The following is a 57,671-nucleotide window of genomic DNA, read 5'->3' as shown; positions in this document are numbered from 1 at the left end:
AGAGATGCCAAGCTGATGGAAATTGGAGAAGGAACCTCTGAAATTCAGCGGCTCGTGATCGCAAGACAGCTGTTAGCGTAATACCTTAATGAAAACGCTTACTACACATGAGGGAGGAAAGCAATGATGTCGATTCACCCGCAAACGATTGGCTCCCTATTAAGAGAAAAAAAAGAACAGCATCCAGCACATGAAGCCATTGTTTACCCAGAACGTTCTTTACGTTATTCGTACGAAGCGTTTTATCGAGAGGTCAAGGAAACAGGTAAAGGTCTCATGGCATTAGGGGTTCAAAAGGGAGATCACATCGCCATTATGGCACCAAATATACCTGAATGGCTCATTCTTCAATTTGCCTGCGCCTCCATTGGTGCTGTTCTAGTCACTGTGAATACCAATTTTCAATCACAGGAACTCGCCTATTTACTAAAACATTCTGACAGCAAAATGTTGTTTATTGTAGACGGCTTTAAAGAAACGTCCTATGTCAACATGCTTGAAGAGCTGATTCCAGAAATTCAGACCGCTCATCAAGAGGAGATCACTTCCACACAATTTCCTTATTTAAAAAGATGTATCTATATCGGTCAGCATGTACCAAACGGCATGCTCAGCTGGGATCGTCTTCAAGTGGCAGCCAAAAGAACCGAAGATCATGAATGGGAGAAGCGAATGAATGAGCTCACGCCTGATGACGTTATTAATATGCAGTACACTTCAGGCACAACCGGCTATCCAAAAGGCGTCATGCTCAGCCACACAAACATCGTCTGTAATGCGAGTCAGATCGCAGATTGTATGAAATTAACAGAGCAGGACCGTATGTGTATCCCAGTGCCGTTCTTTCATTGCTTCGGCTCTGTTCTTGGTGTACTTGCTTGTCTCACAAAAGGGGGAACGATCATTCCACTTGAATCATTCCATCCAGAACGAGTCCTTCAAACAGTAGAAAAAGAAAAATGCACGGTTCTTCACGGTGTACCAACCATGTTCATCGCAGAGCTCGATCATCCAAATTTCCACTCTTATGACCTGTCCACATTACGAACGGGGATTATGGCCGGTTCACTCTGCCCATCCCACGTCATGAAAGCAGTCATTGAAAAAATGGGATTAAGAGAGCTCACGATTGCCTATGGTCAAACCGAAAGTTCACCCGTCATTACCCAAACAAGAACGGATGATTCGTTTGAAAGACGTGTTCAAACGGTCGGACGTGCGCTTCCTCAAATTGAAGTCAAAATTACTTTACCAGGAACGTCAGAAGAAGTTCCAAGAGGACAGCAAGGGGAGCTTTGTACAAGAGGTTACCATGTCATGAAGGGCTATTATAAAAACGAAGAAGCAACAAATGAAGTCATTGATGAGGACGGATGGCTTCATACAGGGGATTTAGCTGAGATGGATCATGACGGTTATGTGAAAATCACAGGCCGGCTCAAAGATATGATCATCAGAGGCGGAGAGAATGTGTACCCAAAAGAGATTGAGGATGTCCTATACACTCACCCTGCCATTCTTGACGCACAGGTCGTTGGTATTCCTGACGAGACATACGGCGAGGAAGCAGCCGCATTCATTCGGCTGAAACAAGGGAAGTCGGTCTCAATTGAGACATTAACGAGCTATTGTCAGTCACAAATGGCACGCTACAAAATCCCGAAATACTTTTTCATTACAGATGAGTACCCAATGACCGCCTCAGGCAAAATTCAGAAATTCCGCTTGAAAAAGCAGGCGCTTGATCTAATAAAGGAGTGAAGGCAGCGATGTTTGAACAAGTATTGATCGCCAATCGAGGCGAAATTGCCCGTAGAGTGATTCGGACATGTAAACGGCTCGGAATCAAAACCGTTGCCGTTTATTCAGAGGCTGATCAGCATGCACTTCATGTGCAAGAAGCAGACAGCGCCTATTATATCGGTGGTGCTAAAGTTTCTGAAAGCTATTTAAACATGGAAGCGATCATTAAGGTTGCCAAACAAACAAATGCTGATGCTATCCACCCAGGGTATGGTCTTTTATCAGAAAATGCGGCATTTGCTGAGCGCTGCCGGAGCGAGGGCATTACCTTTATTGGACCATCTGCACAAGTCATTCAGCAGATGGGAAATAAAATTGAAGCGAGAAAAACGATGGAACAAGCGGGCATCCCAATCGTTCCTGGTGTTTCAGCCCCGCTCCATGATGCAGACGAAGGGGTTCATAAAGCACAGACACTCGGCTATCCCATTATGCTAAAAGCATCGAGTGGTGGCGGCGGGATTGGTATGCAGCTCGTCCGCAACGATGAAGAGCTGCATCGAGCGTTTGAAGGAAATCAAAAAAGAGCACAAAGTTTCTTTCAAGACGGTACTTTATACATGGAAAAGGTGATTGAACACGCACGGCACATCGAAATTCAAGTTCTTTTTGATTCGTTCGGTCACGGCGTTCACTTATTTGAAAGAGATTGTTCACTCCAAAGAAGACATCAGAAAATTGTTGAAGAGGCACCAGCCGTCTGTCTTGAAGAAACGGTGAGACAGCAAATGGGACAGATGGCCGTCAAAGCTGCCAAAGCAATTGGGTATGAAAATGCGGGCACGATTGAATGTTTAGTCGATCAAAACCAGCAATTTTATTTCTTAGAAATGAATACGAGATTGCAAGTAGAACACCCTGTCACTGAAGAAATTACCGGGATTGACCTTGTCGAGGAGCAGCTAAAAATTGCAGCATTAGAGCCCCTGTCTTTCAGCCAAGAGGATGTTCATCAAATTGGGCATGCGATTGAAGTTAGAATATACGCTGAAGACCCTGTGACATTTTACCCTTCGCCAGGCACGATCACTCGGCTTTCTACACCTGATGCCCCATATATCCGTCATGAGTCAAGCGTAACGAGCGGAAGTGTCATTACCCCATTTTACGATCCAATGATTGCGAAAATGATTGTGTACGGTGATACTCGAAAACTCGCCATAGAACGATTAAAAGCAGCATTACAAGCATATGAAATAGAAGGGATCAAAACCAATGTACCGCTTTTAAAGGAAATGGCCGAATCAACTGCCTTTTTACATGGCAGCATCACAACCGATTTTCTGATGAAAAAAAGGGAGGAAAACCGTTCATGAAAACTGTCACGATACAAATGGCCGGAAACTTATGGAAGCTTCTTGTGAAACAGGGTGATGATGTGCAAAAAGGACAGGAAGTCGCCATCTTAGAATCGATGAAAATGGAGATTCCCATTGTTGCAGAAGAAGCAGGTGTGATCAGTAAAGTGTATAAGGCGGAGGGGGACTTTGTTGACGAGGGAGAGGTACTTTTAGAGCTGACAGAATAGGGGGAAAGCCGCATGGCATTACCAAAAAACGTGCTCATTAGAGAGGTCGGCCCGCGCGATGGCCTGCAAAATGAATCCGTTTGGCTGGACACAATGGAGAAGCGAACATGGATCCATTTACTCGAAGAAGCCCATCTTCCTTATATTGAAGTCACCTCATTTGTTCATCCGAAATGGGTTCCAGCCTTAAAAGACGCCAAAGAATTAGCCCAATCATTAAACAAAAAAGAGGATATTACCTATGCCGCACTCATCCCAAATGAAAAGGGGTTAGCTCATTTTTTTGAAGCAAACCTTGAGCTAGGGGCTATGTTTATCTCAGCGAGTGAGACACATAACAAAAAGAATATGAATCGATCTATACAGGAAACATTGCCTGTGATCAAACAAATGACAGCCGATTTAAAAGCAGAAGGACGGCAAACGCGGGCCTATATTTCAACCGTGTTTGGATGTCCTTATGAAAGACAAGTACCGATGGACCAAGTGCTGCGATTAACGGAACAGTTGCTGTCCTTCGGCATTGATGAAATATCACTTGGGGATACCATTGGGGAAGCCCATCCGCTGCAAGTAGAAAGACGGTTAGACCTTTTACTTGAACGCTTTCCTGCTGATAAAATCGCGCTTCATTTTCATGATACGAAAGGAATGGGGCTTGCCAATATTTATACAGCATTAAAAGCCGGCATCACCATGTTTGATGCCTCTAGCGGGGGGCTTGGCGGCTGTCCTTATGCACCTGGCTCCAGCGGAAACGTGGCGACAGAAGACGTGGTACACATGCTTCACAAACTCGGGATCGAAACAAATGTCGACCTCCCTCGCTTGATCAAAGCGGCTGAATGGATTGAAGCAAAAGTGGATCGAACCCTGCCAAGTCACTGTTTACGCGCTTTTCAGTCTCACACTACTTGATAAAGGGTGAATCACATGACATCATTGGTCCATTTTTCAATACAAGATGATCATATTGGCATCATGACATTAAATAGACCAGCACAAGCCAATGCTCTATCAGCTGCTATGCTAGAGGAAATTAACCAAACGATTCAAGAAATCAAACATGATGAAAACATCCGCTGTTTGCTCATGACAGGAGCTGGCGCTAAAGTTTTTTGCGCAGGAGCAGACTTAAAAGAACGGCGATTGATGACAGAACAAGAAGCCAAAGAAGCTGTTCTGACCATTCAGCAAACCTTTACAGACATTGAATCTTTGCCTGTTCCTGTCATTGCCGTGATAAACGGACACGCACTTGGTGGAGGTCTTGAGCTCGCGCTCGCCTGTGATCTCCGCATTGCAAAAGCGGGTGCAGCGCTCGGCCTGCCGGAAACAGGACTAGCTATCCTGCCGGGAGCAGGGGGCACACAAAGACTTCCGCGCCTGATCGGACCCGGGAAAGCGAAAGAAATGATCTTCACAGGCACTTCTTTACGAGCAGAAGAAGCCGTTCAAATCGGACTGATTGAACGTATCTCTACAGCCGATTCACTGATGAATGATGCCATCACACTCGCAAAACAAATCACCAAAAATGCACCGATCGCTTTAAAAGAAGCAAAACAAGCCATTCAATCCAGCCTTGATCACGATTTACAAACAGGTCTGACGAAAGAATACGAAGCTTATCTGCGGCTTATTCATACAGAAGATCGACTAGAAGGTCTCAAGGCTTTTCAAGAAAAACGAACGCCTTATTACAGAGGGAAATAGCAAGAAAGGGGAATGTTTATGATCGAAGAATATGAATTAAAAAAACAACGAATTGAAAAGGGCGGGGCAGAACGCTACCATCAAAAAAATAAAGAAAAAGGAAAATTATTTGTCCGTGATCGGCTTCATTTGTTATTAGATGAGGATTCTTTCATTGAAGATGCCATGTTTGCAGAGTGCAAAGATGAACATTTACCAGCAGATGGTGTCGTCACAGGAACCGGTCGTATGAATGGGCAGACTGTTTGTGTCATGGCAAACGACTCTACGGTTAAAGCAGGATCGTGGGGCGTCAAAACAGTAGAAAAAATCATTCGAATTCAAGAAACGGCCGAGAAGCTCAATTGTCCTATGCTGTATCTAGTCGATTCTGCGGGTGCAAGAATCACTGATCAAATCGCCATGTTCCCAGGCAGAAGAGGAGCAGGGCGCATTTTTTATAACCAAGTCAAGCTGTCTGGGCGCATTCCTCAAATTTGTTTACTATTCGGTCCTTCTGCAGCCGGTGGTGCGTATATCCCTGCTTTTTGTGACATTGTCGTCATGGTCGAAGGAAATGCCTCTATGTATTTAGGCTCGCCGCGAATGGCTGAAATGGTGATCGGTGAAAAAGTATCGCTTGAGGAAATGGGCGGTGCGAAAATGCATTGCAGCATTTCTGGATGCGGAGATATATTAGCGGAAACAGAGGAAGAGGCTATTCAAATTGCACGTGATTATTTAACCTATATGCCTGCCAACTATACAGAAAAACCAAAAACGACAGCAGCAAAAGCACCTAAACCATCTGAAACCACCATCCAAGACTTAATCCCTAAAGGCCAGAATACCCCATTTGATATGTATCAACTCATCGATTTACTGATTGATGAAGGGTCATTTTTTGAAATCAAAAAGCTGTTTGCCGCAGAGTTAATCACAGGCTTTGGCAGAATGAACGGTCAGCCTATCGGTCTCATTGCCAATCAGCCAAGGGTCAAAGGCGGCGTATTATTCCACGACTCAGCTGATAAAGCCGCCAAGTTTATTCAGCTCTGTGATGCCTTTCATATCCCGCTGCTCTTTCTCGCGGACATACCAGGATTTATGATTGGAACAAAAGTGGAACAAGCCGGCATTATTCGTCATGGGGCAAAAATGATCTCCGCTATGTCAGAGGCGACCGTTCCGAAAATATCCGTCATCGTCCGTAAAGCATACGGAGCAGGACTATATGCAATGGCAGGCCCTGCTTTTGAGCCAGACTGCTGTCTCGCTCTTCCATCGGCGCAAATCGCTGTGATGGGTCCAGAAGCCGCTGTAAATGCCGTCTATGCAAATAAAATTGCAGAACTCCCGCCCGAAGAGAGGGCTTCATTTATACAAGAGAAACGGAAGGAATACCAGGAAGATATGAATATCTATGAACTTGCCTCTGAAATGATTGTCGATGGCGTCATCCCATTTGACCGTCTAAGAACGGAACTTTGTCATAGATTACTAGCCTACTCATCGAAAGACATGACATTTACGAAACGAAAACATCCAGTCTATCCGGTCTAAAGGGGGCAGACCTCATGATCAACCAGAAACCAGAATGGATACCGGAAGAAAAGCAGAGCCAAAAAACACGTTTGCATCAGTGGATGAAATCTCTTGGTTTTTCTACGTATGACTCATTCTATCTAGCCAGTATTGATCGCACAGACTGGTTTTGGAGAGAAGCGGAGAAAGCGGTCGGCATTCAGTGGAAAAAACCATATGAAGCGGCATTAGGTCACCACTCATTGATGTGGCCGAAATGGTATCAGGGCGGCACACTTAACATCACCGAAACGGCTGTGGACAAATGGGCAGAAAAAGAAGAGACGAGGCATCAGCCCGCCATCATTTGGAGCAATGAAGCCGGTGAAGAAAAGAAATGGTCATTTCTCGAACTTCAAGAGAAAGTGAGCCGTCTTGCAGCTGGCTTTTTGAAAGAAGGACTTCAAAAAGGGGATATAGCCATCATCTATATGCCGATGCTTCCAGAAACGGTCGCCGTCATGCTTGCCTTTGCAAAGATTGGTGTGATTTTCAGCCCAGTCTTCTCAGGCTATGGAAGCGAGCCACTCGCTGTACGCATTCGTGCGTCAGGCGCATCCATTGTCGTCACAGCGAATGAAATGATGCGGCGAGGGAAAACGATCAACATGCGGGAATGTGTGGCTGATGCCATCAACAGAACCACAACTGTGCAAAAAGTGATTGTGCACACTTCCTCTCATACTGGATATCAGGACGATGTCCTGCTAAATGATTTGTTAAAAGAACAGCCGATCACCGGTGCGACCTATGTCACAAATGAAGACCCGCTGATGATCTTGTATACGTCAGGCACAACTGGCACACCAAAGGGAGCCGTTCATACACACGCAGGCTTTCCGATAAAGGCAGCTTTTGATGCCGGGCTATGTATGGATGTGGCAAAAGGAGACCGGCTGTTTTGGCTGACTGATATGGGCTGGATGATGGGGCCATTCCTCGTCTTTGGCGGCTTGATCAATGGCGCTGCTATCGTTTTATATGACGGCGCTCCCGATTATCCAGATGAGCAGCAGCTCTGGTCATTCATCCACGAGAAGAAAGTCACTCATTTTGGGCTTTCCCCTACATTTGTTCGTTCTGCGATGCAGCAAACGATTGATGGGGTCGAGCTATCGCATGTCAAAGCCATTATTTCTACAGGGGAACCATGGAATGAAGCTCCGTGGCAATGGTTATTTCACACCATTGGTCAAAAGAACATTCCCATCTTAAATTATTCAGGAGGAACCGAGGTTTCTGGTGGCATTGTAGGCAGTACGCTGCTTCGACCCATCAAACCGATTCTCTTTAATGCGGCGATCTTAGGAATGGCGGCAGATGTATACAATGAAGCCGGGCAAAGCGTGATGAATGAGGTAGGGGAGCTTGTGGTGAAAAAGCCATGGGTCGGCATGACATGTGGTTTTTGGAACGAACCGGAGCGTTATGAAGATACGTATTTCAAACGATTTGATGGTGTATGGACACACGGAGATTGGGTCATGCAAACAGAGGACGGAGAATTCCACATCACCGGCAGATCGGATGATGTCATTAATACAGCAGGGAAACGTATCGGGCCAGCTGAAATTGAATCCATCCTTACCTGGCATCCTGCCGTGCATGAAGCCGCTGTGATTGGGGTAAAGGATGAGGTGAAAGGGGAGGCGCTCGTCTGTTTCATCGTGACCAGTCCGCATACTTTTGAAGAAGCAGCCCTTATCCAAGAGCTTTCAGCCCATGTTGGTTCACATGCTGGTAAAGCGCTCACACCAAAAGAAGTTCATCTCATTTCAGCTTTACCGAAAACAAGGAATGGAAAAATCGTACGACGTTTACTTAAAGGGGCGTATGAAGATCAGCCTTCACCCGATCTATCTTCATTAGACAATCCAGATGTATATAAGAGTCTGACCGAATACTTGAATAAGAGACAGAAAAAATAAAAAAGACAGGACGGTTCCTGTCTCAGCGTGTAGACAAACCCTCGCATTCGGTGTCAGTCCTGCGCTTCGGTGCTCACGAATGTCAAATTCGCTCCGCGCCGATGCTCGTCCTTCCTAGACTGCAAAGATTTTCTATCACGCTGAAAAGAAGACAAAGGGCTAAAATAAAGTTCATTTTAGCCCTTTGTCAGCAATCTGAGACAGGATAATTCCTGTCTCTTTTTATTGCACATGAAAATTCGTTCCATCTGTTGTCTCTTTCACAATCCCTGCACGAATGACATAATCGCCGAAATGTTCATTTTCTTCTCGTTCTTTTGCGTAGCGGGGGAGAATAGAGCCAAGTTCTTTTAGAATGTCTTCCTCACCCACATTTTCACGGTATAATTTACTTAATCTGCTGCCATCAAATGCGGCACCAAGATACATATTATACTTACCAGGTGATTTTCCGATAAATCCAATTTCTCCAAGCGCATGACGAGCACAACCATTTGGACAACCAGTCATTCGAATGGTGATTTCTTTATCACTTAATCCATTTTCTTCCACAATGTCTTCGATTTTATCAATCAATCGTGGAAGGTAGCGCTCTGCTTCAGCCATCGCTAAACCGCAAGTTGGCAAAGAGACACAAGCCATTGAGCTGCGGCGCAGGGCAGAATGCTGCTGGCCGTCTGATAAACCAAACTTCTGAATGAGCTGTTCGATTTGTTTCTTTTTATGAGTTGTCACATTCCCAATGATTAAATTCTGATTGGGGGTTAGACGGAAGTCACCCGTATGCACCTTGGCAATTTCACGGATGCCTGTCATCAGCGGATAATCATCATAATCTGTGATGCGTCCGCCTTCTACAAACATCGTATAATGCCATCTGCCATTAATGCCTTTTACCCAGCCATAACGGTCACCGTTATGATCAAAGTGATAATCTTTTGCCTCTAAAAGAGTAAACCCAAGACGGCGCTCAAGTTCTTCTTTTACATTCTCAAGACCAAGGCGGTCCACCGTATATTTAAAGCGGGCATTTTTTCGCACGGAACGGTTTCCGTAGTCACGTTGAATGGTGATGACTTGTTTGGCAATTTCTACGACTTGTTCAGGTGTACAAAAGCCTATGACCTTTGCAAGCTGCGGATAAGTCGCTGTATCACCATGCGTCATACCCATTCCGCCGCCAATTGCGACATTAAAGCCGACCAGTTGATCGTTTTCGATAATGGCAATAAAGCCTAGATCCTGCGAAAAGACATCAATGTCATTAGCAGGAGGGACGGCCACGCCAATTTTGAATTTCCTTGGCAAATAAAGCGGACCATACATCGGTTCAACTTCCTTATCTGGCGTTGCCGCAACCTTTTCCTCATCAAGCCAAATTTCGTGATAAGCTCTTGTTTGCGGGAGCAGGTCATCACTTAATTTTTTCGCCAGCTCGTATACATCATGGTGCACTTCTGATTGATAGGGGTTTGAAGTACACATGACATTCCGGTTTACGTCGCCGCAAGCTGCGATCGTATCAAGCATAGTAGAATGAATGTCTTGAATGGTCTTTTTCATGTTCCATTTTAAAATACCGTGAAGCTGAAAGGTTTCACGAGTAGTCAGCTTTAACGTACCGTTTCCGTATTTGTGAGCAAGCTCATCCATCACAAGCCACTGCTTAGATGTGGCGATTCCGCCAGGCAGACGGACACGCAGCATAAATTGATAGGCAGGCTCAAGCTTTTGTTTTTGTCGTTCATTTCTCAGATCACGATCATCTTGTAAGTAGCTGCCGTGATGCTTCATCAGACGGTTGTCATCATCCGGAATTCCCGCTGAAATCGGATCAAGCATCACTTCTTTTAACGTACCCCGTAAATAATCACTTTTTTCTTTGATTTCCTCTACGTCGCTCGGAGGTCCATCCGGCGCTGTTAATGCTGTCTTCACCATGTAAGTAAAAGCTCCTTTCTTTCAAGCATCAAATCAATAAACGTCACGCTGATAGCGTTTTTGTTGCTGTAAGTTGGCAAGATAGCTTTCTGCTTTTTCTTTGCTCATCGCACCTTCTTCTTGAATGATGGATAGAAGGGTATTGTGGACATCATGCGCCATATGCTTTTCATCTCCGCAAATATACACGTAAGCACCTTGCTCAAGCCATTCAAATAATTCTTTGCTTTGTTTCTTCATTTGGTGCTGGACATATACTTTTTCCTCAGTATCTCTTGAAAAAGCCACGTCCATTTTCGTTAAGACGCCATCTTTTAACCACTTTTGCCATTCCGTTTGGTATAAGAAATCCGTCACAAAATGCTGATCACCGAAGAATAACCATGACTTTCCGTTTGCACCCATTTCCTCACGCTCCTGCATAAATGAACGGAAAGGGGCGATGCCTGTGCCTGGTCCTACCATAATGATCGGTGTATCTGGATCTTGAGGAAGCTTAAAGTTTTGGTTGTGCTGAATATAAACAGGTAACGTATCACCTGGCTGCAGGCGCTCTGCACATAAAATCGAACAGACACCTTGGCGTTCTCTGCCGTGCGCATCATATCTGACAGCCCCTATCGTCAAATGAACCTCTTCGTCATTTGCTTTGAGACTGCTTGCAATGGAATAAAGGCGTGCAGGGATTTTTCTTAAAATGGACGTGAATTCTGCGGCGGTTCCTTCAAAAGGACCGAAATCACGAGCCGCATCTACTAGGTCCCGGCCTGCGATATATTCTTTCAGTTTTTCTTCGTTTCCTTCTTCTAAAAGGGCATGCAAGGATTCACTGTTTGTCAGTGCAGCGATCTTTTGAAGAAGTGGTTTTGTTAAAACCGTGATCTCAAAATGCGAGGTGAGTGCTTCTTTTAAAGGAAGAGTGTCTCCGTTTTTATGAACGGTGACAGCTTCTTCTGCATTCCATCCGCATGTTTGAATCAGTTCATCGACAAGTGCAGGATCATTTGTCGGGTAAATGCCAAGGCTGTCACCTGGCTCATACACGAGGCCCGATCCTTCAAGAGAAAGCTCTAAGTGACGTGTTTCTTTATTAGATCCACGCCCATTTAAGTTGATATTTTCAAGAACTTCAGCATAAAAAGGATTCGTTCTTGAATATTCAGAAACGGCTTGATTGTTTGCTCCCGCTGATTCTTGCGGAAGTGATACAGCTTCACCTTCACTCAAAGAAGAGGCAACACCTTGAAGCCATTCTGAAAACGGCTCATCATAATCAAGGTCACAGTCCACCCGGTCAAACAGGCGTGTACCGCCAAGCTCTTCGAATCGTTCATCAAATTCTTTTCCTGTCTGACAGAAGAATTCGTATGAGCTGTCACCTAATGAAAGGACAGAAAAGCTTAAATGATCGAGCTTTGGCGCACGTCTGCCGTGAACATATTCATGGAACGAAAGGGCATTATCCGGCGGATCTCCTTCGCCATGTGTGCTGACAATGACCAGTAAATTGTTTATTTTTTTCAGATTATTCGGTTTAAAATCGGACATAGAAGAGAGCGTCACTTGAAAGCCTTTCTCTTCAAGATGCTGGGCTGTCTTTTTTGCTAACCCTTCGGAATTGCCTGTTTGCGACCCATAAAGCACGGTCACATCTTTGCTCACAGGCTGTACAGATGCTGCGGCAGAAGGCGCCGGAGCGACAACTTCTGAGCCGGCAAGGGTTGCCTGCGCTGATAAATAACCAGTAAGCCAAATTTTTTGCTGTTCTGTTAAAGTCGGAAGCAGCTGATTGAGTAACTCTGCCTGCTCCTGGCTAAACGGACTGTTCAATACATGAAGTTGCAACAATATCCACCTCACAAGGAATATAAACATAGATTAATTCGATAGGAATTATATATATAGGTTCAATTTGAACTTTACCGAAAGTTTGCCATTAAGTAAAATATATAATATTGATTGTCATGATTAAGATTTCTAATGACAAAACACGTATGAATAGGGGAGAGGGCGAAAAAAAAGAAAACGGATCACCGTTTTCCTTTTTTTCGCCTGACTTACGCCGTTGGAAGTCCCATCACAGCTTTCACTTCTAAATATTCTTCGATACCGAAGTCTCCCCATTCTCTTCCGATACCAGACTGCTTAAAACCGCCAAATGGGGCAAAGTAATCTGTTTCAGCATTGTTAATGGTGATTTGACCAGCACGAATATGTTCAGCGACATATTTTAATGTTTTTTCATCTTGACCAACAACATACCCGGCAAGACCATACACTGTATCGTTGGCGATCTCAAGGGCATGATCGAGGTCTTGATACGTGATCACACTCATGACTGGCCCAAAGATTTCTTCTTGCGCAATGGTCATATCATTTTTCACATTGGTGAAAATGGTATGCTTGGCGAAATATCCTTTATCGATTCCGTCTGGCTTTCCAGTTCCCCCAGCAAGAAGGGTAGCACCTTCTTCGATTCCTTTTTCAATATAAGATTGCACCGTATCCCACTGCTTTTTAGAAACAAGCGGGCCAGTAGCGTGATCTTCTCTTGGATCACCAACTGTAAACTTCGGCAGGGCGTTCAGCAGCGCTTTTTCAAACTTGTCTTTCATTGATTCTGGAATCAGCACACGTGTAGCTGCAGAACACACTTGACCTGTATTCATTGCAATATGATGAATGGCTGTTTCTGCTGCTTCGTCCACATCTGCATCGTCTAAGACGATAAGAGGGGATTTTCCGCCAAGCTCAAGTGCTACTTTCTTCACATTGTCCGCTGCGTTTTCCATAATTTTAGAGCCGACGGCACCTGATCCTGTAAATGAAACGAAGTCAATATCAGGGTGTGAGCTAATGCCGTCGCCAATCACGTCACCCGTTCCGTTTACTAAGTTGAAGACTCCTTTCGGTACACCTGCTTCATCAATAATTTCTGCAAGAATCATCGCAGCAAAAGGGGTAATTTCCGCTGGCTTTAAAACAACTGGTGAACCTGCCGCAATGGCACCCGCAATTTTAAGAGATGTCTGATTCGTCGGGAAGTTCCACGGTGTAATCAATCCGCTGACACCAATCGCCTCTTTTATAATCGTATGTCCACCGCGGTCTTCGGTAAATGTATAAGCTTTTAGTGCTTCCGCTGCTTTAGAAAAATGTTCATAACCCATTTTGTAATGAACTTCTTCGGACACTTTCAGCGGTGCACCAAGTTCTTGTGTCATCACTTCTACAAGTTCATCCTTGCGTTTTTCGTACCCGCGCACAATGTTTTCCAGCATTTCTACTCGTTCATTTCGAGATGTTTTTGAGAAAGAAGGGAAGGCGGCTCGGGCTGCTTTGACTGCCTTATCTAAATCTTCTTTCGTTCCTAAACTAATGGTGCCAATGACTTCCTCTGTCGCAGGGTTAATGACCTCCGTCGTTTCGTTTCCTGTTGATGCGACCCATTCTCCATTAATAAAGTGTTTCTCTTGATTTCTCATTCTGACATGTCTCCTTTTTATGTGTGATTCAATCCATTATTTTGTTTTCAGCTGATATAAAACTGTACCCACTGTGAAAAATCTAAAACAGAGAAACTGCATAAGAAAAAGTTTCTGATATAATACGCAAAGTGGGACATATGTCCTTTTCAACATGAGGGCATCTATCATTTAATGGAACTAGACTGAAAAAAGAAGGAGCTTTTGAACGAATGAAAGGTGTTATTTTCGCATTATTAGGAGGCGCTTGTATTACACTGCAAGGCGTAGCCAACGCCAGAATTAGTCAAGATATCGGGACGTGGCAGGCGGCAACGATCACGCAGCTGACAGGGTTTATCATCTCTCTCGTCATTTTACTCATCGTACGGGATGGCCACTTTAAGGAATACAAAAAAGTGCAGCCGCTTTATTTAATTGGAGGTGCATTTGCAGCCATTATTATCTTTAATGAGGTCACTGCCATTCAAATCATTGGTGTGACACTCACCATCGCTGCTTTACTTATCGCACAGCTTGCGTTTACCTTTGCCATCGATGCAAAAGGATGGTTTGGTGTTCAGAAGAAAAAAATGAAATGGCCCCATTATGCAGGCATCTTTTTAATGATTGCAGGCGTCATCATCTTAAAACTATAAAGGAGGGCATCAGATGGAGGAGCTGCATGATGAATCTCTTTTTTCCTCTTATATGAAGACGCATCAGTTACAGAATGTCTTTCATCAAAAACTCATCTCACATGTGAGCTTGTGGCGCTATCAGCAAGGTGAGCTGATTTGTTCAAAAGGGGATAAAAGGGAGTATATGTACTTGCTGGTGAAAGGAAAATTAAAGATTTTCACCACCACAAAGGAAGGAAAAACATTTATTCTTTGCTTTAAAAACCCACTTGAAGCGATTGGAGATATTGAATACGTTCAGCAGACAGATATGGTCAATACAGTTGAAGCCGTTACAGAAGTACATATGCTCAGGATTTCTCATCAAGCCCTCATGCGGCATGCAAAGGACGATCCACGAGTTTTAACCTTTTTGCTCAAGGGCATCACAAACAAATTTTATACAAAATCAAATGATTTAAGCTTCCACCTTTTATACCCTGTAGAGGTCAGGCTTGCAAGCTATTTATTGTCTGTTTTAACAGGTGATGATGACGCGCACGCACGGCCGCTTCGCCTCACGGATGCAGCGAGCTTAATTGGAACAAGCTACCGCCATATTAATCGGGTCATTCAGCAGTTCCAAGAAAAAGGGCTGATTGAAAGGCGAAGAGGAAAGATTACGATTTGTGATCAAAAAGGGCTTTTAGAAATAGCAGAACACAACATTTATGAATAGAAGAAACGAAGGGACTTATATATGATCATAGGAATAATATTAGCTGTCACTGCTGGGGCACTTGTCAGCTTACAAACCATTTTTAATAGTAAAGTTAATGAGCATACAGGCTCTTGGTCAACAACGACGCTAGTTCTAGGAATGGGCTTTATCGCTTCACTTTTGATGGGTCTTTTGTTAGAAGGAACCGGCATGTTTCAATTAAGGCATATGGAAGCCTGGTACTGGATAAGCGGAGCCATCGGGGTAGGCGTTGTCATCTGTCTTGTTCAGAGCATCAAACGTCTCGGTCCCACTTATGGAATCTCGATTGTTCTCACCTCTCAGCTAGGTTGTGCGCTTCTATTTGATTCGCTTGGCTGGCTGGGGTTAGAAAAAGTAACATTTTCTTTTACAAAATTATTAGGTGTACTTGTCATTGTGGCTGGAATCCTCGTATTTAAGTTAACCAAGCTTGAACCAGTAGAAGAGAAGCAGTCAACAGAAAAAGGGCTGCCACAAAAGTAGCTACCCTTTTATTTAAATCAACCGCCGCCATAAAACCGTTATGGTAGATAAACCAGTTAAAAGGAGCCTTTTCATGAAAGGCTTTTTTTTCTGTCCATAGTCGCTTGCTTTATATTCTGTTCGATCTTTCGCTACGAGAACACTATAAGCGATTTTTCGTTCGATTGCTTCCGTAAGAGATAACGCAAATGGTGCACTATCAATCACCAAAATCGATTCAGTATTTAAAAAGCTGGATCTTGCATCTAGATTATATGTTCCAATAATACTTAAGTTATCATCAATGACCATTGATTTGGCGTGAATTGAATACGGACCTTGATATTCATACAAATGAACACCCGTTTTCATGAGTTCCTTTTTCGTGCTTAAATATCCTGCAAATGCTAAAGGGTTTGGTGTCGCTGTAAGAGAATTCGTCACGATCGTCGTTTGAATATCATTTGGTAATGGCGTGAGTCCGTCTTTCATTGGCCGTGTCGGTATGACATAAGGCGTCTGGATCAGAACCGAACGCTTTGACCGCTCTGCGAGATCGTTTAACTTTTTCAAGACGAGCGGACGTTTATTTAAGCGTTCCACTGGATTTGTGAAAAATGCAATCTGCTTTGCACGAATGGCGTCTTTTGCCCAATCATATGTGGACGTGACAAAGGGTTCTTTTGTACGAATGGCTTCCTGATAAGATCGAAGTAGCTGTTTTCTTAGCTTTTTTCCTTTTTTCGCTTTTGCTTTGGAAAATACATCTTTCGTTCTTTTCGTAAAATCATGATTCCACAAATAAACGAAATACTGCTCCATTTCATCTAATACTTTTCCTTTTTTGGCGTTGTACAGCAGCACATCTCGGTCATATGCAAAGTCTTTCGGCGGCTGATCTGCAAAGTATTTATCACCAATATTTCTGCCGCCCATGACAGCGACCCTGCCATCTGCCAAAAGAAGCTTATCGTGAAGGCGGTTATGCCACGTCCATGGCTTGAACAAACGAAAAGGCTCATAAAAACGAATGGCCATATTCGGGTGATTCGCCACAGCATAACGCAAATGCTTCAGCGGTCCACGCAGGCTATGGCAAATGCCATCTAACAACAGCTGAACTTTTACTCCTCGATCAGCTGCTTCAATTAAAGCACCAAGCACCCATTCGGCGGTTTTTCCTTTTTGAATGGAATAATAACTCAAACGAATGTTCTTTTTAGCCTCTCGAATCATTTGAACTCTCACTTGACCCGATTCAAACCCGTCATCAAGCAGCATGACTTGATTTATGCCTTGGTCGTCTCCTGAGATGGAAGAAGCTTTATAGATGCAATGTTCTTTACATGTTTTTTGAAACGGTAAATAAAACAAGACAAATGCGGTCAAAAATACATACACCACATATAAAAAGATCAGAAAAAACAAGAATTGAAGCACAGTGATCAACTCCTTTCACACAAACCGTTCTTTTTCTTAGCTTATGTTAAAAACAAAATTTCACTCATCCAGCTTCCTAATAAAAAATACAGGATAAAAGAATCATCTTGTTTTCATAGGGCATTTAATTATAGTATGAAATGAGTAAGGGGGAATCGCATTGAATGAACCATTATTTAATATACCAAGTGATGTGTATCAAACGTTAAGTGAAACAGAACGTTATTTACTGCATTATATTCACCAGCATTTAGAGGATATCTCCACCTTATCCATCGTCACATTAAGTGAAAGAGCCAACGTGTCGACGGCGACCATTGTCAGACTGATGAAAAAAATCGGATACAACGGCTATACATCCTTTAAATATCGATTGAAACAAGAAAAGAAAATGACAGATGATAGTGATCAACTAAAAAATATTGACGAAGACATCAAACTAGCCATTCGAAAAAATGAAGAAGAGGTCTTAAAGACGATTCAACTGCAAAGTATTGGGCAAATTGAGGATGCAGTTCAAAAGATCCATGATGCGGACAAAATTTATATTTTTGGCAGAGGCTTTTCAGAGATGATCGCCAAAGAGATGACCATCAAATTGCAGCTCATCGGAAAAACATGTGAAGTTCATGACGACCCGAATATCATTCGGCTCAAATCGCGTGACATTGATAAAAACGAACTTGCCATCTTTGTTTCATTAAATGGAGAAACGTCTGAACTAGTGGAAGCCTGCCAAAACCTCAGTATGAAGCAGGTCACGACCATTACGGTCACAACGAGAATTGATTCTACATTAAGTAAAATATCAGATATGACACTCGTCGGATATAAAGGGGAACAATCATTCTTCCCAGATTATGAAGTCAGGTCTCGCCTGTCGCTTCATGTCATTGCCCGCATTTTACTAGACGCCTATGTGATTCGGATGAAATAAACACTCAAAAAGCCTTCCACACTTTATGATGGGAGGCTTTTTACCGTGAAAACCTTTACACAATCTGAAAACATTTTCACTGAATCGTATGAGATACTTTCTTTAGAGAAAAGAAAGAAGGTGAAACCAATTGATTTATACCTGCACCTTAAATCCTGCTATTGACCTATATATTGCATTAAAAGAAATGCGGGCAGATACAGTCAACCGCACGGAAGATGAGGATTATCAGCCAAATGGAAAAGGTGTTAATGTCTCCATTATGCTAAAGAAATATGGCTTCACCAGCACTGCATTAGGATTTATTGCTGGGTTTTCAGGTTCATATATTGAACAATCGTTAAAAGATCTTTCCATTCAAACCGATTTTATCCCAGTGGATGGGATTACACGCATTAATGTATTTATTAACACAACAGAAGAATACAAGCTTGTGAATCAAGGACCTGCTATTGAGGCAAAAGCGCTTGATGCCTTTCGCGAAAAAATCTCGACCATTCCAAAAGGCAGCATCTTCATTATGTCAGGCAGTTTGCCTAAAGGCGTCCCTGCTAGCATTTTCTCAGAGATAGCCGCTATTTGTCATCAAAACAACGTGAAATTTATATTAGACACAAGCTCTAAAGCGGTTTTAGAGACTCTTCAGTACAAACCATATTTACTAAAACCAAATGAAGAAGAGATGGCCGCATTTTTTGGAAAAACCTACCGTTTATCAGAAACAGAACTCGTTGAAGCAGGGCGAAAGCTGATCGAGATGGGTGCAGAGCAAGTACTCATTTCCAGAGGAGGAGAAGGTGCACTATTCCTTACAAACGAAGCCGTATTAAAAGGAAATGCACCAATAGGAACGGTCGTAAATACGGCTTGTTCTGGTGATGCCATGCTCGCTGCATTCCTAAGTAAACAGCTGGAAGGACAACCTCATGAAGTATGCTTACGCTACGGCATTGCAACAGGGGCATCTACCGCCTTTTCAAAAGGGTTAAGTGATTTACATGACATTGATTCATTAATTGAGCAAATACACATTCAGAACATATAAGGGGGAGTTCACATGAGCCGCAAGAAAATTGTCGCTGCCACTGGCTGTCCAACAGGCATTGCGCACACATTTATGGCAGCTGAGGCATTAAAAATCGCAGCTGAGCAATTAGGGGTCGACATCAAAGTTGAAACGCATGGTCAAGTAGGAATTGAAAACGCTTTAACGGATCAAGACATTTTGGAGGCCGATGGGGTCATTGTCGCTGCTGACAAAGATGTGAATACAGATCGTTTTCACGGCAAACCACTCATTGAAGTGCCTGTAGCAAAGGGTATTCGCACACCAAACGAACTGATTCAAGGCATTATCAATGGAGAAGCCCCCGTTCATCAAGTGAAAGGAAGAGCTTCTGGAACAGAAAAAACATCTGCGCCTTCATCAGCTCAACAAAAGTCAGCGAATAAGTGGATACACACCATCTATAAGCATTTAATGAACGGTGTATCACACATGCTTCCATTTGTTGTTGGGGGCGGTGTCTTAATCGCTTTATCTTTTCTATTCGGTATTTACTCAGCTGATCCACAGCATGAAACGTATCATCCGTTTGCTGCCTACTTGAAAAACATTGGCGGACTCGGCTTTAGCTTAATGGTGCCTATTTTAGCAGCATTTATCGCTGATTCAATCGCCAAACGCCCAGGGATGGTTGTCGGATTTATCGGTGGCTTGCTTGCAAACGATGGAGGCGCTGGATTCTTAGGTGGTATTATCGCAGGTTTTGCAGCAGGGTATATCATCGTACTTCTTCAATTCCTGCTTCAAAAATTACCAGCATCACTTGACGGATTAAAATCAATTTTCATCTATCCTGTCATTGGTATTTTCTTAATCGGGGCTGTCATGACCCCGCTATTAGTTCCAATTACAGCGCTAAATCATTCATTAATGGATTTTCTCTCATCAGTTCAATCCACCAATCCATTGCTTTTAGGTTTAATTGTTGGAGCCATGTGTGGATTTGATATGGGAGGACCTTTTAACAAAGCAGCCTATGTCACAGGAACGGCTTTACTCGCAGAAGGTAACCTTTACTTCATGGCAGGGGTGTCAGCAGCATGTATCACACCGCCGCTTATCATTGCGATTGCCACAACGATTTTCCGAAAACATTTCACACCACAGGAACGAAATGCTGGGATGATCAACTATATTCTCGGAGCGACTCATATTACCGAAGGAGCCATTCCATTTGCAGCCAAAAACCCAGTCGTTGTCCTGCCAATTATCATGTTTGGTTCCGCCATCTCTGCTATATTGACGTATCTCTTTGGCGTACAGGTTCCTGCTCCGCACGGTGGATTCCTTGTCCTTCCAGTCGTCACAGGCGCATTTCAGTGGGTGCTTTCCATACTCATCGGCTCACTTGTAGGTGCGATTCTATACGGACTTTACCGCAAGAAAATAGACAAACCCGCAGTTTAATAGGGAGGAAGAGAAATGATGGAACATATTTATATGAATCTACATGAAACAGCTTCTTCACAGGCTGGCGTTTTCGCAGCCATAGCTGACATTGCCTCTGAAGCAGGGATTTGTACATCTCCTGAGGCAGTCAAAAAAGGACTAGCTGAAAGAGAAGCTCTGAGTACAACCGGCTTTCAAGATGGATTTGCCATTCCGCATACACAGTCAGACGCCATTCAAGTACCGGCACTCGTCATCGTCCGTACAGAAACCGGAATCGAATGGGACGCTTTTGATGGAAAGCCTTGCTTTTTCTTCTTATCCTTACTCATTCCAAAAAGTGAAGCAGGAACTACTCACTTACAAGCACTTTCTGCTCTTTCACGCGGATTAATGGATGAAACGAGACGGCAAAAACTGCTCGAAACAAGAACAAATGAAGAAATGCTCGCTGTATTAAAAACAGATATTTTGACGAGAGAGGATGTTTGACCATGCCTTTACTTTCTACAACACCTATGCTTGAAGCAGCAAAAAAAGAAAAATACGGAATTGTCGCATTCAATGTACATTCCTTTGATAGTATTTACTGGGTACTCGAAACGGCAGCTGAATTAAAATCACCTGTCATTTTGCAAACAACGGTTGGCACGGTCCAATCGCTTGGCGCAAAAGCCATTGCAGATACAGTAAAGGCGGCAGCTGATCAATACCAAATACCAATCGGCCTTCATCTCGATCATTGCACTGATTTTGATGTAATTCTTACTTGTATACGAGCAGGATATACATCCGTGATGATCGATGCTTCCATGCATTCATATGAAGAAAATGTACGCCGCACAAAAGAAGTGGTGGACCTTGCCTTAAAAGTAGGAGTGAATGTGGAAGCCGAGTTAGGCAAGGTAGGCGGGGTAGAAGATGATATTGTCGTGGATGAAAAAGATGCTGAAAAAGCCATTCCATCTGAATGCCGTCAATTTGTAGAAGAAACTAGTGTACCTACTTTAGCACCTGCGATCGGCACGGCCCACGGCATCTATAAAGGGGTGCCGGATATCGACTTTGACCGCATTGAACAAATTGCAGCGCTTGTCGATGTGCCGCTTGTCCTTCATGGTGGTTCAGCTGTACCAGATGAGGATGTCAAAAGATGTGTCGCACTCGGTATGGCAAAGGTCAATGTGTCCACTGAATTGAAAAATGCATACTCTGAAGCGATTCGTGATCATTTCTCAAACGAACCTGAAAGCTTAGATCCGCGTATGTATTTACAAAAAGCAAAACAAGCAGCCAAAGACATGGTCACATCTAAAATAAAGATCGTTGGCAGTGAAGGAAAAGCCCAACTTTTATATCAATAAGATGAAAAAAAGCAGAGCCGCATCGCTCTGCTTTTTTTCACATTATTCGCTTTCTTTCATTTCATTTGATGTACGTACTCGTGCATTTCCCATAAATATGACCGTAATCGCCGCAAGTGCAATCGGGAATAAAGCAATCATAAATACATACGTAATACTTTGTGACATCGCATCAATCACTTTATTTAAAATATCAGGCGGAATTTGTGAGCGTGCCCCCTCTTGAAAAATGGCTTGTGGATCACCAACTGGAGAAGAAGCTCCTTTCATTCCGCTAAAAGCATCTGCTAAACGATTTGTCAGGACATTGGTTTGAATCGTTCCAAAAATCGTCACGCCTAAAGTCATCCCAAGTGATCTCATGAACGAATTGGTAGAATTAGCACTGCCGCGGTAGCGCGGAGAGAGATCATTCATTGAAGCAGATGGCAGAAGGGAGAAGCTAAACCCAACGCCAAAACCTGAAATCATCATAAAGAGCGTAAGCCACAATCTTGCTGTATCAGGCGACATATTGGCAAGCAGCAGCATCCCAGCAAAAAATGAAATCACAGAGATGGTCATTAATCGTCTAAAAGGTACTTTCGTCTGCATCGTTCCACCAATCATACTGCCAATCACGGAACCAATCATCATCGGTGTTAAAATGAACCCGGCACTTGTTGCAGATTCACCGTACACCGCCTGGACGAAGATAGGAATAAAGACAGCTAGAATAATAAACGTCCCGCCATATAAAAACGCCAAAATTTGAGATGTCGCAAACAAACGATTTTTAAACATCCAAAATGAAATAATCGGTTCTTCTGCCTTCCGTTCAACAATGAAGAAGATGGTGCCAAAGACAACAAACACAGCAAATAGTGTCAAGATTTGAACAGAATCCCATGCATACGATTTACCGCCAAGCTCAAGGGCGAACATTAAACTGACAACCGCAACGACAAGTGTAATGGCACCTGACCAGTCAATTTTCTGCTTGCGATGCTCAAGCGATTCTTGATAAAATTTGGCGATTAAGAATACACTGACGATACCAATTGGTACGTTAATATAAAACACCCAATGCCAGCCGATCGAATCCGTAATAATTGCTCCTAACAGCGGTCCTAATACACTGGATAGACCAAAAACTGCACCAAACATACCGGACATTTTCCCGCGTTTTTCTGGCGGGAAGATATCAAAGATAATCGTGAAAGCGATCGGAAGAAGAGCACCGCCTCCAAGTCCTTGAATCGCACGGTAAATAATGAGCTGATCCATTGTTTGTGCGATGCCACACAGCGCAGATCCAATTAAAAAGAAAATAAGTCCAAACAGAAAAAAACGCTTTCGACCATACATATCTGAAAGCTTTCCATAAATCGGCATACCGGCCATCACTGCCACCATATAAGAAGCAGTCACCCAAGCAAATTTATCAAAACTGCCCAAATCGGCGACGATGCTTCCCATTGCTGTTGCGACAATGGTGTTGTCCATCGCTGCCATAAAAATCCCTAACAGCAACCCGACGACAACAAAGCGAGTGGATGCCTTGCCTTTATGATCCACGTTATTCATTTCATTTACCTCCTGCTTACGTTCTCTTCACTTTTTTGCTATGATCAAGTTAATTATAAAGTAAGAGAACATTTATCTTGATGATCAAGATAAATTGATTTTAAAGGGAGGAGAACAAGTTGTCAACAAAGAACGAGGCAGAAGATCGAGCGGACCAGATCATTCATACGATGAGACGCCTTGCTACACGAACAGTCCTATTTCACCAAGCAGCCGCTCAATCGCTCGGCCTTTTCCCAACAGATCTCAAATCAGCAGATTTGTTAAACGAACTTGGACCACTCACAGCGGGGGAATTAAGTGAAAAAACCGGTCTTAGCTCAGGTGCGGTCACCGCTCTCATTGACCGGTTAGAAAAAGCAGGCTACGTCAAAAGGGAGAAGGACCCAAAAGACAAGCGAAGAGTCATCATTGTTCCATTAACGGCTGGGAAATCACAGGTGAAACAACTCTTTCTATCTTTATCGGCATCCACCAAAAAACTCACAAATGAATACAAGCCAGAAGAATTGGATTTAATCATTCAATTTATTTCAGAAGCAGCTGAAATCATGGATCAAGAGCTGCAATTGCTTAAGTCTAAATCGTAAGAAAGGACACTGTGAGGTCTTTAGACGAAGCGGTAATATCTTTTATGAGAGAATGTGTTATGAGGGTGCAAGAAGTTCTCATTGAGAATAACAATATAGGATGCTTATCCAAACAAGGGGAGGTATACAGAAAGTGGAGATTATAAAGTTTAAGGAAACTGATACAAAAGAGATTATTTCATTGTTTTATGAAACAGTTCATTCCGTAAATTCAAAAGATTATTCCCAAGTACAATTGGATGCTTGGGCACCAAGAGATGAAAAAGAATCTAAAATGAATTCTTGGAAGGAATCATTGGAACAAAATATAACATTTGTTGCTAAAGTGAATGATAAAGTTGTTGGTTTTAGCGATTTAACGCATAACGGGTACTTAGATAGACTATTCGTTCATAAAGATTATCAAGGACAAGGTATAGCCACAGCTTTAGTTGATATGCTCGAATCTGAGGCAAAGAAACTAAAGCTTTTAGAAATTGATACCGAAGCAAGTATCACAGCTAAGCCATTTTTTGAACATCTAGGTTACAAAATTGTTTGTTCACAAACTGTGGAAAAAAAGGGGGTTAAGTTGGCTAATTTTAAAATGCTAAAAAAAATAAAATAATCATTTTTTTGTTATGCTAACAGGTGCGTTAGTTTAAGAAGAAAGGGTATAACATATTAGTGATATAAAATATGTTATACCCTTTTATTTATTTAACTTTTTTCAATAGTAGAAAAGATATAATACATTGCAGAGGTGATTCAATGAATGAGAGCTCTAGTTATTTAAAGAAGTTAGAAGATTTTTTAGGTGGGACATTTCATCAGGATATTGATTCACCAGAGGAAGCGTTAGATGAGTTTATCCATCTAAGTTACAAAAAAACCTCCAATGAACCACCAATCTTATTCCCATGCTTCTTTTAATAAACAAATACCTCTTTCGATTTGTTCAAGAGAAAGGTTTGCGAAACCGAGCAGTATGTGCGGTTGTACAGGTGGATTTTCGATAAATAAATGACTTGTTGGATAAACTTTAACATGCTGTTGAAGAGCTTTTTCAAGTAATTCTTTTTCGGAATAGGGAGTGTGTATACGTAACATGATATATAACCCTGCATTGTCACCAATGATCTCAATTTGTTTTCCAAATAAATGTTGAACTTGTTGTACCAATAAGTTCATTTTCCTTTTATAAGTATTACGCATACGCTTAATATGCTTTGTCCATTCCCCACTTTTCATAAATTCAGTCATGGTCAGTTGGTGCAATAACGAAGCATTATGTTCGAAATGTTCAAATTTACTCATATAGATATTGATTAATGAATCAGGTAACACCATATATGCTAATCGTATAGCTGGTAGAAATGCTTTTGAAAACGTACCAAAATAAATGACATGTGCAGCATCTAAAGAGGCTAAAGCAGGAAATGGTTTTTGTCCATATCGAAATTCTCCATCGTAATCGTCCTCTAATAAGAAACCGTTATTTGATCGTACCCATTGAATCAATTCAATTCTCTGTTGAATCGATAGTGCAGTACCAGTAGGATATTGATGTGAAGGTGTTATGTACAATAATTTCCCGCTTTTATTTACGAGTGAGTCCAATAATACACCTTGTTTTGATGCAGGAATACTTTCAATCTCAAATCCATGTAAATGACAGACCTCACGTACACCGCTATAACCAGGGTTTTCAACAATCATACTAGAAAAACGTTCTTTTAATAGAAATCCCAAATACAACAGTAGTTGCTGTGTATTACTTCCAACGATAATATTTTTGAGGTTAATGATCATACCTCTCGCTTGAAATAAATAATCAGCCAGTTCTTGTTTAAACCCCGGTTCTCCAAAAGGATCTCCGTATTGAAAGCTAATGGATTGCTGCAGCACTTTGTTGGAGATTTGCCGCCAAACTTTTAAAGGGAATTGTTCCTCATCAACAGTACTTGCTTTGAAATCAATGAAATCGATCAATTGTATTGGTTCATTTCTAGGTACTTCTGGAATAGAGGTTTGAAGAAATATCGGTTCAAATTCATTGACACTATAGCTTTTACGCTCATTGGCTTGAATATATCCTTCAGCTAATAATTGATCATATGCTTGTAGTGTAGTGTGGCGACTAACACCTAGGTCATTGGCTAGTGAACGAATGGAAGGAAGATTTTCTCCTGTTTTTAACTTTCCCTCCTCGATTAATTTTTTAAATTGCTCATAAATTTGTTTATATTTTGGTTGATTGGCACTGAAAGGGAAAATATAATGTTTCATTTCTTCATTCCTCCCTTCTGACATTTAATAAAGTATAAATCTGTACATTTTTACATGTCAGAATATCAATTATTATACTACTAATTGATATGAAAAGGGGATAGAAGAGTGGATATAGTAAGAGCTAATGAAAATGATTTAAAACAAGTTTCGGTTCTATTTGATCAATATCGCCAATTTTATAAACAGACTTCTAATATAGAAGGTGCTTATCATTTTCTAGTGGAACGATACCGTAAACAAGAGTCTATTTTGTTTGTTGCAAAGCAAGGTGAACAATATGTAGGATTTGTACAACTGTATCCCACATTTTCATCTGTTGCGATGAAAGATGCGTTCATTTTAAATGATTTGTTTGTTATAAACGATTTTCGTGAAAAGGGGGTAGGTAAGCAATTGATGAAAAAAGCATTTTCATTTGCAAACGATAAAGGAGCCCGATTTATCTGTTTAGAAACAGCGACTTCTAATATAAAAGCACAACAATTGTATGAAAAAATGGGGATGACAAGCGATTCTTCAACTCAGCACTATATTTATTATTGGGATTGAACACAGAAGAATGAATTTTTGGTATGGCAGAAAATTTAATATAACTCGGTCAAAAAAAGATGAATATGCTTTGTCAGAGACGGATCAGCAAGCTACAATGGCATTGTACACTGAATTGATTGCAACAAAATGACAAAACAGCGATTCCTATGGATTTTGACAAGAAAGACTTAAAAAAACACAAAGGGGGGTAATTTTATTGAATTCTTATGATGAAGATCTAATAAAGGATTTGGAATTAAAAGACCTTCTTAAATATGTCAAAGTACATAAAAATCCAAAAATTTATTTAGACTTAATAGAACAAAAATTTGATTTTGCTGGTTCAAAAATAGATTGGTTACAAACCAATAAACATTATAGTAAGAGCTCAAATCATGAATTGTTACTTTCTGATGCTCTTCTCTTTATAACTGAATTAAAAGAAAAATATTTAGATAATAACTTACAAGTAATTTACATAGGGGATAACCTTACAGAGTTTGGGTACCAGTTTGAATTAAACCATCTAGAAGAGTTACTAGTCTATTTTTTAGATATCCCACAGCACCACTACTTTATATCATTAGAAGGTGATTGGAGTATTTGTATTTCATTTGAAAACGATTTGGATTTCGGATTTAGTTTAAACAAAAAATAAGTTTAAGCGTCACATATAGGAAAAATAAAAAACCTTGACTGGCTTTATACCATTCTAGGTTTTTTGCGTTTATTCGTCCTCAAACACGTAAAAGAAGACAAAGAGCTCTTTGTATACAAGTCTGAAAGCACACTCAATCAGTGTGTTTTTCTTATGAAAAGAGCACACAATCGCTGCAAAGCACGTGCTGAAGACATTTGGGCTTCTTTGATGCAGGTGAGTTGATTAGACTTATAACCAAAGGGAAAGAAAGGAGGAATTCCAACTGTACTTAACCAAAAGGGGTACTACTTTGCTATCTATGCTGCTTCATACTACATCTTATTTATCAATAGAAGATTTACAGAATCGAATGAATGTCTCGACTCGAACCGTTTATGCTGAAATCAAACGAATGAACAGCTGGCTGGAAACTCATCAGCTTAGTGGTGTGCAGCGAAAAGGCCAACTTGGCTATTATTTAAATCCTCATGAAAAAGAAGTCATTATTCAAAAAGCTGACACCATGCTTATTGGTCAAGATTATGAACCATGTGTAAAGGAACGAAGGGCCATCTTGCTTTTATCCATTGCATGTAGCGAGCATTGCCTAAGAATTGATGATTTTATGAAGATAACAAAGGTGAGCCGAAATACATTGCTCGAGGATATGAAACAGCTAAAAGAAGCACTTTCAAAACAGCAGCTTACACTTCACTATCAGGCGGCTAGCGGCTATTTAATTTCAGGAGAAGAAAGAACAATTCGATTGGCGCTGAAGCCTTATATTCATTTCATTCGCACCATGATAAAAAATGAAAAAACGTTTCCATCGGTTTGGTTAAAGGGTCCTATTTCATATAAGAGAATACATGCTCTCCTTCAACAGTCCGAACAAGATCTGAAGCTTGAGTTTGCAGATGACATGCTGGATCAGCTGTCTATGGATCTCTTTTTCTACTTTAAACGGATGAAGCTAGGACGTGCTGTACACATTTCAACAGAAGAAAAACGAACATTGCAGGAAACAGATGAATGCTTGGCTGCTATTCGTTTCATGGCGCAAATTCAAAAAGAAACCAGTCTTTTGGTTCATGATGATGAAATCTATTTTCTTAGTACGCTATGGCTCAGTGCCAAAAAACAAAAACTTCCAACAAGTCAAAAACCAGAAGAACATCTCATTCGAACCATTGCGAGACAAATGACCATTGACTTTCAGCGTTATGCGTGTATTTCCTTCCAGGAAGTAGAAGTCTTGGAACAAAACTTAACCATGCATTTAATTCCGGCCTATTATAGGCTCATCTATCACATTGATATCATCAATGAATTAACAGATTCCATTAAACATGCACAGCCAGAGGTGTTTGACATCACGCAAAAGGTTGCTTGCCATTTAGAGAAGGCGACCTGTTCAAAGATGAGCGATCATGAAATTGCCTATGTGGCGATGCATTTTGGCGGCTGGATGAGAAGAGAAGGGATTTCATCGATTGCGAAACGTTCTGTTTACATTGTCTGCGGAGAAGGAATTGGCACAAGTCACATGCTGAAAACGCAGCTTCTTGAATTAATCGGCTACATCGACATACGCGGACTGTTATCAAAACGTTCATATGAAGAATTAACATCCATTGATGCCGACTTTGTTGTGTCAACGACACCTATTTCGTTTAAAGGAAAACCTGTTCATCTCGTTCACCCTATTCTCACTGCTTATGAGAAAAAAACATTGCTTCAATATGGAGAAGGCTCAGAACCTAAGCTTGATGAGCACCATGTGAATGCTTTATTCAATATCATTCAGCAGCATACCATCGTTCAAAATGAAAAAGCATTGCTTCATGACCTGAAGGAGCTGCTTCATCCCACATATGTATCACACCAGAAAGGGTGGAAACCAGTGTTAAACGATTTATTAACAGAAGAAACCATTCAGCTCCAGCAAACAGCAGACACATGGCAGGAGGCCATTACAAAAGCAGCACAGCCTTTGCTTGATCAACAAGCGATTCAGGAAAGTTATGTGAAAGCGATGATCCAGTCTGTTCATCAAAATGGCCCTTATATTGTGATTGCGCCACAAGTGGCGATTCCGCATGCCAGACCAGAGGATGGCGTGAACAAATTAAGCATGTCACTTATGTCATGTCATCAGCCCGTTTCCTTTTCAAAGGATGGAAAAAAGCAAGTTCGTCTCATCATTGTATTAGCTGCCATTGACAGTATGACCCACCTGAAAGCACTCAAACAGCTGACGATGCTGTTAAGTGAAGAAAAACGGGTGAGACAATTGATTGAAGCAGAGGAATTAGCAGCCATTCAACAACTAATCAATCGATTTTCACAAGTATAAAGGAGGAAAAAGAGGATGAAAAAAATTCTAGTTGTATGCGGAAACGGTTTAGGAAGCAGTTTTATTGTTGAAATGAATGTCAAAAAAGCATTAGAAGAATTAGGACTTTTAGCGGAAGTGGATCACACCGATCTCAGTACAAGCAAAAATGAACAAGCAGACCTCTATATTGGCGCAACAGATATTATCGATCAGCTGGATGACGGCACAAGAAAGGTCGCTGGATTAAATAACTTGTTAGACCAGGAAGCCATTAAAGACGTCCTTCGTAAACACATATAATCGACAGAAAAAGGGGGATTCACATCATGATAGAACTGATCATGAACGATATATTGGGCACACCCGCAATTCTCATCGGTTTGTTTGCACTAGCTGGTTTACTTTTGCAGAAAAAGTCAGCTGCCGATACTGTATCAGGCACCTTAAAAACAACAATGGGTTTTTTAATATTAGGAGCGGGCGCCACAGTCGTATCTGATTCACTTGGGGTTTTCAGGAAGATGTTTGAAGCAGCCTTTCACATTCAAGGGGTTGTCCCAAATACAGATGCCATGGCGGCCATTGCCCAAAAGGAATTCGGTACACAGACAGCGCTCATTATGATTTTTGGTATGTTGGTCAATTTGCTTTTGGCAAAATTCACACCCTTTAAATACGTCTTTTTAACTGGTCATCATACGCTATATATGGCGGCTATGCTTGCAGTCGTTCTGTCAACAGCCGGCATGCAAGGAACGCTGCTGATCACCACTGGTTCAATCGTATTAGGTGCAGCGATGGTCATTGCTCCCGCAATCCTTCAGCCGTTTACAAAGAAAGTCACTGGAAATGATGATCTGGCGCTCGGTCATTTCAGTACGTTCGGCTATTTTACAGCGGGAATGATCGGCAAATGGGTCGGGCGCCCAGAGAAATCAACGGAAACCATTCAAGTGCCTAAATCACTCGGTTTTCTAAGAGATACATCGGTGGCCATCTCCATTACGATGGCTTTGCTTTTCTTTGCGATTGCACCGTTTGCGGGAATTTCATTCATAGAAAACATTAGTGGTGGTACGAACTTTGCTGTCTTCATTCTCATTCAGGCCATTACCTTTGCTGCTGGGGTGTACATTATTTTAGCAGGTGTACGGATGGCAATCGGGGAAATTGTACCTGCTTTCAAAGGGATTGCCGATCGTTTCGTCAAAGGGGCAAAGCCGGCACTTGATGCGCCAACTGTTTTCCCATTTGCTCCAAATGCAGTGATCATCGGTTTTTTATGCAGTTTTGCTGGAGGCATCGTGTCTATTTTCCTTCTTCCTTTGTTTGGTTTAACTGTCATTGTTCCTGGACTTGTGCCGCACTTTTTCTGCGGTGCGACAGCGGGCGTATATGGCAATGCAACGGGGGGAGTGAGAGGTGCAGTCGCCGGTTCCTTTGTGAATGGAATACTCCTTTCATTTTTACCAGCTTGTTTACTTCCTGTGTTAGGCACTCTTGGCTTTGAAGGGACAACATTCGGCGATACAGACTTCGGTATCATTGGAATCTTGATTGGATTGATCAAATTTTTATTTCATCTATAAAAAGGAGGCATTAGGGGATGACAGCCATTTTCTCACCTTCATTAATGTGTATGGATTTAACGCACTTCCGTGAACAAATTCAGCTTCTGAACACAAGGGCAGACCGTTATCATGTCGACGTCATGGATGGTCATTACGTAAAGAATATGACCTTATCACCCTTTTTCATTGAACAACTTCGGAAACTGACAGATGTTCCGATTGATGTTCATCTAATGGCCGAACAGCCTCAGGAATTTTTAATTGATGCATGTATTGATGCAGGCGCAACGATGATTTGTTTACATCCAGAAGTGGTGCAAAAAGACGTTTTTCGAATCATTCGGCATATCCACGAAAGAAAGTGTGAGGTCGGCTTTGTTCTCAATCCCGCCACACCAGTTGCAGCATTAGATGCTTTTATTCATTTAATAGACCGGGTGACGATCATGACAATTGATCCAGGGTTTGCGGGTCAGCCTTTTATCAAAGAAATGCTTCCGAAAATGAAAGAGGTGAAAGAAATCAAAGAGAAGGGGGGATACTCATTTTCAATTGAGGTAGACGGCTCTTGTAATGAAAGCACGTTCCGGTTGCTTGCTGAGGCAGGAAATGAAATTTACATCATTGGCACTTCAGGTTTATTTGGCCTTCACGAAGAATTAGATAAAGCATGGGAAATAATGAAGCAATTGTTCGCAAAAGAAACAGCCACAATGAAATCACCTTAGTAAAAAGGAGGATGAAGCCCATCCTCTTTTTTACGCAATTTTACTAAACAAACTATCTCCTTATCAAAACATACTCAAAAACTTCATAAAAGCACAAATTTATAATTGAAAGCGCTTTATTTATGTGTTATTCTTCAAATATCTTTAGTAAACATTTAGTCAAAAATGATGAGGAGTTTACCTATGACTACACTCAAAGATATTGCTCATGATGCAAAAGTATCCGTCTCTACTGTATCCCGTGTGTTAAATGGCGACCAAACGCTTGCCGTTTCACACGCAACAAGACAAAACATCCTCGACATAGCCAAGAAATTAAACTATACCCCAGTCAGAGCAAGAAAAGCCGATCAAGCAGAAGTTAAAAGCCCACCCGCATCCCCAGTCATCGGTGTCGTTGTCGCCCAATCCATTGACGAAGAATTAAATGATCCTTTTTTTTCATCGATTCGAAAAGGAATTGAAAAAGAATATGCCAAACAAGGTCTGTCTACTCTCCATACCTTTCGCCTAAGAAACATGGACAAAGGGGCGATACTAAAGGATATTGACGGTTTGATTGTCATTGGACGAATCAGCCCTGATACGGTTGAAAAGATGACAAACCGAATGGAACATATCGTGTTTATCAATCATTATGCGGATGAAGATTTGTATGATTGTGTACATGTGGATTTTGTCAGAGCGGCAGATCGTGCCATTCGTCATCTGCAATCTCTCGGCTATACACATCTAGGCTATATTGGCGGGAAAGAGAGGGAGCATTATTTCGAAGGAAATGCTGTGATTGAGGACGAAAGACAAACAACGTTTATCAAAAGAATGCAAGAAGCGGGAACTCTTCATATGAATGACATCCACATAGGCGAATATTCGATGCAAGAAGGCTACTCACTTATGCAAAAAGCCATTCAAAAAGGAAAGCTTCCAGAAGCCTTTTTTATCGGAAGTGATTCTATGGCAATAGGCGCTATGCGTGCGCTACATGAAGCCGGTCTTCGTGTACCTCAAGATGTCTCAATCGTGGGGTTTAATGATATCGAAGCCGCTTCCTTTTCAAGCCCGCCGCTCACAACGGTTAAAGTATATACAGAACAAATGGGGGAAGTGGGTCTAAAGCTTTTGCTTGAGCGGATAGAAGGAAGAAAGCTTCCCCTAAAAGTCGTCGTGCCAACAAAGCTCATGCAAAGAGGCAGCACATGCCCAATCCATGAAAGGGGGTGAACGAGCATTTCAGCAAACAAAAAAGAGACAAAAAAGCAGGAAGGGAGCTGCTGAGCATGATGGCCAGATCATGCTGAAAACAACGCAGTTCACCCAATTGCTCTCTTATCTCTTTGAAAAGAATAGAATTCCAGTATAATGGACTTCTTTTGTTTCCGCAACCGCATGAATTCTACCAATAATCGTCTGAATTTTCAGTAATCAAAAGGAGGAAACGATGAGTAAAAAAATTCTGATGCTGTGTGTAGCTCTAGCTTTGTCGATGATCTTGTCTGCTTGCGGCAATAACGGTGCGTCTGAAGCAAACGGGAAAGTGACCTTGACTCTATTCTCCACAATGAGTAACAGCGGGGAGAGAAAGGCATTTGAAGAAGTGATCCGTGATTTTGAAAAAGAACATCAAAACATCCGAATTGATGCCAACTTCCCTGGCAACAGCTATGAAGATATGATACGCGTCAAAATGGGCGCAAACGATATGCCAGACCTATTTGATACACACGGCTGGGCCAAGCTGCGATATAGCGAATACGTGGCTGATCTAAAGGAGATGGACTGGGTAAAACAACTCGATCCTTCACTCGATCAAATTTTAAAAGACAAAGACGGCAAAGTCTATGCCTATCCGCTGAATCAAGCAAAAGACGGACTTAGTTTTAATGCCAATCTATTAAAAGAATATGGCATAAAAGTTCCTAAAACACTGAATGAACTGAAAAGTGCTTTACAAACTGTCAAAGAAAAAAGTAAAGGGGAAGTTGTGCCGCTCTGGATCCCAGGAGGCGATAATTCAAATATTGCCCAAGTCTTTGATGAGCTGGCAACGCCTTTACTCATTACTGATAAAAAACATCAATACGGAAAAGACCTTGAAAATGGATCATTTGATTGGTCTCACTATACACCGCTTGCACAGTTTATGAAGGAGCTGAAAGATCAAGACCTTTTAAACAAAGATGTACTCACTGCGAAACTATCCCAAGCACCTGAGCTGATGGCACAAAACAAAATCGCTTTCACCTTTGTGGGAGGATCTTTAGGACCTGAGGCGACTGAACTCAATCAATCGATCAAAGTAGGCACCATGCCCGTACCAGCTATTCATGAAGGAGATGAGCAAAGCTGGATTGGCGGGGAACGCTTTACTGTTGCGGCATGGAAAGACTCAAAGCATCTAAAAGAAGCAAAACAATTCATTGACTTTCTAGCAAAGCCTGAAAACGCAAAAAAAATCGCAGAGGGCACTTCCTCTGAAACGGCTTTAAAAGAAGTCAAAGCCAAAAACTATTATTCTACATTTTACGAGCAATATGAAGATATTAAGATTGAACCATATTTTGATCGGAAATACTTACCGAGCGGCATGTGGGCTGTCATGGCAACGACCGGCCAAGAATTATTAGCAGGCTCCATCACACCGGAACAACTATCGAAGAAAATGGAAGAGGAATATAAGCGTCTGAAAAAACAATAGCAGGCTCATGCTGAAACAGGAGTGAAGCCAATGAGTGACATCACAAAAGAAAAACAGGCGGCGACATTTACCTCTTTTCCAAAACAGAAGATGAAAAATAGCCAAAATTCTTCACTTTGGTGGATGTATCTGCCTGCTGTTCTCGTTGTCAGTGCCTTTATCATTTATCCCTTTTTTAACGGGATTCAGCTTTCTTTTACAAATTGGAACGGTTTCTCACAACAGTATGAGTGGATTGGACTGGATCAATACAAACGATTGCTGCAAGATCCAACCACATGGCTTGTTGTGAAAAATACCCTTCTTTACGGCATCGGGAGCACCATCTTACAAAATATGATTGGTCTTGGATATGCACTCTTATTAAATCAAAGTTTAAAAATGAGAGCCATCACAAGAACGGTGATCTATTTACCCGTCATGATCAGCCCGATTGCTATGGGCTATATTTGGTATTTTGTCTTTGCGTACCAAGGTGGTGCTTTAAACGACGTTGTTACCTTTTTTGGATTTGATCCAATGAACGCACTTGGTAATCCGCAGCTAAACACTTGGATCATTGTGTTTGTGAATACGTATCAATTCGTCGGGATTGCCATGATCATTTATTTAGCAGGACTCCAAAGCATACCTAAAGATTATTATGAAGCAGCACAACTCGATGGCGCTTCAGGTCTTCAGCAATTTTGGCGCATCACATTACCGCTTTTAATGCCATCTATCACCATCAATGTTGTGCTCAATGTGATCGGTGGACTTAAATTATTTGATGTCATTGTCGCCCTCACTGGCGGAGGACCCGGAGATTCCTCGCAATCGATGTCGACTTTTATGTACGATTTGTATTTCAAACGGCAGGATGCAGGCTATGCAGCGACGCAAGGTGTCTTCATGGCTATTATCATCCTTGTCGTTAGTGTCACAGCGCTCATTTATTTCAAACGAAAGGAGACCGAGGTGTGATGGATAACGCCTATAAACGAAAGAAAAGATGGTACTCCTTACTCGCCCTTTTGATCACATTGCTGCACCTGATTCCATTTTATATTTTAGTCACGACCTCTCTAAAGGGGATAGGAGATTTTAGCTCAAAATGGTTGTTCCCATCAACGCTTCATTTTGAAAACTTTCTGATGGCATGGACAGATGCTCAGCTTGGCCAGTCCTTTTTGAATACAGTGATCATTACGTTCAGCTCGGCTGCCCTACTCATCATCTTTGGATCACTTGCCGCCTATCCGCTTGCAAGAAGAGGAACAAAGCTGAATCAAGCGGTGTATCTCTTATTCATTGCCATTATGGTCATACCGCCGCTCACAGCCCTTGTCCCTTTATACAAAATGGTTGTACAAATTGGCATGATGAATACTTATCAAATCGCTATTTTAAACAATGTTGCTGCTTTTTTGCCACTGACGATTTTTCTATATGCCGGTTTTATCCGGTCGACGATACCAAAGGAGCTTGAAGAAGCCGCTCGTATTGATGGCGCGGGAACACTCAGAGTCTTTTTCACCGTCGTTTTTCCGCTGCTGAAGCCGATTACCGCTTCTGTTTTAATCATTGCCTGTGTGTATATTTGGAACGACTATCAATTTGCCATCTTCTTCTTGCAAGATAAAGAGATGCATACACTTACAGTCGCCTTATCCAATTTCTTTGGTCAAAATCAACACCAGCTCCAGCTCGTTGGCGCCGCTGCTCTTATTGCGATGCTGCCAATGGTCACGATGTTTTTACTGTTGCAAAAATACTTTATTGCAGGGCTGTCTCAAGGCTCTGTTAAAGGGTAATCCAACCTTGATGTAAAAAGGAGTGTCGTCTATGTCTAAAATTACATTTATCGGTGCAGGAAGTACCGTGTTTGCTAAAAATATATTAGGAGATTGTCTGTTCGTTCCCGCACTTGCCGGCTTTGAATTTGCGTTATATGATATCGACCACAACCGGCTGAAAGAATCAGAAACGATGCTGCGTCACTTAAAAGAGAACTACGGTGCACATGTGACCATTCAGTCGTATCACAACCGGAAAGAAGCCTTAAAGAATGCGAAATATGTCATCAATGCCATCCAGGTAGGAGGCTATCAGCCAAGCACTGTTATTGATTTTGAGATTCCAAAAAAATATGGATTAAGACAAACGATTGCGGATACGGTTGGCATCGGCGGTATTTTCCGTTCACTTCGAACCATTCCCGTGATGCTGGACTTCGCAAAGGATATGGAAGAAGTATGTCCACACGCTTTATTATTAAATTACACGAATCCAATGGCCACACTGACTGGCGCTATGCTGCGTTATACTCGGGTTCAAACGGTTGGTCTTTGCCATAGCGTACAGGTGTGTACGAAAGATTTATTTCAATCACTTGAAATGGACCATGAAGGCATTGAAGAAAAAATTGCCGGCATTAATCACCTGGCATGGTTATTAGAAGTGAAACGGGACGGTCAAGACTTGTATCCAGAAATCAAAGCACGAGCAAAAGAAAAACAAAAAACGCGGCATCCAGATATGGTTCGTTTTGAACTAATGGATAAATTCGGCTACTATGTCACCGAATCCTCAGAGCACAATGCAGAATATCATCCGTATTTTATCAAATCTCGTTATCCAGAACTGATTGGACAGTTTAACATTCCGCTCGATGAATACCCAAGACGCTGCGAGGAACAAATCAACAATTGGAATACGATGAAACATGACCTTGTGGGAAACACACAAATCACGCATACGCGCTCTAAAGAATATGGTTCACGTATCATTGAAGCGATTGAAACGAACGTTCCCTTTAAATTTGGTGGAAATGTACTGAACACAGGAGGACTCATTCACAACCTTCCTGAAAAAGCCTGTGTGGAAGTGCCATGTGTTGCAGACCGGAGCGGTATCATGCCATGTTATATCGGAGAGATACCTGAACAATTGGCTGGACTCAACCGGACCAATATCAGCTCACAGCTCATGACGATTGAAGCTGCAATCAGCGGCAAAAAAGAACACATTTACCAAGCAGCATTATTAGACCCGCATACAAGTGCTGAATTATCAATTGATGACACCATCAAACTATGTAATGAATTAATTGAAGCACACGGGGAGATGCTCCCGGCTTATACAGAGCCGAGTCAATACGCAATTTCTTCTAAATAACTAACATAAACAGTCTTAGCCTGATGCACTTGGCATCAGGTTTTTTTAGATCAACAAACTGGTCATTGACTGAAAGCGTTTTTAATATTATGATTTTTCTAAAGTTAACCAACAGTTAACCAAAAATACATCATCAATTAGTTAACATGATCATGCCACATGACATACAGACAAAACGACCTAAAAGGAGGACAGATCTTCGGAACCAAAAGAGCTAGAAGGTATAGACTTCACATGTTTTATCAGAACGTAAAGCAAAACTGTGGTTTCATTTGACAAAGAGTGTATACAGATGAAGGCTCCTTAGATGAGACAATGACGATAAATCAACACACGATTGCATCACAATCCAAACAAAGAGGAGAGAGGGAACATGACCAAAACAGATGTACAAACGTTGAAAAATTATATTGGCGGACAATGGGTGGACGCCGAAACGAACCAAACGGAAGCTGTTTATAATCCAGCTACTGGCGAAATCATCGCAGAAGTACCACTTTCAACAAAAACGGATGTAGAACATGCAGTCCAGGCAGCACAAGAAGCGTTCACCACTTGGTCTAAAACAGCTGTTCCCCGGCGCGCACGTATATTATTTAAATACCAACAGTTACTCGTTGAGAAATGGGATGAGTTAGCTGAACTCGTCACGCTGGAAAACGGAAAAAGTGTAACAGAAGCAAAAGGAGAGGTGCAGCGAGGAATTGAATGTGTGGAATTTGCCGCTGGTGCACCAACCTTAATGATGGGGAAACAACTGCCTGATATTGCGACTGGTCTAGAGTCTGGCATGTACCGCTACCCAATTGGCGTCATCGGCGGCATTACCCCGTTTAACTTTCCGATGATGGTCCCATGCTGGATGTTCCCGCTTGCCATCGCTTGCGGAAATACATTTGTTTTAAAGCCTTCAGAACGGACGCCAATCCTTGCTGCACGGTTAGCAGAACTATTTGAAGAAGCGGGACTTCCAAAAGGTGTGCTCAACATTGTCAATGGCGCTCACGATGTAGTAAACGGTCTTCTTGAACATGAAAAGGTAAAAGCCATTTCGTTTGTCGGCTCTCAGCCAGTCGCAGAATACGTCTATAAAAAAGGGACATCACATGGTAAACGTGTACAAGCACTTGCCGGTGCAAAAAATCACTCTATCGTCTTGAAAGATGCTGATTTAGAATCAGCCACAAAACAAATCATTGGCGCTGCTTTTGGATCAGCAGGTGAACGCTGCATGGCAGCAGCCGTTGTCGCAGTGGAAGAAGACGTGGCGGACGACTTGATTCAACAATTGGTCGATGAATCCAACCAGCTTGTCATCGGAAACGGAATAAATAAAGATGTCTTTCTCGGACCAGTCATTCGGAAAGAGCATAAAGAACGAACTCTTCAATATATTCAATCAGGAATTGAAGAAGGCGCAAGCCTGATTCGTGATGGCAGACAAGATAACGAAACAAATGGAGAAGGGTATTTTGTCGGACCAACGATCTTTGATCATGTCACAAATCAAATGAAAATCTGGCAGGACGAGATTTTTGCCCCAGTCTTATCCATTGTCCGTGTCTCATCACTCGCAGAAGCAATCGACCTGTCCAATCAATCAAAATTCGCAAACGGTGCCTGCCTATACACAGACAGCGCTTCAAGCATAAGAGAATTTCGTGAAAACATCGAAGCCGGCATGTTAGGCATTAACATTGGTGTTCCTGCTCCAATGGCTTTCTTCCCATTTTCTGGCTGGAAAGATTCCTTCTACGGAGACTTGCACGCCAATGGAACAGACGGAGTAGAGTTTTACACGAGAAAGAAAATGGTGACCGCTCGTTATATGTAGTCTACATTTATTGAACATTGAGGAAGAATGCAGCTCCATCATGGAGACTGCATTTTTTTGTTGTCTTCTAGTTAAAAAGTAAGGGTTTTCATTGCACTCTTTACAGGGATTCGCAGGGAGAAATCATTCTTTGTATTCATTCTTCATCACGAAACATCAACATAATTTGAAATTGGGCCTAAACCCCAATATCAGGAAGATGAAAACAGGAGGAAATGACACGATGAGGACGAGGATGAAGTGTAGCGTTTGTTTATTGATCTTCACTTTGGTACTGAGTTGTTTGCCGGTATATGAAGCGAATGCGGCAAGCACTCCTATTGCCAAGCAAGTAGGAAATGCAAACCCGCTCATTGATCATCACTTAGGAGCAGACCCGTTTGCGCTTACCTATAACGGAAGAGTGTACCTTTATATGTCGAGTGATGACTATGAATATCAAAGCAACGGAACGATTAAGGACAATTCATTTGCAAATCTGAATAGAGTATTCGTCATCTCTTCGGCGGATATGGTCAACTGGACCGATCACGGAGCGATTCCAGTAGCGGGGGCAAATGGGGCAAATGGCGGCAGAGGCATTGCCAAATGGGCAGGCGCATCATGGGCCCCATCAGCAGCGGTAAAGAAGATCAACGGAAAGGATAAATTTTTCCTTTATTTCGCTAACAGCGGCGGAGGGATTGGAGTCCTTACAGCAGACAGCCCGATCGGCCCATGGACTGATCCGATTGGGAAACCACTCGTTACGCCAAGTACACCTGGCATGTCCGGAGTTGTATGGCTTTTTGATCCGGCCGTATTTGTAGATGATGACGGTACTGGCTATCTATATGCCGGCGGAGGTGTTCCAGGCGGTTCCAATCCAACGCAGGGACAATGGGCAAATCCTAAAACAGCAAGAGTCCTGAAGCTAGGTGCTGATATGACAAGTGTGGCCAGTAGCGCATCCACCATTGATGCTCCTTTTATGTTTGAAGACTCAGGGATGCATAAGTATAACGGTACCTATTACTATTCCTATTGCATCAATTTTGGCGGCTCACATCCTGCTGATAAACCACCCGGTGAAATCGGCTATATGACGAGTTCAAGCCCGATGGGACCCTTCACGTATAAAGGACACTTTCTGAAAAATCCGGGTGCTTTTTTTGGTGGCGGCGGTAACAACCATCATGCGGTGTTCAATTTTAAAAACGAGTGGTATGTCGTGTATCATACGCAAACCGTTAGCTCTGCATTATACGGAAGCGGCAAAGGCTATCGCTCTCCACATATTAACAAGCTTGTGCATAATGCAGATGGCTCCCTTCGAGAAGTAGCAGCCAATTATGAAGGGGTGAAACAGCTATCTAATCTGAATCCATATCAACGTGTTGAAGCTGAAACATTCGCATGGAATGGACGCATTTTGACAGAAGCCTCGTCAGCACCAGGAGGACCAGTGAATAACCAGCATGTCACCAATATTCAAAATGGCGATTGGGTGGCTTTAGGGAATGTAGACTTTGGTTCAAATGGCGCTAGAACATTTAAAGCCAATGTCGCATCGACAGTAGGCGGGAAAATAGAAGTACGACTTGGAAGCGCGAACGGCAGACTGGTCGGTACACTGAATGTACCTTCCACCGGTGGAACACAAAACTGGCGGGAAATAGAAACAGCGATTAACGGCGCATCCGGTGTGCACAACGTATTTTTTGTCTTTACCGGAACAGGCGGGGGAAATCTATTCCAATTTGATTCTTGGCAGTTTACTCAAAGGTAGCGAATAAAGGTGCTTAAATGTTTGATAGAGGAGTGGGGAATTTGATGTCATGTATAAAAAAACCAATGCTTGCTTTATTGGTGTGTTTCACCATGCTGTCTGTCATGTTCATAGGACCTGGAGTAGCTGAAGTATCAGCAGCTGACGCAAACATTAACCTTAATGCAGAAAGACAAGTGATTCGTGGTTTTGGCGGAATGAACCATCCAGCTTGGATTGGTGATTTGACAGCGCCACAAAGGGAGACTGCCTTTGGCAATGGACAAAATCAGTTAGGGTTTTCCATTCTTAGAATTTATGTAGACGAAAACAGAAACAATTGGAGCAGAGAAGTCGCGACGGCCAAACGAGCGATCGAGCATGGTGCTCTAGTGATTGCTTCCCCTTGGAATCCTCCAAGCAGTATGGTTGAAACATTTAACCGGAATGGATCACCTGCCAAGCGGCTTAAATACAATCAATACGCAGCATATGCTCAGCATCTGAATGATTTTGTCACTTACATGAAAAATAACGGAGTCAATCTTTATGCCATTTCTGTACAAAACGAGCCTGATTATGCGCATGAATGGACATGGTGGACACCTCAGGAAATCCTGCGATTCATGAGAGAAAATGCCGGCTCCATTAATGCACGTGTGATTGCACCAGAATCGTTTCAATATCTTAAGAATATCTCAGATCCTATCTTAAACGATCCACAGGCGCTAAGGAATATGGACATTCTCGGCGCTCATCTATACGGCACCCAAATTAGCCAGCTTCCGTACCCTCTTTTCAAACAAAAAGGGGCAGGGAAAGAGCTATGGATGACAGAGGTCTACTATCCGAATAGTGATAACAATTCAGCGGACCGCTGGCCTGAAGCATTAGGGGTATCAGAGCATATTCACCATTCAATGGTGGAAGGGGACTTTCAGGCGTATGTGTGGTGGTACATCCGGAGATCATACGGTCCTATGAAAGAAGATGGAATGATTAGCAAGCGCGGATACAACATGGCGCATTTCTCCAAGTTTGTGCGACCAGGTTTCGTCAGAATTGATGCAACGAAAAGCCCTGAACCAAATGTTTTCGTCTCAGCCTACAAAGGAAACAATCAGGTCGTCATTGTGGCGATTAATAAAAGCAATGCAGGGGTCAATCAACACTTCGTCGTGCAAAATGGCTCCGTTTCTCAGGCGTCTAGATGGGTGACGAGCGGCAGCAGCAACCTTCAACCTGGAACTGACTTAAACATATCAGGAAATCAATTTTGGGCTCATCTCCCGGCTCAAAGTGTGACAACATTTGTGGTCAAACGCTAAAGAAACACGAAAAGCCAATTTTCTCATTAAAAAAGAAAATTGGCTTTTTTCTGTGTAAATAGAAAGTTGATTTTTCACGACGTCAACACTTTGGGTATAATAATAACAATGACTTCAGGAGAGTGATCATCATGCCAAAGGTTCAAAGCAAAGTATTGATTATAGATGACGAAAAAGAAATTTTAGAATTAATCCATACCGTATTAACAAGAGAAGGCATTGACCAGGTGTTAACAGCTTCAACTGCCCGTGATGGGCTCACGCAATTTCATCAAGAACAACCAGATCTCGTCATATTGGATATTATGCTGCCAGACGGTGAAGGCTACGATATTTGCAAACAAATCAGAGATGTTTCGCATGTTCCGATTATTTTTTTATCAGCAAAGGGAGAGGAATCAGACAAAATTGTAGGACTTGCCATTGGCGGCGATGATTACATTACAAAACCGTTTAGTCCAAAAGAAGTCGCCTACCGGGTAAAAGCCCAGCTAAGACGGTCATCATACGTACAGCCTTCTCAAGCGGAGCCCGTGATCAAAAAAGGACCATTTGAGTTAAACGAGCAGCAAGCCGAACTGACGAAAAACGGTGCGGCAATTGAACTCACACCGAAAGAACTTATGTTGATGACTTATTTCTTGCAGCATCCGAATCGCGTCATCAGTAAAGAAACGCTTTATCAAACGGTTTGGGGAGAGGATTTCTTCGGTTCTGATAATACGGTAATGGTTCATATACGAAGACTGCGGGAAAAAATAGAACATTCCCCATCTACACCAGAATTTCTCGTGACGGTCAAAGGACTTGGCTATAAATTTGTTGTAAAGGATGCGTAAAGATGAAATGGCGATTAACAGGCAGATACATGGTCTCTGTCATTATCGTGACCATTATCACGGTCTTTATTAACTTATTTGGATTCATGATAGGGCTTGTACTACAAGCAAGCAGTCAGCAAAACGAAGAAAATACGCCGGAAACCTTCACAAGAACATTTGAACAATACATCACCTTGTCTAATCAAAATATCACTGTGAGTAAAGAAGGACAGCAAGCCTTAAAACAACAAAATGCGTGGATTCAAATATTAGACGAAAATGGACAAGACGTCTATCATGCACTAGCACCTAAAGGCATAAAGAGCAAATACACACCTATAGAAATTGTAAACTTACATAAATATAAAGATAAGCAATTGATGTCGACGATCTATGCTGGAGGGAAAAATGGAAAGGGTAAGGAATACAGCTACTTCATCGGATTTAAGGACCCTTCCATCGGAAAATATTTATTTTCTTTTGATACGAAAGAATTAATATCGCAATTCAATATCGGGACGATGATTTTATTATCGATTGATGCCATCATTGCCTTATTCATTGGATACTTATTCAGCCGGCAACTCATCAAACCGCTCGGCCGTGCCATTTATGGCATCCAGAGGCTCGCAAACGGAGATTATACGACGAAGCTGCCAACGAAGGGGATATATAAAGATGTGTTCTATAATGTCAATCACTTATCAGAGCAGCTCGCTTCAAGCCAAAAAGAAAAAGACAAATTAGAGCAAATGCGAGAAGAGTGGATCAGTCATATTTCTCATGATATTAAAACACCATTATCCTCTATTCAAGGCTATGCAGAAATCATAAAAGATCCAAATTATCCTCTTTCAAATCAAGACATTAGACATTATGCCAGCATCATAGAGAATAAATCATTGTACATCAAAGATGTGATGGAGGATCTCAATTTAACAACAAGGCTGAAAAATAACGACGTGATGTTGCATAAAGAACTGGTGAACATTGTGCCATTGCTGCGTGAAACGTTAATTGATATCCTCAACGATTCGAGATATGCAGATCAGACCATTGAGCTGCAAACGAATGTAGACAAGCTTATGCTAAATATTGATACGATCCTCATACGAAGAGCGGTCACCAATCTCATTTTAAATGCCCTTGTTCACAATGATGCTGATGTGAAAATCATTGTACAGCTTGAACAAAAAGAACATACCCACATCACCATTCAAGACAACGGCAAAGGAATTGAAGAGGCAGAGCTAGAAAAAGTGTTTGACCGCTACTATAGAGGGACGAATACTGGAGGGACACATGCAGGCTCAGGCCTTGGAATGGCGATTGCAAAAGATATCATCCAAAAACACGGGGGAGATATTACAATACAAAGTATGATAGGAGAAGGAACAACGATTGATATCCAATTACCCGCTTAAACGGACATACAAAAAAACGGTTCTGCTCAATCACAGAACCGTTTTTTCTAACTCTTATTCTGAAAACACTTTTATGCCTTTCACAATGTTCCAAATGAAGAAGTAGATCGCCACAAGGAATGTCACAGCATACGTTGCAATTAAGAACGGACCAGCATGACTGATATCGTTCATGCCAAGTATACCTGAACCGGCAATACCAAGACCGAAAATCAAATAAGGAATAATATGTGTCCATAGTGATTTTTTCGCATGGTATTTCACTTCGTCTTTTCCTAAGAAATAAACGATAATCGGAAATAGAAACGGTGCAAAAAAGATACTGAAGTAACATAATGAAGACAAAATTTTATTTTCTCTCAAAGCTTTTCACCTCTATGATTGATTTAGAAGAGGGGACCATTTGACTCATCCCTCAATTCCTTACAAACCCATTGTACAACCTCAACCTTAACTTGTATTAATCCGAACCTTACAGCAACCTTAAATATGTTAAACTTTAAAAAGACAAGGAAAGATAAAATGATTCTGGGTATTTCAATCTATTTTTTCAGAAAAAAATAGTTGACTTTGGTCATTCCTCTATTTAAAATAAAGTCGAAACCGATGCAGGAGTGTTACTGATATGATCAGGCACCACCAAGTCAGGTAAACAGATTGTACATTTGTACGTTGTTTGCTGAGATTTTGGTGTTTTTTTATGCTTTTTTTAGCATTTTAGGTAAGGTGGGATGAGGATGTTCACCGTCGTTAAAGTTTTAAATAATAATATCGTATTAGCTCTAACAGAGGCTCAAAATGAAGTCGTTGTGTTTGGAACAGGAATAGGTTTTAAAAAGAAGAAAGGTGATACACTTGATGAGAGCGCTGTCAGTAAGACATTTTATTCTGATCAGACGTCTCCATTAGAATCTCAACTTGCCGCTATCCCAACTGATATCCTTTTATTAACTGAAAAAATCATTCGCGTAGGCGAAGAGATGTTGAATAAGAAGTTAGGTTCCAGCGCGCTCTTTTCGCTATCCGATCATCTCACCTTCGCTATTCAAAGGCACGAAGAAAAAATGGCGTATGAAAACCCCATTGTGTGGGAAATTCCACATCTCTATTTTCAAGAATATCAAGTCGGGAAAAAAGCACTGACAATTATTCAAAAGATGATGGGCATTTCTTTTGAAGATACTGAAGCTTCACTCATTGCCCTGCATTTTGTAAACGCTCAAATAGATGGTCAGTCTATGGGAGACACCATTAAGATGACTCACCTGACGAAAGAAATCGTCAAAATCATTCAAAATATTTTCGAGATGATATTGGATAAATCATCCATTAATTATTCGAGGTTTATTACCCACTTGAGATATTTTATTGTCAGGCAGGAAACCAACCAACCACCGCAGCAGATGGATGACTCGTTAAAAGAATTAATACAGGATCGTTATATGAAGAGTTATGCCTGCGGATTGATCATCAAAGAAATGTTAAAACGAGAATTCAATTGGAATGTGACAGAAGACGAACTTGTTTTTTTAGTCATCCATATTGAGAGAATCACAAAGGAACACCAAAAAAATAAATGATTTCTTTTAGGCGTGTTATGAAAAAGCATTAACCTAAACAAATCTCCATGAGAAAGAATGATCTTTTCTATGGTGGATTTTGTTTAGGTTTTTTTTGTGAAAATGAAGGGGTGAAAGCATGGAAAACAAAGAATTGGCTGGAAAAATTGTGAAATTAATTGGTGGAACCGAAAATATATCTCAAAGTTGGCATTGTATCACACGGCTAAGATTTAATCTCAACGATGAAAGTCAGGTAAAAGTAGATGAGCTGAAAACATTAGATGGTGTTTTAGGTGCTCAATTCCAAAGTGGACAGTTCCAAGTCATTATTGGAGCAAAGGTAGCAGAGGTTTATGAGGAAATCGATCATCTGGCCGGTCATAGTAGCAATGATTCTGCTCCTGTTAAAAACACGTCAAAGATGAACCCAATTGAAGTCGTATTCGATGTGATCAGCGGGATTTTCACACCTATTTTGCCAGCGATTGTTGGTAGTGGATTGATCAAAGGAATCATGGCACTGTTCGTTAGCTTAGGGTGGCTGACGGAGACAAGTTCTACCTATCAAGTACTTCAAATTTTTTCAAATGCTGTCTTTTACTTTTTACCTTTCCTCATTGCTTATTCGGCAGCGAAGAAATTTAAAACGCGAGAATCTCTTGCGCTCGCATTAGCAGGGATTTTACTATATCCAACGATGATCGAAGGTGCAGCAAAAGGAGCAGACCCGTTAAGTTTTTTAGGGTTAAGTATTCCACTAAATAATTACACATCTTCTGTATTACCAATTATATTAGGTGTGCTATTACTAAGTTTTGTCGATAAGTGGATAACAAAAGCGATCCCAAAATCCTTAAGTATCGTATTTACACCGGTACTGAGCCTGATGATCACGGCTCCTCTTACACTGGCTTTTATCGCTCCTATTGGGAACGTTTCTGGGCAATATTTAGAAATCTTTTTCACTTCATTGTTCAATTTCGCTGGTCCGATTGCCGGTTTATTAATGGGGGGCCTTATGCCACTCATTGTGTTAACTGGAATGCATTACGCATTCTTCCCAAGCACGTTAGCCAGCTTTGAAAAAGTGGGTTACGATATCATGCTGCTTCCAATGAATTTCATTGCGAATATGGCACAAGCAGGCGCTGTGTTAGGTGTCATCATCCGCACCAAGCGGGTAGAAACAAGGTCTTTAGCGCTTTCAACATTGCTTCCTAGTTTCTTCGGGATCACAGAACCAGCCATTTATGGAGTCACACTTAGACTAAAAAAACCTTTTTATGCTTCATTAATTGGCGGCGCAGTCGGTGGATGTTTTTACGGTTTATTTTCAGTTAAAACGACAGCCTTTTCGATCCCAGGCATTACTTCACTGCCAACTTACATTATGAAAGGGACAAATAATTTTCAGCTGGCTCTGATTGGAATCGCCCTTAGCTTCATCGTGTCACTTCTCATCACCATTCTCCTTGGATTTCAGGAGTCTGTAACGGCTTTTAACGAGCAAGCTGCAGAAAAGCCAAATCACACTGAGAGTACAGAGAATCAACAAATGTCTAAGCAAACAAACCCTTATGAAGTTCAAGCACCTATGAGTGGAAAGGTCATTCCTTTATCTGAAGTGAATGATTCCGTGTTCTCAAGTGAAATGATGGGGAAGGGAGTCGCAATTTTGCCTGATAAGGGGGTGGTACAAGCACCGTTCTCAGGAAAAGTAGTGACTGTTACACCTACTAAACATGCCATCGGACTCGTTTCAGATGATGGGATTGAATTATTGATCCACGTGGGGATTGATACGGTCAGCCTAAACGGCCAATTCCTTGATGTACTGGTAAAAGAGGGCGATAAGATAAAGACGGGGGATCATTTATTATCGTTTGATATAGAAGGAATTCAATCAAACCATTTAGATGTAGTGACACCTATTATCGTCACAAATTCAACGCAATATCTTGATGTGATTCATACAGGTGACGCTCATGTCACCGCAGGTCAAAATAAGCTCTTAATGCTTATTCACTAATATAAAGAGAAGGGATGATTGAAATGAAAGAATTAAAAAAAGGATTTTCAGATGATTTTTTATGGGGTGGCGCAACTGCTGCCAATCAAATAGAGGGCGCATACTTAGAAGGTGGCAAGGGCCTGTCGACGTCAGACTTTGCTGCATATAAAGATCCTTATGAAAAAGGAAAAGTGAACAACTTTACTTTCGATGTGAGTTCAGCTGAATTAACAAGATACAAGGAACAACCCGATGAATTTGATTTTCCGAAAAGACGCGGAATCGATTTTTACCATCGATATGAAGAGGATATTGCACTATTTGCAGAGATGGGCTTTAAAGTGTTTCGCTTGTCTATTTCATGGGCAAGAATCTTTCCAACTGGTTTAGAAGACAAGCCGAACGAAGAAGGATTGGCTTTTTACGATAACGTATTTGATGAGTGTGCGAAATATGGAATTGAACCGCTAGTCACGATGTCTCATTACGAAATGCCGATTACTTTAACAGAGAAATATAATGGCTGGATGAGTAGAGAGCTTGTCCCGTTGTTTGAAAAATATGCCCGTGCCATTTTAGAAAGATATAAAAATAAAGTGAAGTATTGGATTACATTCAATGAAATGAATATGAACCTCAACAGCCTTTACACCGGTGCTGGAATTTTAGAGGACCTAGTAGACCATAAATTACAGGCTGCGTATCAAGCATCACATCACCAATTTATCGCCAGCGCTCTCACAGTGAAGGCTGCAAAAGAAATCATTCCAAATGTCCAAATTGGCTGTATGATAAACCAAATTGAAGCCTATGCAAAAACAACGAAACCAGAGGACCAGCTGCAAGCGGTAAAATCGAACCAATTGAATATGTTCTATCCGGATGTTCAAGCTAGAGGTGAATATCCAACATACATGGTGAAATATTTTGCTGACAACGACATCAAACTTGATATCGAAGAGCAGGATGAGCAAATTTTGAAAGAGGGCATCGTTGATTTTGTGGCGATCAGCTACTATATGTCCCACGTAGCAGAAGCGCGAGAAGATGCAGCAGAGCTAGCGGGTACATTTGATAGTCCAATTAAAAATGAGCATTTGGAGTTATCACAATGGGATTGGCCAATTGATCCAATGGGGCTGCGCATTTCATTAATTAAACTGTATGACAGATACCAAAAACCTTTATTTGTTTGTGAAAACGGACTTGGCGCAAGAGATACATTGACACCAGACAGAGAAATTCACGACGATTATCGAATTGATTATTTAAAACAACATATTGAACAGATGAAAGAAGCAGTCAAAGAAGGTGTCGACTTAATGGGGTATACACCATGGGGTTGTATTGACTTAATTAGCTGCGGAACATCTCAAATGAGTAAACGCTATGGTTTGATCTATGTAGATCAAGACGACAGAGGGAATGGGACATTAAATCGTTACAAAAAAGATTCCTTCTACTGGTACAAAAAAGTGATTGAAACAAATGGGGAAGATTTATCATAATCCAGATGGAATGATGATGACACCATTGCATCCGCCTTATTTGGCCGGGTGCGATGGTGTTTTTTTGTTTACCCAAAAAGTAACCTCAATTATGTCATAGCAAGCACTAGAGATCTCTTTGCTACAATCATTTGATAACAAAAGTTGGCCGAAAAATGTTTCACCTTGACCTTGAAGTATAGTTCAACCTTTATAATGTACATATAGTAAAAAAAATAATAAAAAAGGAGTAACGATGGAGTTGATGACTAGAGGAGAACTTGCCAAAAAAACAGGAGTAAGTCCTGCCGCAATTCGTTACTATGAAGAGCACAACATATTACCTGCTCCAAGACGACGTTCAAACGGTTACAGATTCTATACAGACGACTATGTTGTGAAAATTCAATTGATCAAAGATGCGAAAACGCTCGGTTATTCATTAAAAGAAATAGCTGAAATTATGGACATGCTAAGTCAAGACATAGACCTTGATACCCTAAGACAAATTGTCCATCTTAAACATGAAGAAATTGAAAAGAAAATTAAAAGCCTTCGTCTCATTCAAGACCTTTTATCTAACTTATTAAAAACCCCTGAGAAAAAAGTACAAGTCTACCTGGAATCATTTCGTGTTCCGAAGCAGGATGATCAATAAACCTATTGGGTGAAGGAGAGAAAAAAATGAGTGTAGAAATGTATCATGGTGAACGTTCTAAAGAAAGTATTCAATTTGAAACATTATTCGCTTCGCAAAGTAATAAAGAGAGTTTTTCCAGTATCGAACAGACAAAAAAATTTCTTGAGCAAAAAGGAAATGAAAATACACAGCCTTATGCCATTGGGGAGGGTGTGAAGTTAATCAGTGAGGTACAAGAGCAGACTTTCGAAGGCATGCAAGTTTTCACATTGAATGAACAATCATCACAAAATCAAAAAGTCATTCTCTATCTACATGGTGGCGCGTGGACAAATCAGCCTTTGAATGTCCATTGGTGGTTCATGGATAAAATGGCGCAATCACTAGGTGCGAAAGTAGTCGCTCCTATTTACCCAAAAGTACCTCATTATAGCAACCAGGATACATATCCGAAAATGCTTAACCTATATAAAGACCTTCTGAAAACTGCCGGAAGTGCCAATCAATTGACGATCATGGGAGATTCAGCTGGCGGAAACATCTCACTTGGTCTTGCGCATCTTTTAAAGAAGGAAGATCTGCCGCAGCCAAAGGATATCGTGTTACTATCTGCGTGTGTTGATATGAGTATGAGCAACCCTCTCATTTTTGAATATGCAAAAAAGGACCCGATTCTAGGTCATGAAGGAATGGAAGTCATCACAAAATTGTGGGCAGCTGATCAAAGTCTCACAGATCCATTGATCAGTCCCATATACGGCGACTTCAAAGGACTAGCGAAGATCACTCATTTCATTGGAACACATGATATGTTATATCCAGATGCCATCAAGCTTGATGAAAAATTAACAGCACAAGGAATAGACATCAAAACCTTTGTTTATCCTGAAATGCTGCATGTGTTTGTTGTCATGCCAATTCCAGAAGCGGCAGATGCTCTGAAGAAAATCATTCAAGTGATCAATCGTTAGGCATTCAGTTCACACGTAGAAAGGGTACATGTTCTGATGTAAATAAGGGAAAAGGTTGCTTACTTGAAAGCAGCTTTTTTCAATAGATTAAACGGTCTTTTGGCTGGTTAGTAAAGGAGAGTGAAGTTCAGTTCATCACCTCATGTTTGGTATAATACATACGAGCAGTGAGGCGAAAGGGGAAACGCGATGAAAACGTTTGATCTATCACAAGATGATATCGAATTAATAGACGAAGCAAAAAAGAGGATTATCAGTCTTTATGAAGATGACAAGCATCATGTAGGGGCAGCGATCCGCATGAAAACAGGAGAAATCATATCAGCTGTCCATATAGAAGCCTATATCGGACGGGTAACTGTTTGTGCAGAAGCCATTGCGATTGGCAGCGCTTTATCGAATGGATACAAAGATTTTGATACAATTGTTGCAGTGAGACACCCTTATTCAGATGAAAAAGATAGAAGAATTAGGGTAGTCAGCCCTTGTGGCATCTGCCGAGAGCTCATTTCAGACTTTGGACCAACGTGTTTTGTCATCCTTGATATGGATGGGGAGCTGGTCAAGGTGAAAATCGAAGAACTCATTCCGCTCAAATATACTCGAAACTGATGTACCAGACTCAAGTCTTCTCATCGCTATCACCCTATCATTTCTTTAGAAATTTTCACAGTCATGATGTCCATTCAGCAAGTTCATTTTCTCTTAGCGCTTGTCTTTGACTCAAGATTATATCACAAAACAATATGCGTTTAATGGACCTTTTGTGATACGAGGAATCAAAGATTTTCGCATTGATGTCTATTATGCCAAAGCTAGTGATTCGTTTAGAGTGCATATCGTGATATATTTCAGCAGTCTCTTTGTTTTGGATAAATAGATTCCCTGGTAAATCACAAAAACCTAAACACATCTCCATTGTTATAATGGTGGATATTTGTTTAGGTTTTTTAGCGATTGAATTGCTTTCGAAGCACTAGGCATGAGACCGCAAATACTGCGAAAGCGCCCGCTGATCCAGCAGCAAACACCAGCTCAGTTTGCTCTGGTTTGACTTTGAATAACAAAGGGATAGAAAGAATAAGTGCGGCACCACTAAAGCCTAATCCTAATATCAACATAGCCAATAATTTATTCATAGAAACACCTCTTACACTTAGAGTGAGAACAATGTAAACCTTTTAAAACCTTCCTAGATGGAGTGTATCATATGATGGCAGGCGATTGGTTTCTTATCATTAAAACACAATCGTGAAACAAACATTTTTAACGAACGATGTTCGTTAAAATATAAATGAAATGTAATATAAAACGATTTCCACAAAGGGATGAGGAAATGCAGAAGATGACGTCATTATCTAAGAATCAAAAGCAAATCGCTATCATCGGAGGAGGACCTGGGGGACTAACACTTGCCTTAATTTTGCAAAATTACGGTATACAAACAACCATTTATGAACGAGAGATGCATGACAAGAGCCTTGAACGAGGCGGCTCACTGGATATTCACGAAGAAACAGGTCAAAAAGCCTTAAAAGAAGCAGGAGTTTATGAGAAATTTCAAAAGAACGCCCGCTATGAAGGGGAAGATTTCCGATTACTTGATAAATCAGGAAGAATTTATTTAGATGAAGAAACGGAATCAGATCAAACAGGTACTCGCCCGGAAATTGATCGTGGTGTGTTATGTGAACTACTGTTAGTACAAATTAATGCTAAAAATATCAAATATGGTTATAAACTAGAAAGGTGCGTTTCATTAGAAAACGGCATGACGGAGCTTCATTTTGAAAACGGAGTTGTCGAAACAGTTGACCTTTTGATTGGGGCTGATGGTGCTTTTTCTCGTGTGCGTCCTCTGTTAACAGATATTGAGATTGAATACTCTGGGCTCACGATGCTAGAACTGAATGTCTTAAGAGTAGAGGAGAACCACCCTGATTTAGCTGCATTTAATAAACGAGGTAAGATGTTTGCTTTGGCAGACCACAAAGGACTGATTGGGCAGTTAAACGGAGATGGCCGAATCAAAGTGTATGCAAGCCTTATGGTAGAACGCAACTGGATCGAGACTTGTGGTATACCGTTTCATCAAGCGAAAGAAGCAAAAGAACAATTATTAGCGTTATTTAGTGATTGGGATGATCAGCTGAAAAATTATATTCGTTATGCAGAAGATGCCATCATTCCAAGACGGATTTATACGCTTCCTGTCGGTTTCAAATGGAATCGTCATAAAGGAGTAACGCTTATCGGTGATGCAGCTCACGTCATGTCGCCATTCGCAGGCGAGGGTGTGAACATGGCGATGTTTGATGCAAGGGAGCTAGCACTTGCTATTGTCCGGCATCCTCATCATTTTGAAAAGGCGATTGAAGAATACGAAGACATGATGTACGAATATTCATCGAAAAAAGCTAATGAATCGGAGAATAGTTTAAAACTGTGTTTTTCAAAAGACGCTGCGGTCAAGCTTGCAGATATGATGAATTCTTTTCAAAAGGATGATGATTGATGCTCAATTTACTATTTTACTTTGACATGTTATAAAGAGAGTATGAACAATTCAAATCGTCGTATGATCAGTCGCCGGTCTCGGCCGGCTAAAGAACCCTTAAGCCGTGAGCTTATTGTGAAAACGGCCTATGAGCTTCTTAAGGAGCATGGGATAGAGGGCATGAGTATGCGTAAGGTGGCTAAAGCACTCGATACGGGACCTGCATCCTTGTATGTCTACGTGAACAATGTTCAAGAACTCAGTGCTTACGTATTGGATTATGGTCTCGGACAAATGGTTTATCCAGAGTCAGAGGATGGCACATGGAAAGAACAGTTATTCGACATATTGCATACTTATTTCCTCCTGCTATTCGAAAAACCTGGTCTCGCTGAAATTTCTCTTTCCACCATTCCACAAGGAACGAACTTTCTTCAGTTGACCGAACGTATTCTCGCTGCATTGCATGAAGGCGGGATCAAATCTACATCTGCAGCATGGGGAGTAGACCTATTGCTGTTATACGTATCTTCTGTAGCATACGAAAAGGTCTCTTGGAAGAAACAAGGCTCTTCACAGATTTCAGACGCAAAAAAAGCATTTCTTCAAGCAGAAAAAACGCAGTTTCCTTTCATTCATCGTGTAAAAGAAGAAATGTTTGCAGGTGATACCGTATCAATGGAACGGTTCCGATGGGGAATTGACGTCATTTTGTATGGCATCCAGCAGGAAGACAATTAGAAAGGAGCACAAGCAAAAAGCAGTCAATGGCTGCTTTTTTTATATGATGATTTTCATATTTGTGATCTTATGAGCATTACAATATATAAATAAATCTATATATTGTTTTTATATATAAAAAATTATATAATCTAGTGGAATAAAAAAATGAGGTGCTTAGGCATGGAACATATTAAAAAGTTATTAGAGAGTTATATTCCTTTAGCAAAATCTACTGCAAAAATGTTTGGACCAAATTGTGAAGTGGTGATTCATGATTTAACGAATCCTCAAGCATCTGTCATGTTTACAGTAAATAACCATGTGACAGGAAGAGAAATCGGCCAATCATTTGATCATCTAGTCAAGACTGTATTACAATCAGAAGATTTTAAAGAAGATTATTTGGCTGGTTATACATTTGTAACAGAAGATAAGCGTACGATTCGTTCTTCGACTTCATTAATACGTGATTCAAAGCAAAAAGTGATCGGAGCTTTCTGTATCAATTTTGATGTTGAAGCACTGAATCAAATGCAGCAATTTATGGATACTTTTCTTTCTACACAAGTGGAAGCTCAAGAAAAAGAAACAACATCAAATGATGATCTTGAAAATGTGGAAGAAATCGTCGATCAATTGATTCAACAAATCATTCAAAACAGTGTTCATCCAGTTATGAAACGTCATGAAAAAATTGAACTAATCAAATTTATGGATGAAAAGGGCATTTTTTTAATGAAAGGATCTGTTGAGAAGGTCGCATCTATGTTAGGCATTTCCAAAGTAACCGTCTATAGCTATTTGGATGAAATCAAAAATAAATCGAGGTAAGGAGTGTCAAAATGGAAAGCATACTCGAGATAGGAAATCTAAAATCAAACGGACACTATGCATTCGCAACCATTCATCAAAACACGGTCTATGTTTCGGGACAATTTGCTATCAATCCCGAAACGACAGAAAAAGAGTTCGGCCCCATTGAAAAAGAGACATTACAAGCGCTTAAGAATGTAGAGATGATTGTAGAGGCTGCTGGAAGTCAAAAAGAAAAGATTTTGCGCATGACATTATACATTTCAGATATTGAATTATGGGACAAAGTAGATGCGGTTTATACCGAATTTTTTGGTGAACATAAACCAGCTCGTACGATTGTACCAACGAATGAATTACATTTTGGTTTCAAAATTGAAATGGATGCCATTGCATATATTTAGAATATTTTTTTGACCACCCTATATAAAAAATTATATTTTGTATAAAAAAATATTCAAAGGGGCAGATGAAGAATGAATCAATTAAGTTGTAACCATTGCGGGAAAAAATATGAGATGACACCAACTCTATGGAAATGTGATTGTGGTGGAGTATTCAATCTAGTGAAAGATACCCCGAAAATAGACGTCACAGCTTGGGATCACTATCCAAATTCATTATGGCGTTATGTTGAAACCATGCCATTTCCAAAAGGTTCTAAGACGTGGGAAACTGTGACAATGGGCGAGGGCCAATCTCCTTTAATCGTTCTAGATCCTAATGAGCCAAACACTTATGTAAAAGTTGATTATATGATGCCTACACTATCATTTAAAGACCGTGGAGCAGCTGTGTTAATGACAAAAGCTAAGGAATTAGGGGTAACAAAAGTCATTGCTGATAGCAGCGGGAATGCAGGAACGGCAATTGCTGCGTATGCGGCGCGTTGTGGTATTGCCTGTGACATCTATCTAAGTGATCAAACATCACCTAAAAAAGTCGCTCAAATCAAAGCCCACGGAGCAACGATTAAAGAAATTCATGGTACACGAGAAGACATTGCAACTGCGGCCCAAAAGGCAGTAGACGAGGAAAACGTTTTTTATGCAAGCCATGTCTATAACCCTTATTTTTTCGAAGGTACAAAAACATACGCCTATGAAATCTATGAACAATTAAAAGGGGCACCGGATGCTTTAATCATTCCGGTTGGAAACGGTACTCTGCTGCTCGGTGCGTATTATGGCTTTGAAGAGTTATTCGAAAATGGTCTCATTCATAAAATACCGAAAATTATTGCCGTACAAGCAAAGAACTGCGCACCACTTGTGAAAGCTTTTCAACATGCGGAGGAATCAGCAACACCTGTGATAAATAAAGGGACTGTAGCAGAAGGGATCGCTATTGCTGCCCCAGCGCGTTCTAAACAAATTTTAGAAGCTGTATACAAGACGAATGGTACGTTTATTGATATTGAAGAAGAAGAAATTATACATGCACGCTCTAAACTGAGTCAGAAAGGATTTTATGTCGAAGTGACATCTGCCATCAATTTTGCTGGCTACATGAAATATCAAAAGGAATTAGAAGAAACCATTATCATACCTCTTTGTGGGGCAGGGATTAAATCAACATAACCTTAGGACTCTGGTAGAATAGAGCGTTGCGTGCTTCGTTGTCCTATAATATGATCAATCAGGAGTAATATTTGCGAATGTTGAAAACATTGACCATCACAATGTGAAAACGGAAGAATAATTCGTGGAAATGGATTTTACTCATTGCGAATCACATTGG

At 41.3% G+C, this 57,671-nt stretch carries 52 protein-coding genes and 1 pseudogene (1 of these 53 only partly in view); 45 read left to right on the top strand and 8 right to left on the bottom strand.

All coding sequences use genetic code 11. The features are described 5' to 3' along the window. The 8 genes in view from LCD34_RS19425 to LCD34_RS19390 are tightly spaced (at most 42 nt apart) and all read left to right on the top strand, a layout consistent with a single transcriptional unit that may run on beyond the window. Positions 1 to 81, top strand: partial view of an acyl-CoA dehydrogenase family protein gene (locus tag LCD34_RS19425; protein WP_046343715.1) — the 3' end only. The gene continues 1,062 nt to the left of window position 1, outside the view; only the last 81 of its 1,143 coding nucleotides appear in the window; the start codon falls outside the window, past its left edge; the stop codon is at positions 79 to 81. Between the two features lie 42 nt (positions 82 to 123). After that, entirely contained in the window at positions 124 to 1,761 is a 1,638-nt protein-coding gene (locus LCD34_RS19420) for an AMP-binding protein (RefSeq protein WP_224559885.1), read from the top strand. Between the two features lie 8 nt (positions 1,762 to 1,769). After that, positions 1,770 to 3,119, top strand: coding sequence for an acetyl-CoA carboxylase biotin carboxylase subunit (locus tag LCD34_RS19415; RefSeq protein ID WP_224559884.1), 1,350 nt, complete (start codon positions 1,770 to 1,772; stop codon positions 3,117 to 3,119). Further along, complete coding sequence (locus LCD34_RS19410; RefSeq protein ID WP_008346646.1) at positions 3,116 to 3,331, top strand: acetyl-CoA carboxylase biotin carboxyl carrier protein subunit; 216 nt, start codon at positions 3,116 to 3,118, stop codon at positions 3,329 to 3,331. The genes LCD34_RS19415 and LCD34_RS19410 overlap by 4 nt, the downstream gene beginning before the upstream one ends. Positions 3,332 to 3,343: 12 nt before the next feature. After that, on the top strand, positions 3,344 to 4,249 hold the full coding sequence (locus tag LCD34_RS19405; protein WP_057079455.1) for a hydroxymethylglutaryl-CoA lyase: 906 nt from the start codon (positions 3,344 to 3,346) through the stop codon (positions 4,247 to 4,249). Positions 4,250 to 4,264: 15 nt separating this feature from the next. Next, positions 4,265 to 5,047: an enoyl-CoA hydratase gene (locus LCD34_RS19400; protein WP_224559883.1), complete on the top strand. Its 783-nt coding sequence runs from the start codon at positions 4,265 to 4,267 to the stop codon at positions 5,045 to 5,047. 18 nt (positions 5,048 to 5,065) lie between these two features. Further along, a complete protein-coding gene (locus tag LCD34_RS19395; protein ID WP_035704414.1) occupies positions 5,066 to 6,589 on the top strand; it encodes an acyl-CoA carboxylase subunit beta in 1,524 nt (507 codons plus the stop codon). A 14-nt stretch (positions 6,590 to 6,603) separates the two neighbouring features. After that, a complete protein-coding gene (locus LCD34_RS19390; RefSeq protein ID WP_224559882.1) occupies positions 6,604 to 8,538 on the top strand; it encodes an AMP-binding protein in 1,935 nt (644 codons plus the stop codon). 222 nt (positions 8,539 to 8,760) lie between these two features. On the opposite strand, the gene cysI is transcribed toward LCD34_RS19390, so the two are convergent. From cysI to LCD34_RS19375, 3 genes are all read right to left on the bottom strand, one after another. Next, complete coding sequence (gene cysI / locus LCD34_RS19385; RefSeq protein WP_224559881.1) at positions 8,761 to 10,479, bottom strand: assimilatory sulfite reductase (NADPH) hemoprotein subunit; 1,719 nt, start codon at positions 10,477 to 10,479, stop codon at positions 8,761 to 8,763. Positions 10,480 to 10,512: 33 nt separating this feature from the next. Further along, entirely contained in the window at positions 10,513 to 12,324 is a 1,812-nt protein-coding gene (locus LCD34_RS19380; protein ID WP_224559880.1) for an assimilatory sulfite reductase (NADPH) flavoprotein subunit, read from the bottom strand. A 212-nt stretch (positions 12,325 to 12,536) separates the two neighbouring features. Further along, positions 12,537 to 13,964, bottom strand: a complete 1,428-nt coding sequence (locus LCD34_RS19375; protein ID WP_224559879.1) for an aldehyde dehydrogenase family protein — start codon at positions 13,962 to 13,964, stop codon at positions 12,537 to 12,539. A 212-nt stretch (positions 13,965 to 14,176) separates the two neighbouring features. Between LCD34_RS19375 and LCD34_RS19370 the strand changes: the two genes are divergently transcribed. Genes LCD34_RS19370 through LCD34_RS19360 form a run of 3 tightly spaced genes read left to right on the top strand, consistent with a single transcriptional unit; the run spans position 14,177 to position 15,809 of the window. Beyond that, the gene (locus LCD34_RS19370) at positions 14,177 to 14,602 is read left to right on the top strand and encodes a DMT family transporter (protein ID WP_008343684.1); all 426 of its coding nucleotides are present in this window, start codon (positions 14,177 to 14,179) and stop codon (positions 14,600 to 14,602) included. A gap of 13 nt (positions 14,603 to 14,615) precedes the next feature. Beyond that, positions 14,616 to 15,302, top strand: coding sequence for a Crp/Fnr family transcriptional regulator (locus LCD34_RS19365; RefSeq protein ID WP_035704488.1), 687 nt, complete (start codon positions 14,616 to 14,618; stop codon positions 15,300 to 15,302). A gap of 21 nt (positions 15,303 to 15,323) precedes the next feature. After that, positions 15,324 to 15,809: a DMT family transporter gene (locus tag LCD34_RS19360; RefSeq protein ID WP_008343688.1), complete on the top strand. Its 486-nt coding sequence runs from the start codon at positions 15,324 to 15,326 to the stop codon at positions 15,807 to 15,809. 12 nt (positions 15,810 to 15,821) lie between these two features. Here LCD34_RS19360 and LCD34_RS19355 read toward each other — a convergent pair whose 3' ends face one another. Next, positions 15,822 to 17,228 carry a phospholipase D-like domain-containing protein gene (locus LCD34_RS19355; protein WP_224559878.1) on the bottom strand — a complete coding sequence of 469 codons (1,407 nt, stop codon included), beginning with the start codon at positions 17,226 to 17,228 and terminating at the stop codon, positions 15,822 to 15,824. A gap of 160 nt (positions 17,229 to 17,388) precedes the next feature. Here LCD34_RS19355 and LCD34_RS19350 point away from each other — a divergent pair, with 160 nt between their 5' ends. The 5 genes from LCD34_RS19350 (at position 17,389) to LCD34_RS19330 (ending at position 21,984) form a co-directional block, all read left to right on the top strand. Next, a complete protein-coding gene (locus tag LCD34_RS19350) occupies positions 17,389 to 18,165 on the top strand; it encodes a MurR/RpiR family transcriptional regulator (protein ID WP_007499235.1) in 777 nt (258 codons plus the stop codon). Between the two features lie 130 nt (positions 18,166 to 18,295). After that, positions 18,296 to 19,210, top strand: coding sequence for a 1-phosphofructokinase (gene pfkB, locus LCD34_RS19345; RefSeq protein ID WP_113747426.1), 915 nt, complete (start codon positions 18,296 to 18,298; stop codon positions 19,208 to 19,210). 12 nt (positions 19,211 to 19,222) lie between these two features. Next, positions 19,223 to 20,638 (top strand): PTS fructose transporter subunit IIC, encoded by a 1,416-nt coding sequence (locus tag LCD34_RS19340; protein ID WP_113747425.1) that lies wholly within the window; start codon positions 19,223 to 19,225, stop codon positions 20,636 to 20,638. A gap of 15 nt (positions 20,639 to 20,653) precedes the next feature. Further along, positions 20,654 to 21,112 (top strand): PTS sugar transporter subunit IIA, encoded by a 459-nt coding sequence (locus LCD34_RS19335; RefSeq protein ID WP_224559877.1) that lies wholly within the window; start codon positions 20,654 to 20,656, stop codon positions 21,110 to 21,112. A gap of 2 nt (positions 21,113 to 21,114) precedes the next feature. Next, a complete protein-coding gene (locus LCD34_RS19330; protein ID WP_017359533.1) occupies positions 21,115 to 21,984 on the top strand; it encodes a ketose-bisphosphate aldolase in 870 nt (289 codons plus the stop codon). On the opposite strand, the pseudogene LCD34_RS19325 reads toward LCD34_RS19330, so the two are convergent. Next, positions 21,978 to 23,550: pseudogene (locus LCD34_RS19325) on the bottom strand (MDR family MFS transporter). The gene LCD34_RS19330 and the pseudogene LCD34_RS19325 sit on opposite strands and share 7 nt — an antisense overlap. Positions 23,551 to 23,669: 119 nt before the next feature. On the opposite strand from LCD34_RS19325, the gene LCD34_RS19320 reads away from it, so the two are divergent. Continuing rightward, positions 23,670 to 24,140, top strand: a complete 471-nt coding sequence (locus LCD34_RS19320) for a MarR family winged helix-turn-helix transcriptional regulator (RefSeq protein ID WP_144741006.1) — start codon at positions 23,670 to 23,672, stop codon at positions 24,138 to 24,140. A gap of 133 nt (positions 24,141 to 24,273) precedes the next feature. After that, complete coding sequence (locus LCD34_RS19315) at positions 24,274 to 24,747, top strand: GNAT family N-acetyltransferase (RefSeq protein ID WP_008343714.1); 474 nt, start codon at positions 24,274 to 24,276, stop codon at positions 24,745 to 24,747. Positions 24,748 to 25,031: 284 nt separating this feature from the next. Here LCD34_RS19315 and LCD34_RS19310 read toward each other — a convergent pair whose 3' ends face one another. After that, positions 25,032 to 26,408, bottom strand: coding sequence for a PLP-dependent aminotransferase family protein (locus tag LCD34_RS19310; protein WP_065460468.1), 1,377 nt, complete (start codon positions 26,406 to 26,408; stop codon positions 25,032 to 25,034). Between the two features lie 108 nt (positions 26,409 to 26,516). On the opposite strand from LCD34_RS19310, the gene LCD34_RS19305 reads away from it, so the two are divergent. The 16 genes from LCD34_RS19305 (at position 26,517) to LCD34_RS19230 (ending at position 45,227) form a co-directional block, all read left to right on the top strand. Continuing rightward, positions 26,517 to 26,960 (top strand): GNAT family N-acetyltransferase, encoded by a 444-nt coding sequence (locus tag LCD34_RS19305; protein ID WP_224559876.1) that lies wholly within the window; start codon positions 26,517 to 26,519, stop codon positions 26,958 to 26,960. A 199-nt stretch (positions 26,961 to 27,159) separates the two neighbouring features. Then, the gene (locus LCD34_RS19300) at positions 27,160 to 27,600 is read left to right on the top strand and encodes a rhs-associated protein (RefSeq protein ID WP_224559875.1); all 441 of its coding nucleotides are present in this window, start codon (positions 27,160 to 27,162) and stop codon (positions 27,598 to 27,600) included. 265 nt (positions 27,601 to 27,865) lie between these two features. Further along, a complete protein-coding gene (locus LCD34_RS19295) occupies positions 27,866 to 29,938 on the top strand; it encodes a BglG family transcription antiterminator (RefSeq protein WP_224559894.1) in 2,073 nt (690 codons plus the stop codon). A 15-nt stretch (positions 29,939 to 29,953) separates the two neighbouring features. Continuing rightward, a complete protein-coding gene (locus LCD34_RS19290; protein ID WP_017359544.1) occupies positions 29,954 to 30,220 on the top strand; it encodes a PTS sugar transporter subunit IIB in 267 nt (88 codons plus the stop codon). A gap of 26 nt (positions 30,221 to 30,246) precedes the next feature. Next, on the top strand, positions 30,247 to 31,509 hold the full coding sequence (locus tag LCD34_RS19285; protein ID WP_224559874.1) for a PTS ascorbate transporter subunit IIC: 1,263 nt from the start codon (positions 30,247 to 30,249) through the stop codon (positions 31,507 to 31,509). Positions 31,510 to 31,526: 17 nt separating this feature from the next. Further along, a complete protein-coding gene (gene alsE / locus LCD34_RS19280) occupies positions 31,527 to 32,219 on the top strand; it encodes a D-allulose 6-phosphate 3-epimerase (protein ID WP_008343724.1) in 693 nt (230 codons plus the stop codon). A gap of 183 nt (positions 32,220 to 32,402) precedes the next feature. Next, a complete protein-coding gene (locus tag LCD34_RS19275) occupies positions 32,403 to 33,443 on the top strand; it encodes a LacI family DNA-binding transcriptional regulator (protein WP_025207434.1) in 1,041 nt (346 codons plus the stop codon). Between the two features lie 217 nt (positions 33,444 to 33,660). Beyond that, positions 33,661 to 34,917, top strand: coding sequence for an ABC transporter substrate-binding protein (locus LCD34_RS19270; RefSeq protein ID WP_224559873.1), 1,257 nt, complete (start codon positions 33,661 to 33,663; stop codon positions 34,915 to 34,917). A 30-nt stretch (positions 34,918 to 34,947) separates the two neighbouring features. Further along, positions 34,948 to 35,880, top strand: coding sequence for a carbohydrate ABC transporter permease (locus LCD34_RS19265; RefSeq protein WP_035701015.1), 933 nt, complete (start codon positions 34,948 to 34,950; stop codon positions 35,878 to 35,880). After that, positions 35,880 to 36,710: a carbohydrate ABC transporter permease gene (locus tag LCD34_RS19260; RefSeq protein WP_007499267.1), complete on the top strand. Its 831-nt coding sequence runs from the start codon at positions 35,880 to 35,882 to the stop codon at positions 36,708 to 36,710. Before LCD34_RS19265 ends, LCD34_RS19260 begins: the two co-directional genes overlap by 1 nt. Positions 36,711 to 36,741: 31 nt before the next feature. Further along, positions 36,742 to 38,073 (top strand): alpha-glucosidase/alpha-galactosidase, encoded by a 1,332-nt coding sequence (locus LCD34_RS19255; protein ID WP_224559872.1) that lies wholly within the window; start codon positions 36,742 to 36,744, stop codon positions 38,071 to 38,073. 373 nt (positions 38,074 to 38,446) lie between these two features. Further along, positions 38,447 to 39,907 (top strand): CoA-acylating methylmalonate-semialdehyde dehydrogenase, encoded by a 1,461-nt coding sequence (locus tag LCD34_RS19250; RefSeq protein WP_206114346.1) that lies wholly within the window; start codon positions 38,447 to 38,449, stop codon positions 39,905 to 39,907. A gap of 223 nt (positions 39,908 to 40,130) precedes the next feature. Next, positions 40,131 to 41,675, top strand: coding sequence for a glycoside hydrolase family 43 protein (locus tag LCD34_RS19245; protein WP_017359553.1), 1,545 nt, complete (start codon positions 40,131 to 40,133; stop codon positions 41,673 to 41,675). A gap of 41 nt (positions 41,676 to 41,716) precedes the next feature. Further along, complete coding sequence (locus LCD34_RS19240; RefSeq protein WP_080964594.1) at positions 41,717 to 42,982, top strand: glycoside hydrolase family 30 beta sandwich domain-containing protein; 1,266 nt, start codon at positions 41,717 to 41,719, stop codon at positions 42,980 to 42,982. A 131-nt stretch (positions 42,983 to 43,113) separates the two neighbouring features. Next, the gene (locus LCD34_RS19235; protein ID WP_048002663.1) at positions 43,114 to 43,821 is read left to right on the top strand and encodes a response regulator transcription factor; all 708 of its coding nucleotides are present in this window, start codon (positions 43,114 to 43,116) and stop codon (positions 43,819 to 43,821) included. Positions 43,822 to 43,823: 2 nt separating this feature from the next. Beyond that, on the top strand, positions 43,824 to 45,227 hold the full coding sequence (locus LCD34_RS19230; protein WP_224559871.1) for a sensor histidine kinase: 1,404 nt from the start codon (positions 43,824 to 43,826) through the stop codon (positions 45,225 to 45,227). Between the two features lie 54 nt (positions 45,228 to 45,281). Here the strand turns inward: LCD34_RS19230 and LCD34_RS19225 are convergent, their stop codons facing one another. Then, complete coding sequence (locus tag LCD34_RS19225) at positions 45,282 to 45,590, bottom strand: DUF4870 domain-containing protein (protein ID WP_098680451.1); 309 nt, start codon at positions 45,588 to 45,590, stop codon at positions 45,282 to 45,284. 374 nt (positions 45,591 to 45,964) lie between these two features. On the opposite strand from LCD34_RS19225, the gene LCD34_RS19220 reads away from it, so the two are divergent. The 6 genes from LCD34_RS19220 to LCD34_RS19195 all read left to right on the top strand — a co-directional run bounded on the left by LCD34_RS19220 (position 45,965) and on the right by LCD34_RS19195 (position 52,510). After that, a complete protein-coding gene (locus LCD34_RS19220) occupies positions 45,965 to 46,807 on the top strand; it encodes a PRD domain-containing protein (RefSeq protein WP_008343748.1) in 843 nt (280 codons plus the stop codon). 118 nt (positions 46,808 to 46,925) lie between these two features. Beyond that, positions 46,926 to 48,818: a beta-glucoside-specific PTS transporter subunit IIABC gene (locus LCD34_RS19215; RefSeq protein ID WP_048001469.1), complete on the top strand. Its 1,893-nt coding sequence runs from the start codon at positions 46,926 to 46,928 to the stop codon at positions 48,816 to 48,818. 23 nt (positions 48,819 to 48,841) lie between these two features. Continuing rightward, a complete protein-coding gene (locus tag LCD34_RS19210) occupies positions 48,842 to 50,308 on the top strand; it encodes a glycoside hydrolase family 1 protein (RefSeq protein ID WP_182489199.1) in 1,467 nt (488 codons plus the stop codon). 235 nt (positions 50,309 to 50,543) lie between these two features. Beyond that, a complete protein-coding gene (locus LCD34_RS19205; protein WP_017367349.1) occupies positions 50,544 to 50,945 on the top strand; it encodes a MerR family transcriptional regulator in 402 nt (133 codons plus the stop codon). 26 nt (positions 50,946 to 50,971) lie between these two features. Next, complete coding sequence (locus LCD34_RS19200) at positions 50,972 to 51,898, top strand: alpha/beta hydrolase fold domain-containing protein (RefSeq protein WP_052320588.1); 927 nt, start codon at positions 50,972 to 50,974, stop codon at positions 51,896 to 51,898. Between the two features lie 189 nt (positions 51,899 to 52,087). Further along, positions 52,088 to 52,510 carry a cytidine deaminase gene (locus LCD34_RS19195; protein WP_224559870.1) on the top strand — a complete coding sequence of 141 codons (423 nt, stop codon included), beginning with the start codon at positions 52,088 to 52,090 and terminating at the stop codon, positions 52,508 to 52,510. A gap of 338 nt (positions 52,511 to 52,848) precedes the next feature. Here the strand turns inward: LCD34_RS19195 and LCD34_RS19190 are convergent, their stop codons facing one another. Beyond that, positions 52,849 to 53,037, bottom strand: coding sequence for a hypothetical protein (locus LCD34_RS19190; protein WP_058213719.1), 189 nt, complete (start codon positions 53,035 to 53,037; stop codon positions 52,849 to 52,851). A gap of 206 nt (positions 53,038 to 53,243) precedes the next feature. Between LCD34_RS19190 and LCD34_RS19185 the strand changes: the two genes are divergently transcribed. The 5 genes from LCD34_RS19185 to LCD34_RS19165 all read left to right on the top strand — a co-directional run bounded on the left by LCD34_RS19185 (position 53,244) and on the right by LCD34_RS19165 (position 57,511). Further along, entirely contained in the window at positions 53,244 to 54,413 is a 1,170-nt protein-coding gene (locus tag LCD34_RS19185) for an FAD-dependent oxidoreductase (RefSeq protein ID WP_148780495.1), read from the top strand. Positions 54,414 to 54,476: 63 nt separating this feature from the next. Further along, the gene (locus LCD34_RS19180; protein ID WP_108611259.1) at positions 54,477 to 55,136 is read left to right on the top strand and encodes a TetR/AcrR family transcriptional regulator; all 660 of its coding nucleotides are present in this window, start codon (positions 54,477 to 54,479) and stop codon (positions 55,134 to 55,136) included. Between the two features lie 162 nt (positions 55,137 to 55,298). Continuing rightward, positions 55,299 to 55,949 carry a transcriptional regulator gene (locus LCD34_RS19175; RefSeq protein ID WP_017359563.1) on the top strand — a complete coding sequence of 217 codons (651 nt, stop codon included), beginning with the start codon at positions 55,299 to 55,301 and terminating at the stop codon, positions 55,947 to 55,949. Between the two features lie 11 nt (positions 55,950 to 55,960). After that, entirely contained in the window at positions 55,961 to 56,335 is a 375-nt protein-coding gene (locus LCD34_RS19170) for a RidA family protein (protein WP_148780357.1), read from the top strand. Between the two features lie 72 nt (positions 56,336 to 56,407). Beyond that, positions 56,408 to 57,511, top strand: a complete 1,104-nt coding sequence (locus LCD34_RS19165) for a threonine synthase (RefSeq protein ID WP_224559869.1) — start codon at positions 56,408 to 56,410, stop codon at positions 57,509 to 57,511. The last annotated feature ends 160 nt before the right edge of the window (positions 57,512 to 57,671 follow it).

Origin of the sequence: Bacillus sp. RAR_M1_44, from assembly GCF_020165935.1 — a bacterium.
Classification (GTDB): Bacteria; Bacillota; Bacilli; order Bacillales; family Bacillaceae; genus Bacillus; species Bacillus altitudinis.
Note: the sequence above shows the minus strand (reverse complement) of the source record. Positions and strands in the feature narration are given on the sequence as shown.

What these genes read in the sequence shown, in the direction of transcription:
- LCD34_RS19420 (WP_224559885.1), top strand. Translation starts at nt 124, where the DNA reads ATGATGTCGATTCACCCGCAAACGATTGGCTCCCTATTAAGAGAAAAA.
- LCD34_RS19415 (WP_224559884.1), top strand. Translation starts at nt 1,770, where the DNA reads ATGTTTGAACAAGTATTGATCGCCAATCGAGGCGAAATTGCCCGTAGA.
- LCD34_RS19410 (WP_008346646.1), top strand. Translation starts at nt 3,116, where the DNA reads ATGAAAACTGTCACGATACAAATGGCCGGAAACTTATGGAAGCTTCTT.
- LCD34_RS19405 (WP_057079455.1), top strand. Translation starts at nt 3,344, where the DNA reads ATGGCATTACCAAAAAACGTGCTCATTAGAGAGGTCGGCCCGCGCGAT.
- LCD34_RS19400 (WP_224559883.1), top strand. Translation starts at nt 4,265, where the DNA reads ATGACATCATTGGTCCATTTTTCAATACAAGATGATCATATTGGCATC.
- LCD34_RS19395 (WP_035704414.1), top strand. Translation starts at nt 5,066, where the DNA reads ATGATCGAAGAATATGAATTAAAAAAACAACGAATTGAAAAGGGCGGG.
- LCD34_RS19390 (WP_224559882.1), top strand. Translation starts at nt 6,604, where the DNA reads ATGATCAACCAGAAACCAGAATGGATACCGGAAGAAAAGCAGAGCCAA.
- cysI (WP_224559881.1), bottom strand. Translation starts at nt 10,479, where the DNA reads ATGGTGAAGACAGCATTAACAGCGCCGGATGGACCTCCGAGCGACGTA.
- LCD34_RS19375 (WP_224559879.1), bottom strand. Translation starts at nt 13,964, where the DNA reads ATGAGAAATCAAGAGAAACACTTTATTAATGGAGAATGGGTCGCATCA.
- LCD34_RS19370 (WP_008343684.1), top strand. Translation starts at nt 14,177, where the DNA reads ATGAAAGGTGTTATTTTCGCATTATTAGGAGGCGCTTGTATTACACTG.
- LCD34_RS19365 (WP_035704488.1), top strand. Translation starts at nt 14,616, where the DNA reads ATGGAGGAGCTGCATGATGAATCTCTTTTTTCCTCTTATATGAAGACG.
- LCD34_RS19360 (WP_008343688.1), top strand. Translation starts at nt 15,324, where the DNA reads ATGATCATAGGAATAATATTAGCTGTCACTGCTGGGGCACTTGTCAGC.
- LCD34_RS19340 (WP_113747425.1), top strand. Translation starts at nt 19,223, where the DNA reads ATGAGCCGCAAGAAAATTGTCGCTGCCACTGGCTGTCCAACAGGCATT.
- LCD34_RS19335 (WP_224559877.1), top strand. Translation starts at nt 20,654, where the DNA reads ATGATGGAACATATTTATATGAATCTACATGAAACAGCTTCTTCACAG.
- LCD34_RS19330 (WP_017359533.1), top strand. Translation starts at nt 21,115, where the DNA reads ATGCCTTTACTTTCTACAACACCTATGCTTGAAGCAGCAAAAAAAGAA.
- LCD34_RS19310 (WP_065460468.1), bottom strand. Translation starts at nt 26,408, where the DNA reads ATGAAACATTATATTTTCCCTTTCAGTGCCAATCAACCAAAATATAAA.
- LCD34_RS19290 (WP_017359544.1), top strand. Translation starts at nt 29,954, where the DNA reads ATGAAAAAAATTCTAGTTGTATGCGGAAACGGTTTAGGAAGCAGTTTT.
- LCD34_RS19285 (WP_224559874.1), top strand. Translation starts at nt 30,247, where the DNA reads ATGATAGAACTGATCATGAACGATATATTGGGCACACCCGCAATTCTC.
- alsE (WP_008343724.1), top strand. Translation starts at nt 31,527, where the DNA reads ATGACAGCCATTTTCTCACCTTCATTAATGTGTATGGATTTAACGCAC.
- LCD34_RS19275 (WP_025207434.1), top strand. Translation starts at nt 32,403, where the DNA reads ATGACTACACTCAAAGATATTGCTCATGATGCAAAAGTATCCGTCTCT.
- LCD34_RS19270 (WP_224559873.1), top strand. Translation starts at nt 33,661, where the DNA reads ATGAGTAAAAAAATTCTGATGCTGTGTGTAGCTCTAGCTTTGTCGATG.
- LCD34_RS19265 (WP_035701015.1), top strand. Translation starts at nt 34,948, where the DNA reads ATGAGTGACATCACAAAAGAAAAACAGGCGGCGACATTTACCTCTTTT.
- LCD34_RS19260 (WP_007499267.1), top strand. Translation starts at nt 35,880, where the DNA reads ATGGATAACGCCTATAAACGAAAGAAAAGATGGTACTCCTTACTCGCC.
- LCD34_RS19255 (WP_224559872.1), top strand. Translation starts at nt 36,742, where the DNA reads ATGTCTAAAATTACATTTATCGGTGCAGGAAGTACCGTGTTTGCTAAA.
- LCD34_RS19250 (WP_206114346.1), top strand. Translation starts at nt 38,447, where the DNA reads ATGACCAAAACAGATGTACAAACGTTGAAAAATTATATTGGCGGACAA.
- LCD34_RS19245 (WP_017359553.1), top strand. Translation starts at nt 40,131, where the DNA reads ATGAGGACGAGGATGAAGTGTAGCGTTTGTTTATTGATCTTCACTTTG.
- LCD34_RS19235 (WP_048002663.1), top strand. Translation starts at nt 43,114, where the DNA reads ATGCCAAAGGTTCAAAGCAAAGTATTGATTATAGATGACGAAAAAGAA.
- LCD34_RS19230 (WP_224559871.1), top strand. Translation starts at nt 43,824, where the DNA reads ATGAAATGGCGATTAACAGGCAGATACATGGTCTCTGTCATTATCGTG.
- LCD34_RS19220 (WP_008343748.1), top strand. Translation starts at nt 45,965, where the DNA reads ATGTTCACCGTCGTTAAAGTTTTAAATAATAATATCGTATTAGCTCTA.
- LCD34_RS19215 (WP_048001469.1), top strand. Translation starts at nt 46,926, where the DNA reads ATGGAAAACAAAGAATTGGCTGGAAAAATTGTGAAATTAATTGGTGGA.
- LCD34_RS19210 (WP_182489199.1), top strand. Translation starts at nt 48,842, where the DNA reads ATGAAAGAATTAAAAAAAGGATTTTCAGATGATTTTTTATGGGGTGGC.
- LCD34_RS19205 (WP_017367349.1), top strand. Translation starts at nt 50,544, where the DNA reads ATGGAGTTGATGACTAGAGGAGAACTTGCCAAAAAAACAGGAGTAAGT.
- LCD34_RS19200 (WP_052320588.1), top strand. Translation starts at nt 50,972, where the DNA reads ATGAGTGTAGAAATGTATCATGGTGAACGTTCTAAAGAAAGTATTCAA.
- LCD34_RS19195 (WP_224559870.1), top strand. Translation starts at nt 52,088, where the DNA reads ATGAAAACGTTTGATCTATCACAAGATGATATCGAATTAATAGACGAA.
- LCD34_RS19190 (WP_058213719.1), bottom strand. Translation starts at nt 53,037, where the DNA reads ATGAATAAATTATTGGCTATGTTGATATTAGGATTAGGCTTTAGTGGT.
- LCD34_RS19185 (WP_148780495.1), top strand. Translation starts at nt 53,244, where the DNA reads ATGACGTCATTATCTAAGAATCAAAAGCAAATCGCTATCATCGGAGGA.
- LCD34_RS19180 (WP_108611259.1), top strand. Translation starts at nt 54,477, where the DNA reads ATGATCAGTCGCCGGTCTCGGCCGGCTAAAGAACCCTTAAGCCGTGAG.
- LCD34_RS19175 (WP_017359563.1), top strand. Translation starts at nt 55,299, where the DNA reads ATGGAACATATTAAAAAGTTATTAGAGAGTTATATTCCTTTAGCAAAA.
- LCD34_RS19170 (WP_148780357.1), top strand. Translation starts at nt 55,961, where the DNA reads ATGGAAAGCATACTCGAGATAGGAAATCTAAAATCAAACGGACACTAT.
- LCD34_RS19165 (WP_224559869.1), top strand. Translation starts at nt 56,408, where the DNA reads ATGAATCAATTAAGTTGTAACCATTGCGGGAAAAAATATGAGATGACA.